This is a genomic window from Tardiphaga sp. 172_B4_N1_3 (genome assembly GCF_052076035.1).
In the GTDB taxonomy this organism is placed as follows: Bacteria; Pseudomonadota; Alphaproteobacteria; order Rhizobiales; family Xanthobacteraceae; genus Tardiphaga; species Tardiphaga robiniae.
In genome coordinates this window covers 5,570,013-5,627,683 of record NZ_CP197238.1, presented here as the reverse complement: position 1 = coordinate 5,627,683, position 57,671 = coordinate 5,570,013, and the positions used below count along the sequence as shown (strand labels likewise).

Sequence of the window (57,671 nt, the reverse complement as noted above, 5' to 3'; positions counted from 1 at the left end):
CATCGAACAGGCGATCCGCGCCAACAGTCAACGTCATCGCGGCAACGACTTCATGCCCGGAACCGTCGAGCTGGTGCAGCGCCTCATTGTCCAACAGCTCGTCGTCCAGGCCGACAAGCACCACCCTGTTTGGCCGCAGCCACCGAGACCTGATAACATGGACGCACGCTGCTGCCACCAGCACCCGCATCGTCGCCGTGACGACGACCCCGCTGGTCAAATAGATAACGACCCAGCCCCTCGAAAATGTCGCACCGCTCTTCAACAGAAAGACCAATCCCGCGAGACACGCAAAGGTCGCCGACCAGGTCAGGATGGAGCAACCAACCTGCCAACGGACTTGGAGCAGCCCCGGTGACCGGTACAGCTTCATGGCATGCGCGAGTGCCGAGTAAACGATCGCAACGGCGCATCCCGAGCCCAACGCGCCTTTGATCTCGCCTATATTTGCGACAAGCTGGGCGTCATAGACCGCTCCCGTCACGAGCGCGAGACCGGCTATCCATGCGAGATCAAGAAGCGCAACGATGGGCGAGACGATATCCAGAGACTTCGGAATGCCGATGTGCTCGTGAAACGCACCCGCAGATAACTTGCTATCCTTCCCTACTCTTTTCGACATGATCTCGCCTCGCTAACTATTCCTCCTGATGTTTCTCAGCGTTGAGTGCGCGTGCTCGCCACCCGCATCAGCCCTTCGCGATCAAGATATTTGATCGTTTTCCGATTGGGCAGATCAATCAGTTTCTTCGCTCTGAACTGCGCAAGCGTACGGCAGACCGTCTCAAGTGATGTACCAACGTGGTCCGCGATATCGGCTCTGGGCAACAGCAGACGCAGTGCCGATGGCCGCTTGGGATCTTCGCGAAGGTTTGGCTGGATGCGGAGCAAGAACCACGCAACGCGCGCAACGCATGTGCGCTGGCTCATGGTAAGCGCCAGCGAAAGCGTCTCCTCGAGTACCTGATGTGTGCCACAGGGTGCCCCTGCCTGACAGACATTGGCAACCGAGGACCGGATCACCCGGCAGTCCGTGACGGCCTCGGCGGTGAACTGCTGACAGGATTGCCGCGTTGGCATGACGACGTCGCCTGGCCAGTAGAATGCCAAGACCTGCCGATTTCCGTCCGGCAACAGGCGTACTGCCCGGACGACCCCCTCCACAATTTCGATCTTCTGATTTTGCTCGTCACCTTCCCAGAAGAGTGCCCGTCCTCGCGGAATGACGATCGGGGACGGTACGCGCCCTAGCACAGGTCTACTAGGTGGCAAAAATACGCCGATAGCGGGCTGAGGGCTGTAGGAACGGGAAACCATGTCTAACGGCATCGGTCAAATCCCCTTACGCTGAACGCAATCAAGGTGACATGACGCCAAACTTAATAAAACTCTAGCTTCCGTGTTACGACTTGGTGTGGCTTCGGCTAAGCGATGTGGACTAGTCTACTAACTCTATCGCTCACATATTGCAGTCAAGAGAGGCAAAAGAAGCGCATATTTGCCTTTTTCAGCGTCTTTGCGCAGTTCATTTCAGCAAAGCTCTGACTGTCCGATTGCGATGTGTAGTCTGTCGAAATCCGCACACATTGTCAGCATGAGAGTGACGATATCCTCTCCTTTTTACTTCGGACGTCAGATCACCCACACTCTTCGTACGCCTCCGCTCACGCCAGCGAGGCTCCAGACCGGTTCATCGAGCACGCGACAAGCTGCACGCGTCGGGCGTGATGACAGGGGAATCGAAGCAAGCAACCATCTGCGATGGTAAGGTCAGCCGCGATGAAGACGAATGGACTGCAATGGGAAGCGTTCCGCTCCACCGAGATGCGGCGGGCTGGTCAGTTCTTCATGGCGCTCGAAACGCTTCGCGCGGTTTCACGCAGGCAGTCGGCCACGCCAGCACGCGACAAGGGGCTTCAGCGGCCCTGCGATTTACAATTGGATCTGGCGAAGCCACTTGCTTGGACACCGCGGATCACTAACGTAGATCGCATCTTTGGCTAAGCCGGGTAGCGCAATCGCGTCCTGGCACTGTCGTTTCCGTCCACGAGAAAACGCGAACCGGAGTTTCGGCCTGAAGCGCCTCGTGCCAGACCGACAAGCTTGGCGGCCATGAAAGCCGCCTCGGTTCGATTACGAGCTCCTAAAGCACGCAGCAGGGCAGCTGTGTGGATCTTGCTCGTCCCTTCGGCGATGCTCAGCTCACGAGCTATCTCCTTGTTCGACATACCTTGAGCAAGGAGGGGAAGCACTTCGTTCTGTCGTCGGGTCAAACGCAGATTTTCGATGCTCAGATTAACCGACGGTTGATCCGAAGCCGCGTCAGGGTCTCCATCCGCAAGCCAACGAGGTACATAGATGCGCCCCGAGAGAAGGTCGCCGATCGCCGTCAGCAGCTCGCTGTCGGATTGGAGTTTGTAGATGAAACCGTGAAAACCGGCAGAGAGGCACCCGAGCACATCAGTCCGCACGTTGGACGTGGACATCACGGCAACACGCGTTGCCGGCCTGCGCTCGCAGACCTGAGTCAGTGCATCGAGTGAGCGATAATTGAGGCTTCCAACATCCACCAAAATCAGATCATAGCAATCAGCCGCTTCAAATCGTTCGAATCTCGACGCCTCAACAACTCTTGAAGGGGTCAGGCTTGCCTCAATGACATCGCGGAGGCCGTTTCGATAGACGCTGTGCTGATCGATCACTAAGATCACAGACACGACTCGACCCCCAAATACCGAATGTATTGTTCTATTAGACAGTCAATTTCTACGAACTCAAAAAATGATGATAGAATAATGTGCAGCGCACAAAAACTACCGCCAATTTTAGATTTGTCAACTCACCCGTTCCCATGGTGATATGAACGCCGCTCGACGCACCGTCGGCCACCCGGAAATCGTAGTGCGCTATTGGCCAACCATGGTTCACCCCTGGCCGAATTGATAGCCTGCTATATGACAGCACCTACAGGTGCCATGTTCGTCATGGGCGTCCAGAGCAATCGAAGATCCAGCTGCTCGGTATCTCGAAGATGTCGCAGTTCGGCCAATCGCGTGAACGGGGTCGCAGTGAACATCGTCTCGTTGAGCTGAATGCGCTCAAAGACACTTTTTAGCTGCGCAGCGCCGGATCGAGCGTCCCACTTGCAGGCGAAGCTCGGTATCCGCTCCTTGATCTTGGCGAATGATACGCTGTAGCTCCGATCATCGGCCCCCGCTGCACCGAATGTCAGTACGGCATCCGGAAATGTCTCTTTGACGATCTGTGCAATATCACGCACAGCATAGTTCTGGCTCTCGTCACCGACATTGAACGCTTCGCCAGCGACGGCTTCTCGTGGAGCCTCTAGTGCAAGCACAATTGCCTGGCAGATATCGTCGATGTGAACCAACGGGCGGAGCGGCGTTCCGTCGCTCATCACGCGAATGGTCCCGGTCGTGAACGCATAGCCAGACAGGTTATTGAGCACCAAATCGAACCGTTGCCGCGGCGACGCACCAAAAGCCGTCGCGTTGCGCAGGAAGACGGGCGTAAACCGATCATCCGTCATCGCCTTGACGTCATGCTCCACAAGCACCTTGCATCGGGCATATGCCGTCCGGGGATCTACCGGCGAAGTCTCGGACTTCATCTCGCCGCCGGACGCCCCGTAAATGCTGCATGACGATGCGTAGATGAACCGCCCTACCCCAGCCGCCTTGCATTTTCGCGCAAACGCGACGGAGCCTTCATAGTTAATTTCCATCGTCATCCCGGGATCGTTTTCACCAAGCGGGTCATTGGACAGTTCCGCCAGATGAACGACAGCGTCGATCCCCGTGAGGTCCGCGACAGATAGCTGCCGCGTGTCCTTGGAGATCACCATCGGGCGCGTGCAGCCGTCATCGAACAGCCAACCGCGACGATATAGCCCAGTGTCGATCCCCGTGGCATCGTGACCGTAACTCAACAATTTCGGGCCAAGGACTGCACCGATGTAGCCGTCCGCTCCCGTATAAAGTACACGCATACCGCTACCTCAGATGCTTGGCTGGTGAATGGAGAGCGGCTCGGCAATCCGGCCGCTATTGGCCGGCAACGCCGGCTTCTGGTCCCACACACACCATGGCGGCTTGCCGCTGTCCCACTGGTCCTGCAGGACCGCCTTATCGCGCAGCGTATCCATGTTCTGCCAGTAGCCGCGATGCCGATAGACCGCGAGCTGATCCTGTTCGATCAATCGTGCGAGCGGCTCGTTTTCCCAGCTGATGCTGTCATTGTCGATCATATTGAGCGCCTGCGGCTCGACGACAAAAAAACCACCATTGATCACATGCCCATCCTGCATGTCCTTTTCACGGAAGTGCGCTGCACGCGGCCTATCGGACGATAGATTGATCGAGCCGAAGCGACCTGGCTGCTGGACAGCAGTCACCGTGGCGAGAGCGCCTTGTTGGTGGTGGAATCGGACGAGCTCCTGCACATTCACATCGCTCACACCGTCGCCATAAGTCATGCAGAATGTGGAGTCGCCGAGATAATCCCTGACGCGTTTCAGACGGCCACCGGTCATGGTTTTCTCGCCGGTGTCGACGAGCGTCACCTTCCACGGCTCCGACGTATTACGATGGGTCTCGATCTGGTTGCGCTGAAGGTCGACGGTGAAATCGCCCTGATGCGGCAGATAGTTCAGGAAGTAATCCTTGATGACATGGCCCTTGTAGCCACAGCAGATCACGAACTCGTTCAAGCCGTGATGCGCATAAAGCTTCATGATGTGCCAGAGGATGGGCCGGCCGCCAATTTCGACCAATGGCTTGGGAACGACAGACGTATGCTCGCTCAGTCTGGTTCCATAGCCGCCTGCGAGAATTACGACCTTCATGCGCCTCTCCTGTATCATTCACTCAGCACTGGCGACATCCGCTCGGATATCGGCTGCGAACTGAACTGAGGCTAGGCCGTCGCTTCGGCCTGAATTTGATAGCAGTCAACTCCCGGCGCAAAGTAGACGACCACAAATGGTCACGATCCTCGCGACTACACCACTACGCCCGGGATCTCCGCTTCACGTTCGCGCCTGCCAATATGAGCAACAGCATCAGTGATACGCTGGACATCACGTCGAACATCAACCTTGCATCGAGATGATGGGCCCGCACCGTATCTGCCCTCGTTTCGAACGCGCCGACCTCGAATGAACCTTTGACCAGGGGTGTGCGATCGGGGATCGACAACGACAGCGGCCGAGATGGTCGCGCCACGTCTATCTTCACCGTCATTGGAGTCGAGGCAACCTCGGGACCATTCTGGCTCTCTTCCTCTTTGACAACGAAACTGTGTTTCCCAACCTTCAAGCGCCCCGTCTGAAAATTCCAGACCCCGTTGTCATTCGCCGTTGCCAGCCCGATCTGTCGATCGCCATCGAAGACTCTGACGACGTTGCCGGGAATTGCACGACCAACCAACGTCAAGACATTTGCCGACGTCACGCCGTCACCTATTGGTCCTGTATCCGGCGAGAACGACACGATTGCTGGACTCATCGACAGAGTGGCATCCCTGGACACAGCCCCTGGGGTATCACGTGCGGATACGATCAGCGGCGGTGGCGGGTCGGCATGCAGCTTCACCGCGGTCGACGAGTAAAATCCAAGCGTGGACCACCCGGTGGAGAGCTTGATCCAGTTGCTGCTTCCGGCGCCTGGATTATTGCTGTGGTCCTGCAGATATGGTGCACGCCCGTCGCGCCACCAATCCGCCCCGACCATGGCGATCAGATCAAGCTTGTCATCCGTGACCCGAATATCCATCTGGACATACACGGCATCGATCGAGCCAGCGACGTAGATACCGCGCGAGCCGAACCAGAAATGATCATTGTAGTCGCTGGCCGGCGGGCTGAAACTGATGACGCCGCCATCTCGTGGCACCGTCGTCATGGGGTGGCCGGCATTGTTCTGGAAACTTGACACGAAATGACCGCCGACGATCTGCGATTTCGATTGGTCCTGCACCAACATCCAGCCGCCGCCCTTCAGGCGGACATACGTCTTGGCATTTGCGACTTCGATGGACGACGTCGGACTTGAATACGGATCGGCGCCAATCCTCTGATAGACTTGCCCCCATCCTTCGACGGCGGTGAAATCCGCCGGAGGAATTTTTTTGCCGTCGTTATTCCACCCCTTGAACCAGTTGTAGCTCCTCGGCACGCCAACGGGGGCCCCCTCACTCTGCCCCAACGTATTCTGCTTCACCACCTGACGAAATGAAACGTCCATCACAGACCTCGCGCCTCATCCGAATTAACCGGATTCATCCCGCATGAAACGCATCATGCTTTCTGCAGCTTCAAGATTTCCGTTGATAGGGCCGATCAGAGAAGACAATCGACCGGCGATCCCTGGCCTCCAAAACTGCGGTGCAGAACAACCGTCATCTCCACGCACCGGCGCGCATATATGGCGTGGGTTTGCGAGCAACCCGTTTGGCAGTGCATCGCCCCGCATATGAGAAAAACAGCGCCATCGACGTAAAATTATCGACGAGATTCTCTGATATGAAATAGATCAGCAAAACCGTGAACAGAATGCGCGGCGCCTGCTCCTTGAGCGATGCCAGGATAGTTGCAACGAACACGACGAAGATGGCGCCACTGAACAGGCCGTATTCCGCCAGTATCCGGAGATAGTCATTGTGCGGCGGCATCGCTGCGTTGGTGATAAGACCTGTCTGCCCTGATCCGAACCCGAACAGAATGACGCCTAGCCCCTGAGATGTATAAAGGTCCCAGATGTCGGACCAGTGAATCACGCGAAAGAACGCCGATAAGTCGGTCGTCCCTGTCATGACAACCAGGTCCTTGTACGACATCTGCGCGACCGTGCTCGGACTGAGACTCCAGATCAACGCGATGCTGTCGAGACCCGTCATCAAACGATCGAGCGCGCCCACCGCGTAGGCGCACATCCCTCCGGTCCCGATGATGACAAAGGCAATCACGACTTCCTTCCGCAGCGGGAACACGGACCACATACCGATGGACACGATGGTTGCAAGCGCCGGCCCAACGCGATTCATCAATATGGCATTCATGAACTGCAGAATGAGGACCTTGTTTCCCAGCCATGGGGAGAAAGCGAAGAGCAACGCCGAGAAATAGAGCGCTGCGGTATTGGTGTTGGGGAAATAGGAAAGCACGTCGGGATATTCGCGCCCAACATAGATCTTCGTGGTGCTGGTCAGCATGAACAAAATCGGCAAGACACCGAGAACATAGATGCACCGTTTCTCGCCCTTCCCGATGTCTCCGGGAGCGGTCTGCCCCGCCAGATAGAAGGTGTAGATGGAAACGTATTTCAACGTATCGGGAATGCTTGCTGTCGAGCTGTTCGCCAGGTAGCTCAGGCCGGCAAACACGCTGGCAGATACTGTAAGAGCCTTGTGAAAGCTATTGTCCGCATACGAGGTAAGAATAAAGTAGATCGAGCACCCAACCAGAAACAGGCTACATGCATTGCTGACCCCGTTAAGGACGGTCGCACCTATCGCATGATAGCCGAAAGTCAGAACGTTCATGGTGACCAGACCGATGCCCGTCACCAGGAAGAAATTGTTGGCGCTAGCCGACGCTGCCGGAAAGCTGCCTGGCGGAAACTGTGTGGCGATCGTCAACTTCTGCAACGCATCCGACCTTTCCCGTCCGCTTGCGCATCGACGCGGCGACGATCACCCCGACTCCTATTTCATCTGGCGCTGTCCGATTTGATTACCGTCAATAGTGCTGCCAAACGGGTCGATCAGGCGACCGCGAACTTGCGGGCGTAGCGTGTCAGTGACTGCGGCGCCATTTCAGAATCGGGGCGGCGATCGACCGACCCAGGGGCGTCCGTTGCAAACCAACCTTTAGAAGGTCGATTGCCGGCGACGGCAGCTGTGGCATCAATTCGTCACGGATGACGAAGGCGCCATCGCCCGTTTCCTCGTCGCAGTCGGCTGCCTTTCTTACCCGGTCCTGCCAGCTTGCAGTCTCGCAAGAGACATCCTTGAAGTACTGAGCCGACCAATCCTTCCGCGCGGCGGTGGGTACCGTCAGTGACTTGTTGGCTTCGTGCTTGAAGATCGTCGGCTGCGTTTGCCGAATGGCCAGGCGCCGCATGATTTGAGAGGGTGAACGATATGGAAAGTGTTTGAGACGAATTCGTGACGGCGAGGTGAGCCCGCGATTGTCAGGCCAGATCAACCCGTTCCAGATCAAATCACGACGATGACGCACGAAGCGCGGCTCGCTCCAATTGTTCTGGTAGAATTTCAATCGCTCGCTGACGGGACGATCAAGCCATTCCTGCGGGCTTTCTTCATAGGCATCGAGATCAACATCCGTGAAGTAGTAATTGCAGGTTGCCGAGAAGACGAATCCGAACCGGCCTGGCAGGTCAGCCAGGAAGCTCCGGGGATTGTCGATATAGATTTCATCGCCATCGAGCCTGCACCACCAGTCCCCGGGCGTGGCGACGGATCGATAGCACTCGAATATCTCGCCACGCAGCTCGTCCGCGAATGGACGGTCGTCGCGTCCGACCAAGACGATCTGTCGATTTTTCCGGGATAGTTGCTGGATCGTCGCCCACGTACCATCCGTGCTTCCGTTGTCGAAGACGAAGATCCTGTCGCTCCAGCGCAACGCGCTCTCGAGCGTTTCGCCGACGATGTCGTTCTCGTCCCGAACACAGCATATGCTGAAGATTCTCATCGTCCCCTCCGTTCCCGGACGACATGCCTGCTGTCGTGAACCAGGCTGATTTTCATGGTCAGGAGATCCCGATCGGCGCTGCCGAATCGACACTGGCGCTGCGGCGCCAGGGCATTGGCAGCCCAAACAGCAACCAGTGGCGCCATATCAGCATGGCTATCGACGTGATCAGTATCGCCGCGCCGGCTCCGCGCAAACCGGCGAGCGGCAGAAGGACCAATTGGGCGGCTACCAAAGCGACGATGGACGCGACGTTGGTAATCGTCATGATCCGATCCTGATGGGCGGAGAACAATGCCATGGCGCCGAAATCCGCCACGTATCGCACGGCCATCCCCATGACGATCACCCAGAGCGCCGACAGATATGCGGTGAGAGCGGACTGGCCCAGGAGCGGAAATGCGAGCTGAAACGCCGCAGCAATCCCCCCACTGAGGATCAGGGACGCAGCTGCAGACACCTTCATGAAGCGCCATGCCAACTGGCGATGGGCGGGAAGCCCTCCCGCACTGTAGGCGTGCATCAGCAGGGGACGCTGTTTCTGCTGCAGGACCAGCGCAAGGAACGTGGTCGTGGCATTGGCCACGGTCCAGAACAGAAAGTAGATCCCGGCAATTTTGATCCCGAGAAACAGGGTTACCAGATATCGGTCGATATACTGGCTGGCTACAAAACTGAGATCGCTGACATAAAAGAGGTAGGATCTTTTCGCTGTTTCCCAGATGAATGACGGTCGCAGGCGGGTTGCAAAGGCCGCCTTCCATGGCCACGACCAGCTCATCGCCACGAACAACAACATCGAGACGATCCCGCCGAAAAACCAGGCCTCGAACAGGCATGGCAACGTCCGCAAGCTCGGAAACATGATCGCGAGCGGAATATAGACGACGATCCATGCCGCACCGCGCACGAAGGTGATGACATTCGCCGCCAGATGGCGCTGGAGATTGGAGAACAGGTAGAACACGTCATTGCCGACATGCTCGAGGAAAATGACCCCGACAAGCAGAATCCAGATTGTCGGCGCGTCGAACACGATCACCGACACCACTGCAACCGCCAAAAGCAGGACGTAAACGGCAGATACGAATGTCCAGAACTGACGCAGACTACCGACCATCTCCTCCAGAGGGATGTTCACCGCCGCCCGCATCAGGAGATGGTTCATGCCCAGATTGACGCTCACCGGGATGATCGCGATCGCGCCTGCGGCCAGGCCATACAGCCCTAATGATGAGAGATCGAGATAATGGGCAATGAAGATCGCGAGGGCGAATTTCGAGCCCATGACCGCAGCGCGCATTCCCATGACCATCATCACGACAACGGCGCTATGAAATGCTCTTGGCACAGGCTAAACATCTTTCCGTATGAGACCGCTGGTAGCGACTCAGGATCCAGCAACGCCGGCGCCGAGCATGGACCGTGAATGACCCTTTCATCGGGCGCGTGCGTTGTCATCGCCCGAAATTTAGCAGTTGCTCTCCGCACGATTTGACGGTCGTCATGAATGATGCGGCTTTGCAAAAGGCGCCAGCTTGTGCCCGTCGCGCGCCTCGGCCGGCAGAGACGAATTCAGGCGAGGCGCCCCAGGCACGAATCCCTGCCGTCGCCGCAACTGCGCCGCGATCACTTCCGGGCAGGCCAGCTTCGCGACGAAGCGTATGATGGCCTTCGCATCCAGTCCGACGAACTCCCGCCGGCAGCGCCACATGGCGCTCCATAATTCCTTCATGCTGGCACCGCTGCTGCGGTGATCCGACAGAGCGATCAGCGCCCGGCGCGAGAAGCAGCTGCGCGCCTCCCTTTCGATGCTCCTGCGGTCATCATCGTCGTGCATATGGACGGCGGCATTCTGCCTGACCAGATCGACAATCCTGCTGCCATCGACGAGTAATTTATCGATCTCCAGCCGCGATGTCTCCGATTGCTGATGATATGTGAATGTTGCACAGGCCTCGTTGACGAACCCGGCATTTCCGAGAAACAGCAGCGGCGCCCAGACGGCGATGTCGGACATATGCGGCATATCGAGCGGAAGCCCGCCATTTGCCCGCACCGCCCGCGTCCTCATCACAACACTGCAGATCGTCACCGAGATTCGATCGGCGAAGAATTCCCGCAGGATATCGGTTCCGGCAACGACGCCCGTTGCAAGCGAACGACTGGCGAGCGCCGGTTTCGTGCGACCGATCGAGCCTGCATGCAGGTCGCTCAGTGTGACGACAACCGGCAGGTCCGGCTCCTTCTCGATGAGAGCAGCACAGCGTTCAAGGAGATGTGGAGAAACATTGTCATCGTCAGAGACGATGACAATGTAGTCCCCCCTTGCCCCGGCAAGGCAAGCGTTCCAATTCGGCGCCAGGCCGATATTGCTGGACTGCGTGACGACGCGTAGCCTGCTGTCCGTAAACTCGGCTAGCATGGCTTCGGTGTCGTCGATGGACGCATTGTTGGATACGACGACCTCGAAGTCCGCAGCGGTGGTTTGTGCGAGTGCTGCTGTAACACAGCCCTTGAGGAGCGCGGACCGGTTGAATGTCGGGATGGCTATCGTGAAGAGCGGATGGCTCTGATCGGCTGATGCGGAGCCACCGATATCCGTAGGATTCATGACAGTATCCGAGCGTTGGCCGTCGACCACCTGTGCACCGAACCGCGATCGCTCACCCGGACAGCATCGGGAGAGCGCATTTCCAACAGATCGTTGATCGCGATAACGGTTGCGTCGCCGGAACATTGCAGCGCGGCGGGACGGCGAATTGATAGTCGTCAACTCACCATCGTTGCAGAATTCCGCCGGAAACTGGTTCGGCGCCAGTTCAGCAAAATGCTAACCGCAGGCTTACTTGCTGCCGCAAGGACACGGCAGCAGCAAGACGCCGGCATCACGCCCTCGCCGATCCCGGCTTTGCCGGACACACCTATGCGATTGATTTCGCCAGCAATTGAGGGAGTGCCGCCGTCGCGTCGGGGATGGTGATCAGGCCGATCGGCGCTGAGCTGGGCGACGCCGTTGCGGAATACTGCATCATGAGATTCAGCGCTGCATTGCCTGAACTCGTCGATGCAAGGCTGGCGGAGGACGCCCCATGCATTGTGAGGCGGACGTTATCATACAGCGCGCCGAGTCCGTCGCCGCCCTGCCCGGCCACCTCGCGAAAGGTAAGCCGGTCCAGCCCGCCGGTGCCGGTCACTGAGAAACTAAAGGTGTCCCATGCATTGCCTGGAGGGACCGTCGCGATCAGCTTGTCATTCCACAGCACTTCCATGGAGCAGGTTGACCCGCTGAAGCCGGGGCGCGACCGCGCATCGAAAGCGAGATCGTAGCTTTGCCCTATCTCGGTCTTTACATCCTGATAAAAACCATCACGTGCACCGAGATAATCGAGCTCGCCGTAGTTCACACCATCAGTAGCGCTCACATTGTTGAGGTTGTTCCAAAGCTCGATCGTCCCGCCGGAGATGGCAGTCCAGCCTGGAACGGACGAGAACCCCGCCCAGCGCCCCGCACCGAGCGCAGATTCCTCAAACGATCCGTTGACGAGCAGATTTTTGCCAGAAACCGGCGGCTCGGGTTGCGGCGTCGTTGTATCGGGCGGCACCAGCGGCTTCGTCACCATGACCTTCATGGCGGAGGATGGGACTCCGGTGTTTCCGGCAATATCGGTGGCCGTCGCGGTGAAGCTGTGAGTACTGTAGGACAGGTCAGCCGTCGCAAAGCTCCATGCACCGCTGCCATTTGCCGTGGCCGTGCCGATCGTGCTCCCGCCGTCAAAAATTCTGACGGTGCTGCCCGCTTCCGCGGAGCCGGATAGCGTCAGGCGGCGCACATCTGTCGACCCGTCGCCCACCGTTCCGCTATCGGGGGAGAATACCACGATCTTCGGAGCGGTCGGCGCGATGGTATCGATATTCACGCTGAGTGCCGCCGACGCCACGCTGGTGTTACCCGCTGCGTCCGTCGCCCGTGCGTTAAACGTATGCAGGCCATTCTGCAGCGAGGGCGTCGATATACTCCACGCGCCAGTGCTGCCCGCCCGCACCGAGCCAATCTGGGTCGCCCCATCGAAGATCTTGACGGTGCTGTTGGCCTCCGCCGTTCCAGACAGCGTGAGTGAACTCGCCGAAGTGATCCTGTCGCCGGCAACGCCAGTGTCCTGCGTAAACGCGAGCAACCGGGGAGCCTCCGGCGCGACAGTGTCAGCCGGCGGCACCACGACGGGCGGGGTTCCGGGCAGACCGAGCAGCGGCGGCGGGAGGTCTGCCTGAAATGCAGTCGCGCTCAACGAAAAGTAGCCAAGCGTGGTCCAGTCAGTCGAAAGCTCGACCCAGTTGCTGCTGCCAGCGCCTGGATTGTTGCTATGATCCTGCAGAAAAGGCGCGCTTGCATTGCGCCACCAATCGGCGCCCACGCTGGCGACGAGATTCAGATTGGCGTCCGTGACGCGCATATCCATCTGCACATAGACCGCGTCGATCGATCCGGCTGCATATGAGCCCCGCGACCCATACCAGAAATGGTCGTTATAGCCGGAAGGCGGAGCTGCAAAGGAAGCGTCACCATCGGACTGCGTGGTGACCGTCATGGCATAACCGGCATTTCCACCGAAATCCGAGACGAAATGCGCGCCGGCGATCTGGGTTCGCGACTGGTCCTGCACCAGCACCCACTCCCCTGTCGCCTTCAGGCGGACATATGTCTTCGCGTTCGCCACCTCGACCGCGGCGGCAGGATTCGAATAGGCCGCTGCGCCAGCCTCTTGATATACCTGTCCCCATCCTTCGACGGCGGTAAACGGCGATGGCGGCGTTTTCATTCCGTCGTCATTCCAGCCTTTATACCAATTGTAGCTCAGCGGTACACCTGCAGGAAATCCTTCGCTTTTGCCCAGAGTATTCTGCGCGATGATATCCGAAATCGAAATCGCCATTCACCGGCCCCCATTTATTTTGGAAATTGCGCTTCAGTTGCCCAACTATTGCGCCAATTAATTGTCGTCAGGAGCGCGCTCGCAGCGCGCGAATCACCTATGATCGTTGCAGTGCAATTTGTCGTGATTGTGGTTTGGTAATTAGATATCGGTGCACGCGGCAATCCGACGCGCGCCATCTTTTGTGCGCCCAAAGTTTTGTTACTTGTTTTTCAAGCTGGATCGCGACCTGCGACAGCGATGGGCTTTGCGCACATCGAACCTAATAACTAGGCCAATCGATCTAATTTATTTCGCTGGTGAAACTACATCACGCGATGCTCTGCCTATAGATAAAGGCAGGTAACGCTTTGTGTTCACCGCTCTTCGTTGGGGTTACAGAGCTCGATTCCAATCCGCCACGTCGATTTTCTTTACCAGATCAACAACAAACATCCCACCGATGATCGACGGAATGTTTGCTCTATACCTTCAAGCCTTTTGCAGAGAAGCCGTATATTGCTAAGTCCGTCCTGACTGCCCGGTCGGCCGATTTACTCCGCGGCCTGCATTTCACGCATGTGATTTCGAACAGACCGTCGGACCGCCTCATTGAATCTGATGATGTCATCATCTGCCTCACCAGAATCGTCCACGATTCGCTGCTGCCGCCGCACAGCGGCAAGTTCGAGCAGCACGGCCATGGCCATACCGAGCATCACGCCGCCAACAAGGGCAATCATCACGACGTGAAACAATCGCGGGAAGATCGGAGATACCGGCCTCTCACCCGACTGGATCACACGCACGCTTGAGAGCTGCGTCTTCTTGGCGATGTCCAGATTGATCTGCTCCTCGATCACCCGGCTTCCATAGTGGTCCGCCGCGGCCGATGCACGCGTCAGCACGCGCTTCAAGCGATCATACTCGGCTTCCTTGGTCGACAGCAGCGCAAGCTCCATATTGATCTTCTCCAGTTCGGAAGCGAGCAGCTTCTCGACCCTCAGCAAACCATTCAGGTCGGTATTGACCTTCAGAAGGCTCGCCATGGCGTCCTGATAGACTTTGACCAGCAGCAGCGGCGGGGCTTCCTCGTTCTGGGCAACACCGACGTTGTTCTCCGTCTCCTTGTAATCACGTCCGCGCAAGCTGCTCACAATGCCGGTCACGGTGCGTGACTGATACACAGGACGCATGATCGTCAGTTGATCGAGGATCGCTTGCTTCTGCCCCTTGCGGTCCTCGATCTGCCCCCGCGTGCTTGCAATGGAGGTGTTGAGATCATCGGCCCGTTTGAGCAGCAACATCCGCTGGTCCGCAACCGAGTAGATGGACGCCGCGACGGAGAAATTGCGTAGCTGCGTTCCCGCCTTTTCCGCCTCGGCTTCCAACCGCTTGTTTTGCTGTTCGAAGAAGATATCCGCGCCAGGCACCTGCACGAGGTCTGCTTGCATGACAACCAGCGCATTGGCCATTTCATTGACGAACTCAGCAGCGATGATCGGGTCAGAATACCGGAACGTGATCCGCAGCATATCCGAGCGGCCCTCGGCCCTCGCGATGATCCTGTCGCGCAACGCACCGATCGTCGCCAGCTTTTGCGCGGCCTCGGCATCAACGACCTCGACCTTGGCATTCGGGTCGGACGCTGTGTTGGGGGCTGCTGCCGGCTTAAGGAATGAAAGCTGCTTGGGTATCAACTGAAGATAATCGTAATTCGTGACGCCCTGAATGAATTGCGAGACTACGCCTGGCGCTTCGGCCTTCTTGGCGAAGCGATCGAAACCGACCCGAGAGGCCGCTTGCCGAATGACGTGGTCCGTCGTCACGATTCGCGCCAGCGAGTCCACGCGACTCGACAGATCCATTCCTTCACTGAATGGGGCATTGAGCGTCATTGTTGACTTGTCCTTGATGCCTTGCCCGACCCTCAGCAGCGCGTAGGACTCATAGCGCTCGCCGACTGCATTGAAGAACAGATAGGCGAGCCCCGATGCCAGCGCGACCCCCAGATAGATGACCCGCCGACGGCGCCAGAGAGCCGGAAGAAAATTGGTGAGCGTGTGAGAGTAGCTGTGATTGACTTGCGGCACGGTCGGGCGCTCCCAGTTCGGTTCGACGTCTGGATCGGCCGGGCGCACCGCCTTGTGCGAGTCTCAGCCTTGCCAGCGTCGGGATAGTCCGTGCGCCGCACGCGAATTATTTGACGGCCGTCAACTCCGTGCACTTTTGTCCCGCAAGACTGTGCATCAACAAGCAGTGAGAAGAGGAGACCGTACCAGGCGATCGCACGCCGGCGCGTGCCAGACCCGCTCATGTCCGCGGCAAACTTACTAGAGAACTTTCGAAATACGCGACGCCGAACAGAGAGACGAGACGACGAGACGAGACGATCCTCGCCTGCGAATCCAAAGACCTCAAAAAGAGTTCAACCGAAACGGGCTATTGCGATGACGATCATGGTCACGGGAGGCGCCGGCTACATCGGGTCCCACACCTGTGTAGAACTGATCCACAGCGGGCACAGCGTCGTAATCTACGACAATTTCGCCAACAGCCATGAAGAGGTGATCAACCGGATCGCCCGTATCTCGGGCGTCATTCCCGCTGTCGTCCGCGGCGACGTCCGCGACCAGAATGCACTCTTGAATGCGCTACGGGCGCATCACTGCAGCTCGGTCATCCATTTTGCCGGGCTGAAATCCGTAGCGGAATCCGTTGCCGATCCGGCGATGTATTACGACATCAACGTCACGGGTACTCTCACCCTCATCAAGGCCATGCAACGCGCGGATATCCGCAAACTGGTCTTTTCATCCTCGGCCACCGTCTACGGCGAGCCCGACGCATTGCCGTTGAAGGAAGATCACCCGCTCGCTCCTTTCAGCCCCTATGGCCGCACCAAGAAAGTGGTCGAGGAGCTACTGCGCGACGTCGCTGCCTCGACGTCACCTATCAGAACGGCGATTCTACGATATTTCAATCCCGTCGGTTCGCATGAAAGTGGCTTGATGGGCGAAGACCCGCACGACGCGCCGAACAATCTCATGCCGTTCGTCTCGCAAGTCGCGGTCGGCCGGCGGCCATTTGTCAATGTGTTCGGCAACGACTACGACACCCCGGATGGCACGGGCATCCGAGACTATGTGCATGTCATGGACCTGGCCGCTGGGCATCTTCGGGCACTCGAGAGCCTCGAAACGCACGACTTTATCACGTCTAACCTCGGGACCGGCCGCGGAAGCAGCGTGTTGGAGCTCGTCCACGCCTTTGCGGAAGCCAGCGGCATGGAGATCCCCGTGAGATTTGCGCCCAGACGCGACGGCGACATCGCGAGCTATTACGCGTCGCCCGATCTCGCACAGCGCGTGCTGGGTTGGGAGGCCAAGCGTGACTTGCCAGAGATGTGCAGGGATGCATGGCGATGGCAAAAGCAAAATCCAAACGGCTATCAGGTTCAATCGCGCCGCGCTCTGCGGCAGCAGACGGCTCGCCCGGAACTAGCGCAGCAATTCGCCATGTCGAGCGCTCGCATCCCTTTTCGAATGCCCTAGATTCACCCGACCGGCTTCGGCCTCCTCGCGATGCTAGATTGTGGTTGGCAAGGCGGCGCGCCTCTCACTCTTGCCCAACTATAGCAGCAGCGTTTAGATGATCAGGTTTTCATTCCCATTGTCTGTGCGCCGATATTGATCAAGATTTGGCCGTTCGCATTCAAGGCAGGCGACCGCTTTCAGTTCAGTGAACTGGGAAGGCGACGGAATCCGCGACTACGCGACCGCGTTGGGACAGTGCTTACCGTCGGCGGCAAGGTCAGCAGCACCGATAGCCTGCTGGTATTGCTGGACAATAGCGCTTCGCCGTTAAGGCTCCACCGAACCTATGTCGAGCCACTCGACCGCGACGATTCATAAGTCTGATGCCCGCCCGTGGTTATTACGTGACGATTGCGTTGACCACGTCATCAGCTTCGCCGGCCCGTCTCCATCTCACCACAGCGCCTCTCGACGCCACGCGATCGATACCGTCACTTCGCGATAGCTCACGCGATGGCGGCCCATAATTTTTCAAAAACGCTGTCAGGAATACGACGCCTGTCAACTATAGCGCACACTACGATGCTAACAGTCTTAGTCATCGCTTACACCAATCGGCCGCGCTCTAACCGCCGATTGCCTATTCTTTCTTATGACTGCGAACATTTTGGGCGAGTAGTACGATGCCTCAAATATCATGATCCTCGATCGCGATTCTCTTTGTTCTTAAATGACAGGGCGGAACGGCCATGCGAATCCCTACAGCACTTGGATTAGCTTCAATGTCTATCCTGGCGGCCGGATGTAGTGCCTCCAGCACAATCAGTCAGTATTCTGGATTGCCTGCATATGAGCTACCTCGCGATCATTCCCAGTACCGGCCGCGCACAATGTCCCGGCCCGAGCGCTCCGCGGGGACGACGCTCCAGACGGCGCCTGCCGATCTGACGCCGCAGGAGGAGAATGCTCGATTTCTGGCATTCATCCAGTCCGAGAACGACAGATTGACCAAAGTCTCGACGATCTGCAGCACTTGCGGGGGCAATCCCGTAGCAGCGCCGATTTATGTCAGGCCCGCGGATCTCGTTTACGTGGGAAAAAACGCAGACGCGAGAAACGAAATTGCAGCGCCTTCGCGCACAAGTCATCCGTCCCCGGGGCAGCCGGCAAAGTAGTCCTGCGCACGACGCGCCGGCGAACGCGCCCGGCTTCGCTTTCCGTTGAAGCGGATGTCGATATGTATTTGCGATATGAACATGGCAGAGCTCACTCCCGGCCAGATCGTACTCCTGCACACCGAAGTCATCGGTCCCGCCCCGGGCTGGAACGCAGACCTGGAGGTGAGACTTCACTCCGCAATCGTGACGGGAGCGGAGGCCGCGGATCTCTTGCTACGTGGCCTCATGGAGGCGGTCCCCATCCACCCGCCCTATGAGGAGGAATTCGACGAGAATGCCGGCTCGATCGTTCTGGATCACATCTGGAAGCCGACCGAAGCCGGCCGAGCTGCACTGTCGATCTCCGACTCCGCCTCAGTCATAGCGCGGCCAGCGCATCCCTGACACCGTCATCCGCACGCGACGTCTTTTTTTGTCCAAATGTCCAAACGCAAGGCGCGATTCCAATCAGGCCACATGGAGGCATTGCGCGATGCGCTCCACCGTTCGGCTTAGCTCGCGTGCACAGCTTACCGGGAGACAACAAGCCGGTAGCTTGCCGGCTGCAGCGGTCCGGTTGACTCCCCGCCCGCTGCCGGGCGCTCCGGCTTGATCCCCTGTCCGGCCGGGGTCGCCCGTCGGTCGAGGCTGCCAGAATATCATTCTGATGTGAACCACGAACGAAGCCGCGAACGTCTCCATGCAGTACTTGCGCTTCATCAACTCCCCGCAAAATGGGGTGACTAAAAGAAACGAAGCCGGAGCTACATCCCCGCAGAGAGAGCCCCGGTCAGGTTCAGGGCACGGTGCACGCTGTACGCCGCGCCCTGAGCCCACCAATTCCTTTATCTCGCCTGATCTTCGTATCGACTAATGAGAGCTCAGACATGGGACGCGAACGACCGCTTACCCCGCGAAACGTGGTGATCGCAGACCGCCATCCAGTGGTTCTGCAAGGTTTGACGAGCCTGCTTGAAGCGCAAGATGGCTTCAAGGTTGTCGCGTGCTGCAGCACTGGCACGAGCTGTATCGAAGCGATTCGAAATTTAGCGCCGGACATCGCCATTATCGATATCGCAATGCCAGGTCTGACCGGGCTGGAAATCATTACCATCGCCAAGTCCGAGGGGCTTTCTACGCGGGTCGTCCTTTTCACCGCGTTCGTTGAAGATCGCCAACTGGCTTTATCGGCCGCGGCTGGCGCCTACGGTGTCATCCTGAAGGACGTGGCTCTCGAAACCCTGGTTCAATCCTTGCGGGAGATAGCGACCGGCCAGAGGCTGTTGCCACTCCCCTCGGTCGATCACTTTCAGGTTCCGGCATCGGATCCCTATTTCGACACGGCGACCTGCGTGCTCACGCTCATCGGTCTGTCATATGACGAGACGCGGGAGTTCACCGCGTTGAATACAAGCCCGCCCGAGACCGGTCAAGCAATCATCGGCCGAGAATTCAGGATCATACGCAGACGGCCGGTGAGCGACGATGGCTAGAACTCTACCAGAAACATGAAACCGCCCGGCGAGCATGGCTACACGAACGAGCAGCTTCTGTTTGGTAGCCCGAAGGCCGTGCCCTCGCCGAGCCACGCAGGCCAGCTTCAGACCGCCGGCTTGATGCATGAGTGCACTGAACTCAGATCGAGACGCCTGGCCTTCTTGCAGAGAGAAACTAGGAATATGGAAATCGACTTGAGCCAACTCCGGGGCAGAACGGTTCTTGTTATTGGAGCAACCGGGTTCATCGGAAGACATCTCGTCAACTCCCTCAACGATCTGGGAGCGATCGTAGTCGGCGCCTCGCGCCGCGCGAAGACAAAGCAGGACGATGTCAACTGGCAGAAGTGCGACGCGAGCGACCCCCTTCAGGTGTCGGCACTGTTCGATACGGTTAGCCCCGAGATCGTCTACCAATTGACGAGCGACAGCCGTGGCGGCCAGGAGATCTCGCTCATCGCCGAGAGCATTCGGAATGACTTGATAGCCACGGTCAACGTATTAACGGAAGCGACGCAACGTGGCGTCGCGCGTGTCGTAATTATCGGCTCGTTGGAGGAACCGAAGGGCGACGCGGCGCTCGTTACCCCATCTTCTCCCTATGCGGCAGCGAAGTGGACCACTTGTGCCTATGCACGCATGTTCTCCGACCTGTATGGACTACCTGTAACCGTGCTCCGATTGATGATGACATATGGTCCGGGCCAGAAGCCGTACAAGGTCATTCCTCATACGATCCAGACGCTTCTCGCGGGCGAGCCGGTGGCATTGACCAATGCTGAGCGGAAGCTCGACTGGGTCTACATCGACGACGCTATCGACGCCATTCTTCGGGCAGGCCTCCTTCGGGGAAATGATGCTCGGTCGATCGACATAGGATCCGGTACTCCGGTTCTCATGCACGATCTGTTGACAGAGATCGGCGACATGATCGGCCGTCCCGAACTGCTTTCTTTCGGGAGCCTTCCCTGCCGCGCGCGTGAGCGGGAGGATGTCGCCGACCCGACTCGTGCCGCTAGTAAACTAGGGTGGCAGGCGCGCACGCCGCTGGCGGACGGCCTTCGTCGAACCATCGCCTTCTATCGATCAATGTCGGCTTCCGTGACACATCTGATCCTGTTGCAGACCCTCCTGCCAACGCTACTATAGCGATTTCCGTTCGATCCGGCGTTGAACATCACGCATCATCTGCCCGAACGACCCGCCTTTCATGACGAATGATGGACACGAGATCGAGGCTCCTCTTGCAGCCACCTCGATCGCATCTGGCGCAATTCGTCACCTATCTGCACCGTCCACGGCGCGTGATGCCTGCGGCTGTCGCGACGTCAACACCCCTTTAAGCCACGCACGCGCCACGGGTGTATGGCGCTCGAACAGCAGATAGAAAACGTAGCCTGCCAGCACGCAGGCCAGCACGAAGCAGATGTTGAGAACAAATGACGCCAGGGTGAATTCGTACCTGCCCCCGATCATGACATGCAGGAACAGCAGAATGGGGTAATGAATCGCGTAGAGCGAAAAACTGAATTTCGCAAGCGTCTTTCCAAAATTCAGAAATGACGGCAACGGCACTTGGAAGTGGGAAAGACCAATGATAGCCGCTGCCGTGCCAAGCCCTATCGTGAATTCGGTGACGGCCCAACGTGGCGCAAAGCCGAATATTTCCGCGATGTGAAGCAGGATAAGACTTCCCGCGACGAGAACAATCCACCGGACGATCGGCATCGTCACGGCATAAACCAACGCACCCAGGCTCCAGATCGCGAAATAGAAGAAGAACCGCAACCCAATATGCGTGCCACCCCGGTCATTGTACTCTGCGAGCAGGAACAATCCGAATATTCCGACAACGGCGAGCGCGAAGGCCGGCTTTCGGACAGCCGATAGCAGCGCGAAGATGAGGACGTAGTACCAGAATTCGTTGGACAAGCTCCAGAGCGGCAGATTGGCTGCGAATTCCGAGCAGACGATCGTTTGCAGAAACAGGCCGTTGCAAATTGCACCATACGGCCCGATTGGCGCGAAGAGGATTCGCGCGCGGTCGTACAGATCCTGATGCGAGGCCGCGAATGGACCCCAGCCCGATGATTGCCTCGCAGACACATAAGCGCAGAATGCAATCGTCAATGCTGGAATGAGCACGACATAGAGACGGGCCGTGCGGGCGGAAAAATAGTCGATGACATCGAGACGCCCGGTCCATGCGCGCACGATCGCAGGACCTCCGACCAGATAACCGCTAAGAACAAAGAACACCATCACGGCGGCTGCCCCGTGACTGCTGATCGTCCAGAGAGAGGAGAACAGAAGCCTGATCCCGGCGTCATGGCTCTCGTCGGGCAGCTTCTCTATGTACATCAACTGATAGGCATGGAAGGCCACCACCTCGACGGCGGCCGCCCCCCGCGTCAGATCCAGCCAGCCTGCAACTTCTTTTTGAACGCCCGTTTCCGACCGAATCGCGATCACGGCTGCTCCTGACATTCACGATAGACCGGCAAGCCGGCTTCCTTGAGCCGATGCTCAGGCGATTTGAGCGGGAGCAATTTGATCGTCCTCAATTCATTGCACGAATGTCGCGTCCCACCCTTCTGGTGTCGCCGCCTTACATTGCGCATAACGACGATGCAGCACCTTTCTGCGTATCGACGGCCGCACGAATTGATACGACGAGTTGCAACGAGAATGGCAGGCGTGAGGGCTCGATGCCGAAGCTATGGATAATTGAAGCAGGCAGTGCGAGGCTTGGAGATGCGCCGGTTAGACGAGCAGCCTATTTCGACTAGCGCGAGCACAAGCATTTGAAGCGTATGCAATCGGTTAAATAGATCAGAAACCACACTGCAATGAAGTTGTTCGAACCAGGCACTGCAGATCGGCAGACTATCCAGCGACTCACTGGCGGAAGATTATCCCGGAGATTTTCCACCCTCAAAGCTACGCCAGAATGTAAGCGGAGCTTTAACTCAATCTATCTCACACACACCGATAGTCGGGCACCTGACCCATGACCCGAACTCAGATCTCTCAGTGAATGGATAGAGAGTCCGCCGGTAACACAAGCCTTCGCCATCCTTACCGCCGGCGCCTGGAAAGCTGATCGACCCAATGGCATCATTCATCCGCATCGATCCGACCCAAACAATGCGGTTAGACGCGCAGGAAGCAGCGTGCCCCTGGGATATTTGTACGACTGGCAAAAAGTCCCACACCTTCTGAACAAACGCGAGGTCGGCTCGAGCCTGTGAGGATGCAAGCACAACTGCTGAGATGAAAACTGCAGCGCGCATCGATTGCTTTCCCGTTGCTCCGCCACCTTAGCGGAAGCAGCTAGGCCGATTTGACAACGATCAACTTCGCGCAGCACGGATGCTCAGCGACCAGCATCACGCCTTCGAGCGCCATGTCAGAAGCCCGCGACACCGTAATCTGCGCTTTTGCTTTGACTTTTAGGCCTAAGCCTAATGGCCGGGCGATTTAAAATCGCCGGCGTCATAACAAATCCGACGCAAGCGGTACAGGCAGTTTCATTCGCAAACGCCTTGATTCACAAACGCCCGCAGACACCAAAATGCGCCGTTAATCCTCGTCCGGAAAGGTATTGCCCTTTTTGAGCCGCGCCGCCGCCGCATCCAATGCTTTCCGGGACGCCCCAAACCGCTCAATCAATTTGCGGGCTTCCTCCAGCGTTAGACCATGCTTGAACGACAGAAAATCTGGCGTGTAACCACCATCGGATTTATCATCAGGGTCAGAAGACATGCGCAATCTGCAATTTGAGAAACCATGACAGAATACGTTTATCGGCCATAACTTGTTTCCTAGCCCAACTGCAATCATAGCTGGGCTGCTCTAGAGCTAGGCCGTTACGGCTTCGCTTGTAAGCATATCGGTCAAGACCAGATGTCTTTGGAGAGCTGACACGCCCTCCCGCGACGACTCCTCAAAACGGCAATCACCTACGTTCGCATCGAAACATTTCTTCAAATATCGAGCAGGAGTTCGAGCATCCGCCGCCTGTTCGGGTAGAAAACACTCTTAGACGTTCACATCGCGACCCAGAAAAGCTGCTGCGCCACGTAACCGAGTGGGGCCCAATCTGGGGATCAGCCAAACACCTCAGAATTTTATTTTGTATAATCAACTACATACATGAAATACTGGCGGAGAGAGTGGGAATCAAACCCACGATTTTCAATCATTCTACTTCGAAGAAGACTGAAAGCTGCTGAGTAAGCGCTCGCCTGCCTCCTTCAAAGATTTCGAGTCTGAGCCGGGTTCGATTCCGGTCGGCCGATTGTGGAGACAAGAACCGCATGGACCATGCCTGCTGCGAGCTTGTGCGCGCTAGATGACCGTGGCCGGCATGAAAACCAGACCTACAAAAGCTTGGTCGGATGTTCGCGGATAAAAGAGTGCCGGGGGCCCTAGCCGACAATCGCCCAGTAGCATAACAAACTTCATCAACGGACTCATGCGAGGCGGCGCCGAGATCGGACTGCGTAGCTTGCTGGAAAACGGGCTTTTCGAAGGTTACGATTTTCGTGTGATTATTCTTCACCGAGGCTCGGCCGAACTGAGGCGCGAAATCGGAAACTTAGCAGGCGAAGACCGAATTATTGAAGCGAGCGATTCCCCAAATCTATCGATCCGCGGCTGCCTGGTGGGCGCGTATCTGCTGTTCCGGACCATCATTACCTTCCGTCCGGAATCAGTCATTCTGTCGCTCAAACAGGCCAACATCATCGGCAGGTTCGTGCTATATGCCTTTCCGAGGGTCAAGTGCATCGCTTTCGAACACATTGCCGAACTTGAGCGCGGACCGGCCGTTGCGTTGTATAGCAAGCTTCTGCGGTTGACTTCTGGTCGAGTCGATAGCGTTTGGGCGGATTGCACGACGACATTACATGCAACGCGCATCTACTTTAAGCCGCGACGACGCGAGGAGGAAGTCGTCCCGCTGTTCCTCGCGAGCGATGAAGCCCCGTTGAAGACGTGTTATGAACTCTCTGGCCCAGCACGGATCGCAACCGCCGGTCGCTTGGTGAGCCGTAAACGCATCGATCTGCTGCTCAGGGCGGTTCGTATTCTCTTCGACCGAGGCCGCCCGGTCATTCTGACCATCTACGGCGAAGGGCCTATGAAATCAACATTTGAGCAACTAGCGAGCGACCTCGGCATTGGACAACAGGTCGAGTTCGCAGGATTTAGGCATAAGTGGTACGCCGATGCGATGGAGCAAGACCTCTTCATCCATATGAGTGATGAGGAAGGGTTCTGCATCGTTGTCGCGGAAGCCATGATGGTCGGCTTACCCGTCATCGCAAATGCTGTCGGCGGAATACGCGATTACTCTTGTGATGGAAACACTGCTGTTCATCTATCATCGATGGATCCGCAACATGTGGCGGACACCATTGGCCAACATCTCGATTGCGAGAGTTATCGGCATTACTTGGGCCATTGTGCCGCCGATTCGATCAAGTCAACATACCGGCGTGAGCGCGTGATGGAACTCTACAGGAGCGTTGAATTCTGACTTATGTATTCTTCCGGATCCGTCTTGGATGCGTCTGCAACGATCGGCCCATAAGACCGCAATGCGGACTAGGGACAATCGTATGACCCATTTTTGCCAGTATTGCTAAATTTAAGCTGCTCTTTTTAGGTTAAGAGGCACATCTTCCGATGACGACGGCTCAAGTATTTGTCCTTGAGATTGACGGCAGGCCTACGGTCGTATTCGACGCGCCTGATGCGGATTTCGCTTGCACGATGTGCGTGGATGATCTGCTTAGGACAGATCTCGAGTCGATGACGACCAATGGTGCGCCTATTTGCTACGCCCATTCCCGTCTCGCATGCCGCCTTGCCTCTCCATGTGAGATTTCTGCCTTTGAGTATGCAAATCTACGTGCGCCCGTGTCTGACGACCCAACCATGGTATTCCTTATCAAGGTCGATGGGATCGTCGTGATATCCGTCACCCCTTCCGCTTAAGCCCGATGAATATCGATCCAAATTCACCACCAGACTTCCGATCGTCTTGGAGATCTTTGAAGAGTAAGGGGGCAAACGTGGCGGTTCCGTCGAACAATATTTGGTCGGTTGAGGAGGATCAGAGACTGAGGGAACTTGCTATAGCAGGCCGATCTAGTTTTGAGATCGCGCAGTCCCTCGACCGTACGCCGGCTGCCGTCAAACGACGGGCAAGCTCTCTGGGTGTTCGGTTTGGCCGGTCGGACGTGCACGACCGCGCATCTCGCGATTTGGATAGAACAACCCCCTTTCTAGAATAGACTCGCCTCTTACGCGTAGCCGTTAATGTATTGGGGTTTCATTGGCCCTCGGAGAGATTTCGAAGCAGACGACGGCTTTGAGCCGACTGACGAGCGGCACATGGTCAGGCTGCCATTGATCGAGACAACAAACGAAGGGTTTCGGTACACAGCTCTCAAACCCAACAGATGAGCTTGCTTAGCCGAGCACTGAGCTCTTGGCCCAACGCTTATCCAGGCGGTTTGCGCCTGGTCGTCTCAGAGATAAATGTAATTCGTGCGCTTTGATCGTCGTTGCAGCCCGAGTTCGCCCAATTTCTTTCGCTATCTCTTCTGGCGGTAGCCTTCCAGCTAAACTGCGAAGCGTTGCAATTTCATTGTCCGTCCAAGGCCGGTGTAACATTACCATCTGTACCTCCTAACACTGAACACGTTGCGTAAGTGCTGCAACTTCCATTCCACGCCTTGGGATAGAACCGTAACTTGGTAGTTCTCTATCTTTTACTCGCGAACAAATTGCCGTGAGTTACTCCAGATCCCAAGCAGAGCTTCCTCACTACAGCCTACCGAAATCGTCTATCAGTTTTGCGAACCAATCAACGAATCGCAGAACTAACTAGCTTGCTAGCCAGCGATGATGTTCTGTCAGATATGGACGTGAATTCCACAGAAGCAGTCGCCCAAGACGCCTTCGACGCTAGATCGCCACTGAAGTCCTGCGCTGCGGAGCAGATTGCCTGCTCCGCATCCGTCGCGAATAGACCATCGTCTGCACCGAACCATACCGTAGTAGAGCGCGAGGCCATTTGCGATTTTTGTACTTAAGTGACGGCCTCGCTTGATCCGAACGTCCGCCCTGCGCCAGACGCGGTCATGTGGAGATCCAAAGACAGCGGAATTTCGCGAAGTCTTGCATAAAAGGTGACACCAATTGAGAATGGATGGCTCGCCCAGAGCTTCGGCTCGGCCACCGGCGAGAACGTACCGTACGTCTACCGATATGGCGGCATTTCTATCCAATCGTCGAAAGCAACGTCCGTGCCTTCTGTCAACAAAGCAAAGAAATCAACCAGCAAACGCCCGGCACGGACCAATGGCAGCATAACAGACGCAACCTATTTGAAGCTGCACAACCTGATCGAGTCGCGACAGCTGCAGCCCGGCGAGGTGATCGAAGAGCGCCGGCTTGCACTGCGGCTAAAAGTCTCGCGGACACCGCTGCGGGCTGGCATCAGCCGGTTGCTGGGCGAAGGCAGGCTCGAGCAATTGTCCAACGGCACTGTGGTGGTTCGCACAATCGAGATGGCGGAATTGCTCGAATTGGTCCATCTCCGCATGGTGCTGGAGAGCGAAGCGACGTTCATTGCGGCGACCCGCATCGCGCTGGATATCCTTGCACCGATCAGGGCTGCGCTGGAGAAGATCATTGCTGCGTCGACAGTGTCCGGGACGGTTCACTGGACCCTCGACGATGAAATTCATGACCAGATCGCGCGGCATTGCGGCAATCGCTCGCTTGAGAAGCTGATTGGAGAAATCCGGCAGAAAATCCGGATGTGCAATGTAGAGCGCCAGCCTGGCCGGCTGCTGCCCGCCACCCGCGAGCATCTGGCGATTATCGATGCCATCATCGATCGTGATGCCGCCGCAGCCCGTCAGGCGATGATCCTGCATCTCACTAATGTGCGGCAGGGATTGCTCGAACGGTTCGGGATCTTCCTGCCCGAGCCTCACGGTTAGGTCGAGATCAGGCAGAATCCCTGCGGGCGCATGTCCGAAAATTCTGCAGCTGCCCGCAATTTTGTCGGACTCCGTCCAAATTTGACGCAGCTTCCCGGGCTTCGCAGCTTGACTGAAATCAGCATGGGCGGTTCACTGGTATACCAGTGGAATATCGGACCGCTTCGCAGCAGACCGACCAACCAGATGTCCCGCCTGAATGACGCCGAACCACATTGCTTCCCACACCGTCGCGGCCGAATCGCTGTCCCCAGCCGCCTTTGCCGCCTTCGGCGATGTAGCCGAGCGACCGATCGACGTGCGCCGGCGCTATCTTCCGACATCGGACGATCGCACCGAGGACGCCGCCACCTTTTCCTTCTGGATCAGCAGCGCCGCCAGGCTCGGCAGTCTGCCCCTGCCAATCACGACGCTGGAGCGTCATCCGTTCTCCGCCCAGACCTTCATCCCGCTCGGCAGCAGCCAATACCTGGCGATCGTGTGCGATGCCGGCCCGGATGGCCTGCCTGATGTGGCCACCCTGCGGTGCTTCATCGCCGGAGCGCATCAAAGCATCACCTTCGCCCGCAATGTTTGGCATCATCCCATGACCGTTCTCGGCGCGGCTATGGAATTTGCCGTCGCCATGGGCATGACCGGCCGGCAGGACGACGACGTGTGCGTCGATATCGCTGGCGACGTTCGCGCCGTGATGCCGCAGAGCGCATAGGGATCGCAACGATGCCGCATGATGATCACCTCACCCGCGACTTCGTCGGCTACGGTCGCACCCCGCCGCATCCGCAATGGCCGGGCGCAGCGAGAATCGCACTCAACTTCTGCATCAACTACGAAGAAGGCTCCGAGCCGTCGTACGCCGATGGCGACGGCGTCACCGAAGCAGCCCTGACCGAAGGTGGCGGTGGCGGCTTCGAGGGCCGCGACCTCGCCGCCGAGTCGATGTTCGAATATGGCAGCCGCATAGGCTTCTGGCGCGTGCTGCGCCTTTTGTCCGAGCGCGGCATGATCGCCACCGTCATGGGCTGCGCGCTGGCGTTGGAACGCAACAACGAGGCCTGCGCCGCCATTCAGGAATATGGCTACGACGTCTGCGCCCATGGCTGGCGCTGGGAGCGACATCCGTTGCTGTCCGAGGTCGATGAACGCGAGCGCATTCGCAAGACCGTCGAGAGCCTTAAGCGCACCACCGGCGAGCGTCCGCTCGGCTGGTATTGCCGCTATGGGCCGAGCGTGAACACGCGGCGCCTCGTGGTCGAGGAAGGCGGTTTCCTCTACGACTCCGACGCCTATAACGACGAATTGCCGTACTGGACAAGTGTGCTCGGCAAGCCGCATCTCGTTGTGCCCTACGGCCTTGCCAACAACGACGCAAAGTTCAGCCGCGGCGCGATGGCAACGGCGGATGATTTCTTCGTCTATCTGCGCGACGCCTTCGACATGCTCTACGCGGAAGGCGCCACCGCGCCGAAGATGATGTCGGTCGGACTGCACACCCGCCTGATCGGCCATCCCGGCCGCGCTGCCGGCCTGCAGCGCTTCCTCGATCACGTCGCCAGGCACGACAACACCTGGATCTGCCGGCGCGGCGACATCGCCCGTCACTGGCAGACCACCCATCCCCCCACGCCCTGATCTCCACCACATCCGCACCCGAAAGGACGTCCCCATGAGACTGAAACCCACGGATTGGCTGTTCGCGCTGATGCTGTCGACTGCGGCATTCGTCGCCGGCGCCAGCGCGCAGGAAGCCGATCATCCCTCCGACAAGCCGATGGTGGTCGCGTCTGACTTCGGCGTCGCGCCGTGGATGGTGCGCGGCCCCAACGGCCCCGAGGGTTTCGGTGCAGATCTGATCAACGAGATCGGTAAAGATCTCGGCCGCCCGAAGGTCGAGATCGTCGACATCAATTTCTCCGGCCTGTTCGCGGCGCTGTTCGCTAAGCGCGCCGAATTCCTCGTCAACCCGCTCAACCTCACTGCCGAACGCTCCGAGCGCATGCTCTATACCGAGCCGCTATTCTCCACCGGCAACGGCTTCATCATCCGCGCCGCTGACGAGATGAAGGGCTTCGAGGATCTCAAGGGCAAGGCCGTCGCCGTCAACCGCGGCACCATCTCGGATACCTGGGCCACCGCCAATGCCGAGAAATACGGCTTCGAAGTGCAGCGCTACGATGTATTCCCCGACACAGTACAGGCCGTGCTGACGCGCCGCGCCTTCACAGCGCTCAATGAGATCCCGACAACCGTCTATGCCGCCAGCCAGAACAAGGCGATCAAGGTCGGTTTCAAGGACTTCAACGGGCGAAACTTCGCCTATGCGTTTCGCCTGGAAGACACCGAGTATCGCAACAAGGTCGAGGCGGTCATCGAATGCATGAAGTTGGACGGCCGCCTGCGCAAGCTGCACGAGAAATGGTATGGCGCGGCGCCCGATGCCGGCTCAGCCATCGACACAGTGTATTTCGGCTACGGCCCTCCCGGCTTCAAGGGTTTCGAGCCGACCTCGCACGTTCCGAAGTGCAAGTAAGGCACTTGCTCTGACAAGATAGCTGCCAGAACTGGATCGGCACCGCTCTGATCCAGTTCTTGGAGCGGAGACCCGATGGATCGGATCGTCGAATATTACTTCAACGCCCAGGTCATCGCGACTGCCTTCCCGCAGGTGCTCGCGGGCTTCCGCACGACTGTCATCGTCTCGCTGCTCGTCATTGTCTGCGGCACGCTGTTCGGCCTGCTGCTCGCGCTGGTGCGATGTGCGAACCTGCGCCCGGTCAATTTTGCCATCACAGCCTATGTGGATGTGCTGCGCACGCTGCCGCAGCTGGTCGTGATCGTTTTCATCTATTTCGGCCTGCCTTATCTGGGCCCTGCTTTGTCGCCCTTCATGACCACCGTGGTCGCACTCGGCATGGTGCTGTCGGCCTTCGCCTCCGAGATCTTCTGGTCCGCGATCATGGCGCTGCCGCGCGGACAATGGGATGCCGCGAGCGCGCTCGGCTTCAGCCGGCTACGGACGCTGATCACGATCATCCTGCCGCAGGCCATTCGCCTGGCCGTCCCGTTGCTGACCAACCGCGCCATCTCCATCAGCAAGGGCACAGCGCTCGGCACCGCGGTGTCGCTGCCGGAAACGCTCGGACAGGCGCAGAGCGTGATGGCGCTGGTCGCCAATCCCTCACCGCTGACGCTAGCCGCGGCGTTCTACCTCACCTTCTTCCTGCCGCTGGTCATCGCCAGCCGGTGGATCGAATATCGCTACAGCACGGGGCGTTGAGCGGATCGCATGCAGGATTTCCTGGACAATTTCGCCAACTGGGACTCGCTGTTGCGGGTCTATCCGCTGCTGCTGCAGGGGCTACTCTATACAGTCTGGCTCGCGGTGGTGGCGCTGCCGCTCGGCATTCTCGCCGGCCTCGCCATCGCCGTGCTGTACAGCTTCAAGAACCGCTGGGTGAATATCGCGCTGCTGATTTATATCGACCTGTTCAGATCGTTTCCCGTGGTGGCACTGCTGATCTTGATCTTCTACGGCATGCCATTTCTGGGCCTGACGCTCGGCAGCTTCACCGCGGCGGTGCTGGCCATCGTGCTCAACAATTCCGGCTACTATGGCGAGATCTTCCGCGCCGGCATCCTGTCCGTGCCCCACGGCCAGACCGAGGCTGCCCGGGCGCTCGGTTTCAAGCCGCTGCATGTGGTGTTCTCCATCGTGCTGCCGCAGGCGATCCGCAACGTGCTGGCGCCGCTCGCCAGCAATTCGCTAGAACTCGTCAAGGCGACACCAATTGCCGCCTTGGTCGCGCTGCCTGAACTGCTGCGCTCAGCCCGCGTCGCCCAGGAGCAAACCTACAACCCGACGCCGCTGATGGCGGCCGCGGTGATCTTCTTCGTCATCCTGTATCCGTTCACGCGCTGGGTGGCGCGGCTGGAACGGCAAGCACTGAAAGCCCGCTGACATGGCCACACTGGTCACCGGCGGCAGCGGTTTCATCGGGCTCGCGCTAGCCGAACGCCTGATCGCCGACGGCGAGACCGTTATCTTGTTCGACCTCTCAGCCCCCGGCCACGACATGCTGGTGCGCGCCGAGCTTGCCGGCGCTACGCTGGTCACCGGCGATGTCACAAGCGCCGATGACGTCGACCGCGCGTTGAACACGGCCGGCATCGACCGCGTGATCCACACCGCCGCGATGACGCCGAATGCGCAGCGCGAGCATGACGCTGCGCGCCAGATCGTCGACGTCAATATCGGTGGCACCGTCAATCTGCTCGAACGCGTAACATTGCGACCCGCCATCAAGCGCGTCACCGTGCTCAGTTCGGTCGCAGTGTACGGCTTCTCGCAACCGGCCGCGTCGGGCCTGTTCGAGGAGGATTTGTCGCCGCCGGCGCCAGCTGCGCTCTACGGCATCACAAAGCTTGCATCGGAACAGGCGGCTCTGCGGATCGCCGACCTTCACAAGCTCGATGTGCGCGTGATTCGGCTCGGGCCGGTCTTTGGCCCATGGGAATTGCAGACCGGTGTCCGCGATGCGCTGAGCCCGCATTATCAGGTGCTCCGCATGGCCTTCGAAGGCCGTGAAGCGATTCTCCCGCGCAGCATGGCCGGCGACTGGATCTATTCCCGTGACGCTGCCCTCGGCGTCACGAGGGTGAGCGCCTCCGACACGCTGAAGCACCGCACCTATCACGTCAGCGGCGGTGTGTTGTCTGATCTGCCACGATGGTGCGAGATCATCGCGACGCACATGCCCGGCTTCCGCTGGCGGATGGCGGAGATCGAGGCGGAGGGCAACGTGATCTATGGCCTGCCGAAGGACCGTGCGCCGCTGAACATTGCGCGGCTGGCCGCGGATGCCAGCTTCACGCCTCAGTATCATCTGGAAGATGCGGCGCGCGACTATCTCGGCTGGTTGCCGCAGGCAGGAGAACCCGCATGAGCAAACGTCTGGCTGGAAAGTCAGTTCTGATCACCGGCGCCTCCTCGGGCATCGGCCGCGCCATCGCCCGCCGGTTTGCTACCGAGGGCGCGAAGCTCATGCTCGCGGATCTCACCATGGACGTGCGCGAGAGCGGCACTCCGACATTGGAGCTGCTGCGTGCAGACGGTTATGAGGTCGATTTCATCCGGATCGACGTCGCCTCGGAGGACGACACCATCCGCGCTGTCCAACAGACCGTTGCGCGCTACGGCCGCCTCGACGTGCTCGTCAACGACGCCGCCATCGGCACCGGCAAGCGTCTGACGGACACCAGCCTCGCCGAATGGGACAGGACGCTGGCGGTCAACCTCACCGGCGTATTCCTGATGTCCCGCGCCGCCGTCAACCAGATGCTGACGCAGGATATCCGCAACGAGGCCCGTGGCCGCCTCGTCAACATTTCTTCGCAACACGGCATGATCGCCTGCCCGGAAGACATCGCCTATGGCACCTCCAAATCCGGAGTCGTCTACATGACGCGGCAGATCGCGGCGGACTACGCGAAGGATCACATCATCTGCAACGCAGTTGCGCCCGGCAAGATCGTCACCGGCAAACCGAGCCGCGCCGCGGAACCACGCTGGATGGACTACTCCACCAGCCGCACGCCGATGCCGCGGCTGGGCCGTCCCGACGACGTCGCCAATGCAGCGCTGTTTCTGGCCTCCGACGAGGCAACTTTCATGACGGGCGAAAACATCCTCGTCGATGGCGGCTGGATGGCGTCATGAACAACGTTTCGGAGAGCACCATGGTGCAAGCGCCTGCAGAGACGTCCGCGCCGATCATTCAAATGTCCGGCGTCACCAAATGGTATGGCGACGTCCAAGTGCTCAAGGGCATCGACTTCACGGTGGCGCGCGGCGAGCGCGTCGTGATCTGCGGGCCTTCGGGGTCCGGCAAGTCGACCATGATCCGTTGCATTAACCGGCTGGAAGAACATCGCGACGGCCGCATCGTGGTGAATGGCGTCGAGCTCGATCACTCGACGCGCAATGTCGACGTGGTTCGCCGCGATGTCGGCATGGTGTTCCAGCAGTTTAACCTGTTTCCGCATCTGACCGTGCTGCAGAACCTCACCATCGCGCCACGCAAGATCCGCGGCGCAACGAGGCAGGAGGCCGACGAGATCGCGCGCTATTTTCTTGAGCGCGTACGGATCTCCGAACAGGCTGATAAATACCCGAGCCAGCTCTCCGGCGGCCAGCAGCAGCGCGTCGCCATCGCGCGTGCGCTGTGCATGAAGCCGCAGATCATGCTATTCGACGAGCCGACCTCGGCACTTGATCCGGAAATGATCCAGGAGGTGCTCGACGTCATGGTCGGGCTCGCCCGCGAAGGGATGACCATGGTCTGCGTTACCCACGAGATGGGATTCGCGCGCACGGTCGCCGACCGCGTGGTATTCATGGACGCTGGCCGGATCATCGAGGAAGGCGCGCCGGCCGATTTCTTCTCGGATCCGAAACAGGATCGAACCCGTGCATTCCTCAAACAAATTATGCATCGATGACCGAAGCGTCCGCTTTGCGCCAGAAGCAGTCATAGGCACAGCTCTGCACCTTAAGTCAGCAGCCCGAAAGCGTGGTTACCCCTGGCGTCGCTGTGGCACCCGTGGCATTGGCAGCCGCCATCATGCCGGGGGCGGCAAGGTTCATCGAGACGGTCTCATTGCAGGCCGTGGCATTCGGTGTAGGCATCGTCGCGGACGGGGCGATACTGGTGTCGCCGAGGATGGCGGTCGGCGCCTCAAGCGTGCCTGGCATGACACTGGAAATCAGCGGAGTGGTGAGCGGCAACGATGAAGGGTCGCTTGGGCTGGAATTCCCGTTCAGAACACAGCTGCTGGAGTCCAGCGGGCTACCAACCGGCGTGGTCGGGGTGGCCGTACCGGTCGCGCTACCGAGATTCGTCGTCGAGATCGTTCCCAGGGCGGCAGCGGGTGTCGCTGCACTTGGCGCTGTGGTTGGCGCGCAATTGATAACGGTGCCCGGCGTTGTTGGGTCCGACGCCAGCGGCACCGGAGCCAAGCTGGTATCTGCCGCCCCCGGAAGCGTCGCCGCGGAGAACGGACTCGGGCCGTTGAGCGGCGAGGAAACCATCGTACCAGGAGTGGTCGGAAGCCCCATCGACGTCGAGCCCATGGTCGAGACCTGCGCCAGAACCGCGTCGCAGCCTAACAGCGATAGGATCAAAACGCCCAGCAGTCGCACCATGGCTACGTTTCCTTTCTTGCTCACGCCGCCTGCTTGTGGGCCTTCACCTTCTGACCTTCGGCCAGATTCACCATGGGATTCAGCACCACCTGGTCGCCGGCCTTGATGCCATTGCGTACTTCGACGGAGGTGCCGAAGTCGCGCGCGATGGTGATCTTGTGCATATGGACGATGCCATTCTCCACAACGGCCACTTGCGTGCCATCGGCGTTGAAGATCACAGCATCTGCGGGCACGATAAAAGCAGACGTCTTGCGAGGAACATGCAGATCCACGGTGCAATAGACGCCCGGGCTGAGCGCCCCGTCCGGGTTGGGGATGTCGACTTCGGTCAACAACGTCCGGCTGCCGGGCTGCAACGCAGAAGCGATCCGCGTGACCGTGCCGTCAAACACCTGATTGGGAATTTCCGGGACGTGGACGCTCGCTTTCACGCCGGGAGTCACACCGAACGCCGCGTCCTGCGGCACGAATAGCTGAACGCGGATGACATTGCTGTGCATCAGCGTATACATAAACGTGGATCCGGACTGAACTAGGCTGCCGTTATCGATATTGCGCTGGGTGATGACGCCGTCAAACGGCGCGATCACGCGCTGATAAGCCTTCTCCTGCGTGAGTATTCGAATTTGCGCCTCTTGCGCGGCGATGTTGGACTGCGCGACTCCGACCGCCGCCTGCTGGGCTGCCAGCGTCAGCCGGTCGTTGTCGCCCTGCTGCAGCGTCAGCCAGCCCTGTTTCACGAGCCTGCTGTCACGGCCGTTGGTGGCGTCCGCCAGATCGCGGCTGGCCTGGGTCTGCTGCAACGCAGCCTGGTTCTGTTTCAGCGTGGCCTGAGCCTGAGTGATCTGGTGATCGAGTTCCGGCGCGGTGATCTCGGCCAAAAGGTCGCCAGCCTTGACCCGATCGCCAATGTCTACATAGCGTTTTTCAACATAGCCGCTGGTTCGGGCAAAGATATTCGCCGCTTCGAACGCCGTGGTGGTGGCCGGCAGTGAGATGTCGTTGCTGCCGGTGCTGTCGCTGATAACCGCGACCTTAACGTCCGGGACCAGATCGCGGAGTTCCTTTGCTGCGTCCGCAACGGCCTGCTGCGCCTGCTCATGCCGCCAGAAGCCGAAGCTGAGACCACTGCCGAGTAACAACAGAACCGCCAGAACCAGCATCAGTCGGGCCTTGGAACGAGGCCGCACCGGCGGCGGATCCGCCTGCCGATTTACCACGGACGGCTCTTCTTGCGTCCGCGCCTCATGCAACCTCTGAATCCCGGTCATGAACTTGCCTCCTCAAAGACGCCGTGTTGCGGCTGGCCGTCGACGCGTTTGCGCAACAGCGAAAACAAATACGGCACGATCAAAAGCGTGGTCGGCGTCGCAAACAGTAATCCGCCGATCACCGCACGGGCGAGCGCTGCATTCTGTTCCTCCCCGGCACTGCCGATCGCCATCGGAATCATGCCGACGATCATCGCCGCCGCGGTCATCAGCACCGGCCGGATCCGGGTGTGGCCAGCGCTGATTGCGGCCTCGAACGCAGAATGGCCTGCGAGTTGCTGCTCGCGCGCGAAGGTAACCAACAGGATCGAATTCGCCGACGCGACGCCGACCGCCATGATCGCGCCCATCATCGACGGCACGTTCAGGGTGGTACCTGTGATGAACAGCATGGTGACGATGCCGGCCAGGGTCGCCGGCAACGCCAACATTACGACGAAGGGATCGCTGAAGTTCTGGTAGTTCACCACCATCAGGAGGTAGACGAACACAGCCGCGAACAGCAAACCGATACCGAGGTTGACGAAGGCATCGTTCATGCTCTGGATCTGCCCCAGTACGACAATGCTGTTTCCGGGCTTCATCTCCTTCTGCAAATCGGCCGTTACCTTGTTGATGTCGGCGGAGATCGCCCCGAGATCGCGGCCCTGTGCGCTGGCATAGACGTCGTAAACCGGCTGCACGTTGGCCTGGTTCAGGTTGGTGGGCAGCGGCTCGCGCTTGAAGGTCGCGACGTTGCTGAGCATTCCCGGCACCGGCTGGCCGCCGACGGTCAGCGTGCTCGACACCGGCGTATTGCCGTAGGCGTTGAGCGAATTGACTCGGTATTCGGGTGTCTGCACGGCGAGATAATAGGGAATGCCAGATGTCGGATCGGTCCAGAAGTTCGGCGACACCTGCGACGAGGAACTCAGGCTGACATTGATATTCGTCGCAATCGTACTGGCATTGAGTCCCAGCTGCGCCGCGCGGGTACGGTCGATCTCGGTATAAAATGACGGCGCGTCAGTTTCCTGCTGAAGATGCGCATCGACAATGCCGGGGATCGCCGCGATGCGCTCCCGCAGCTTCTGCGCGATAGCAAGGTCACCAGGATCGTAGCCTACGGTTCGGACGTCGATCTGCGCCGGCAGCCCGAAATTCAAAATCTGCGTTACGATATCGGCAGCCTGGAAGTAGAACACATCGTCGGGGAATGCCGCAGGCAGCACCTCGCGCAGCTTGCGAACGTAGTCAGCGGTCGGCTTGTGACCTTCTTTGAGCTCCACCTGGATAATGCCGTCATTGACACCGATGGTTGAGCCGTCGGTAAAGGCAAGATTATAGGGTCGGGCAGGCAGGCCAATATTGTCGACGATCAGACTGCGCTCGCTCACCGGAACGATCTGGCGGATCTTGTCCTCTACCTGCTGAAAGATTTTTTCGGTGGCGTCGATCCGCGTGCCGGCGGGGGCACGAACGTGGAGCTGGATCTCGCCGCCGTCGATCAACGGGAAGAAATCGCGGCCGACCGAGACCAACATGACGCCGCCGAGACCGATGATCAGCACTGCAGCCACCGGCACGGCGACGCGGTTCTTGAGCAACTGGGTCAGCAGCGCGACGTAGCCAGTACGCATCCGCTCGAAGCCGCGCTCGAACGCACCCGACAGCCGCGCGAACAGCCCCTTCGGATGACCATCGTCCGGGCCGTGCTTTTCGTACCGCAGCAGCAGCCCGATAGTAATCGGGGTGAGCGTCCGCGACAGGCCGTAGGATGCCAGCATGGCGAATACGACCGCCAGGCCAAGCGGCGTGAACAGATATTTCGCGGGGCCATCGAGGAACACTACCGAGGTGAAGACGCAACTTATAGCCAGCGTCGAGACTAGCGTCGGGATCGCGATGCCGGCTGCGCCATGCAGGGTCGCGTCCGGCAGCGTCATGTGCTCCTCGGTCAGTAGCCGATGCGTATTCTCGATCGTCACCGTGGAATCATCGACCAGAATGCCGACCGCGAGCGCGAGGCCGCCGAGCGTCATCGTGTTGAGCGTCTCGCCGAGGAAATATAACACCACGAGCGACGACAAGATCGCCAGCGGGATCGAGATCATCACCACAAGTGTTGAACGCCACGATCCCAGGAAGAGCAGGATCATCAGCGCCGTCAGGCCGGCGGCGATCGCGCCTTCGTGCAGCACGCCCGTCACCGATGACTTGACGAATACAGACTGATCGAACAATTCGTTAATTTTTAACCCGGCAGGCGCTGCTGCCCGCGCCTGTTTAAGCACGTCCTTGACTGCGTTGACCACGGTCAGCGTCGAGGCGTTGCCGTTCTTGATGATACTCAACAGCACCGAACGCCGGCCGTCCTGGCGCACGATATTTTGCTGCACTGCCGACGCGTCGCGAACCTGGGCAACATCCTTCAGAAAGATCGTCGCGCCGTTGACAAACTTGACCGGGATCATGTTGAGGTCAGCGATGCTTGCGGGCGTCGCGTTTGTACGCATCGTATACTCCTTGTCACCGATCTTGGCGGTTCCGGTCGGCAGCGTCAGGTTCTGAGTGTTGACCGCGTTGACGACATCGAGCGGCGTCAGTCCGCGCGACAGTAGCTTGTCAGGGTCGAGATCAACCATAATCTGGCGATACTTGCCGCCAGCCGGGGTAGGGAGCGTCACGCCATGCACCGGCGCCAGCTGTTGCCGGACCCTGTAGATGCCGAAATCATACAACTGCTGTTCATTCAGCGTATCGGAGTTGAGGCTGAGCTGCAGCACCGGAACGCTGGAGGCATTGAACTGCACCACGATTGGCGGCTGGATGCCGGGCGGCATCAGCGCACGGATCGCATTTGTAGCCGAAACGATCTGCGAAATTGCGAGGTCGAGATTGACGTCGGGTTGGAAGTAGATCTTCTGAATCGAGAGCCCGTTCAGAGTCTGTGCTTCGATATTCTTGATGCCATTGACGTTGGCGCTGATGGAGTACTGGCTGTAGGTCGAGACCCGATCTTCCATCTCAGGTGTCGAGAGACCCGTATAGCTCCAGATCACCGTTACGACGGGAATACGAATCTCTGGGAAGATGTCGGTCGGCATCGAGCGGATGGCAACGCCGCCGAGAAACAGAATCAGCACCGCTACCACGTAATAGGTGTACGGAAATCTCAGTGCAAACCGCACGATGCCCATTGCTCGCTCCCAGATTGTCCGTCAGTGGAAGAATTCTGCGACCGCCCTGGGCGCCGCATGAAAGCAGAAACTTAGCAGCGGCAGATGTTCAGTGACTTGTCGAGCTGCTCGTCCAGCAGATGCTGCTGCGCATCGAACTTCGAAAGTCGCTGCTGTTCGTCCGCATTCGCATCTTCGTCTGACAGAAAGCCATTCGGGGTCGGCTGGGCATGCCCCACCGGAGCCGACAAGGGTTTCGATGCGACGATGGATTCACGGGCCATCGCGGCATTCGGATCTGCTGCGATGGCGATCAACGCGATAAAGACTGCTGACGCTACTGGCATGAGATTTGAACGCATTGGATTATTCCTTCCTTGACGCCCGACCGGATTGGCAATCGAGCGGCGCGCGACTGTTAGGTCTTCGGAAGACATAATGATGCGATGCGGCGGGCCAACTAAATAACGATTTAGGAAACGGCGCACCGAGCAACGGACAGCGATCTCGCGGCGATGTGATCGCGATCTAGACTTTTGTCTCGGAAGCGTCAGGGAATCCAATTTCGATCACGCACCCCGCCCCCGAAAAGATCGTCAACCGAAAGCCGTGCAATTTGGCAATCGTGGCAACAAGAGTGAGGCCAAGCCCAAGACCTGGTGTCTTGCGAAACGCATCGGAGCGGTAGAACCGCCGCAGCACCGCACTCCGCTCGTGTTCGCTTATCCCCGCGCCGGTGTCCGTGATGCGCAGGATACTCTCGCCGTCGCCGGACACGGTCGTGATCTGGACCTGCCCACCCCGTGGCGTAAACTTGACGGCGTTATCGACCAGATTGGCGATCGCTTCCATCAGCAGATCACGATCGCCCTCGACGATCGGGGCATGAACGATATCGGTGCGCAGCGTGATGCCCTTGTCTTCGGCGATCGGCGCATAGAGATCGCGGACCTCGTGCAGCAGTTCCTCCAGTGCGACCTTGCCGAATCCGGTGGAGCGACGGCTGTTCTCGATCTCGGCCAGCCTCAGCAGCGCTGCGGCAATCGCCAGCGACTGGTCCATGCTCAAGATGGCCTTGTCGACCACAGATCGCAGTTCGGGCAGCGTCCTGGCGTTGTTCCGGCCGCGCTCCAGGGCCAGGCGTGCCCGGGTCAACGGGGTCCGCAGGTCGTGCGCGATGTCATTGCCGACTCCGGCAATCGTGTGGATCAACGTTTCGATCTCGTCCAGCATGCTGTTGACCATGGCGGCGAGCTGAGTGAACGGATCGCGGCCGCGATCAACCGGGAGCCGTTCATGCAGACTACCCGCCACGATGCGCTGAATGCGCTCATTAACTCCGGCGATCCGACGTTCGGCACGCAGACTGAGCAGTGCGCCCAGCGCGAGGCATAGCAGCAGAGCCGGGATCAGACCGAGAGCCAGAGCCTGGCTGACAACCATCGACAGCTGAATCGCCTCATCGACATAGCGGCCGATCACCAATATTTCGCCGTCCGGCAACTGCTGGCCGATGGCCTGAACGGTTAGTTGCTCCGGGCCAGCGGGGCGCGGCCTTATGATCTCGACGGTCTGCACCGTGGCGTCCAGCCGCAGCATCGCCGGCGGGCGCTCGAGATTGCCGGCGACCCGGCTTCCATCCGCCCGGAACAGGCCGACGAAATGCACGTCGCGCGAATCCTCGCTGAGTTGAAGATGAAGCGCGTCGAGCCTGCTTTCATTCGGCAATGCCGCCACCGTTTGCAGCTGCAAGGCGATGACATGGTCGGAACGGGTCACCAGCAGACGGTCGGTCTTCCAATAGATGAAGCCGAACAGGACCAGCACGAACAAAGAAAGCGCGACAGCCGCGACCGTGGCGGCGCGGAAGGTTGAACTACTCGCAAACTCGGCCAGATTCATCGCGTGAGCGGCCCGTGAGGGATATTTGGGCCGCCAACATAACGGATTTCCCGCGCTTGCGCGATTCGTCATCGTTCGCCGGAATGCCGCAATTCAATGCGTTGCCAGCGCGGGGGCGCGGGTGTGACGTCGATCGTGCGAAAGCTTGCGCGCCGCCGACTGCACCTTCTCGAACGCCCGCTGTTCGATCTGGCGGATCCGCTCGCGCGACAGCCCATAGTGCTGCGCGAGGTCTTCGAGCGTATCCGACTCGTCGGCGAGATAACGCGCCTCGAAGATGTGCCGCTCGCGCGCATTGAGTACGTCGATCGCACGCACCAGAACCTGACGCCGATGATCGATTTCGTCCTGCTCGACCGTGATCAGCTCTGGTGTGGGCGCCTGGTCGATCAGATAGTCCTGCCACTCGGCGGCGCCCTCGTCATCATGCACCAGTGCGTTGAGCGAAGCATCACCGCCGAGCCGACGGTTCATGTCGACGACGTCCTTCTCGGGCACGCCCAGATCGGTGGCTATCAGGGTCACCTGGTCGGGCCGCAAGTCGCCGCCTCCCAGTGCCGAAATCCTGCTCTTGGCCGAACGTAGCTTGAAAAACAATTTCTTCTGACTCGCGGTGGTGCCGATCTTCACCAGCGACCATGAGCGCAGGATGTAGTCCTGGATCGCCGCACGGATCCACCACACCGCGTAGGTGGAGAAGCGGAATCCCTTGTCCGGGTCGAACCCGTCAAGGGCCTGCATCAGGCCGAGATTGGCCTCCGACGTGATCTCCGACAGCGGCAGGCCGTAACCACGATAGTTCATGGCCATCTTGGCAGCGAGGCGTAGGTGGCTGGTGACAAGTTGCTCGGCTGCAGCACGGTCGCTGTGATCGCGCCAGCGTATCGCCAGCACGTATTCCTGCTCGCGCTCGAGCATCGCAAAACGCCGGATGTCGGTTCGGTAATTCAGGGCGCTGCCGGCTGCCGCGGGCGATCGAAGCCCGATCGGAGCCGCCAGGCCAGACCCCGGTGTGGAATACTCCGTCGACATTCCATCGGTATTCATGTCAGCCCCTCCGCTATGATTGATCTGTTGCTGATCGATGTCCGGGGCCGATGTCACGGCCTTTGCGGACGATCCTGAAAAGATAGCGGCGGCGATCACGGGAACCATTAAATTACAGGTTAAGGATATAAATTCGAATTCAGGTTCGGCTTGCGGCACGAACAAGGCGGGCGTGACGTGGCTTCCGCAACGTCACGCCCGCGATGCCTTGCAGGACGGTTCGTCAGCTGCAGCCGGCGACCCAAGGATAATGGTTGGGATGCAGCGGGCCGTAAACATACGGACAGCTATAGCCGTAATCGTCGTAGTAGCCTGGGAAGCCGAAGCCACGACCGGTATGTCTGACGAGGTGATGTCCGGCAAAAGCGTGCGATCCGAATCCGCCTCCAGCGAAACGCCGGCCGCCGATTCCGCCGAGATGCTCGCCGCCGATTCCACCCACATGACCGGCGGCGATGCCGCCCGCCATGTGCCCCCCACCGAAGCCGCCGCCAAAGCCGCCCATATGGCCACCACCGCCGCCGAAACCACCACCGTGGCCGCCTCCTCCGCCGCCGCCGCGTGCATCAGCGGCGGTGGCCAGCAGGCTCAATGCCAGCGCAGCTGTTGCGAATACCTTGAATGTACGTCCTTTCATGATCTTATCCTTTCCATCGATGCCGCTGTTGCCGTAAGCCCATAAGGCCGAGGCAACAGCGCTATCCACGAAACATGGTGAGCGGACACGGCGAGACGATTAAAATGCCCTTTAGACAGATCACCTTTCCGGCAATGGACAGGCGATCTCCGCGACGCAGCCGGGACCGGTCGATAACGTCAGTCGGAATCCATGCAGCTTGACGATCGCGGAAACCAGGCTGAGGCCAAGACCGGTGCCGACAGTCCTGCGACTCTTGTCGGAGCGATAGAACCGCCGCAACACTGCTTCACGCTCGTCTTGTCCAATGCCGGGTCCTGTGTCCGATATTCTGATAATGACATCGCTGGGCCGTCGTACCAGAGCCAGCCGGACGCATCCGTGGGGCGGCGTGAACTTGACCGCGTTATCGACCAGGTTGATGATCGCCTCTTGGATCAGATCGCGGTCGCATCGGACAATGGCATCGTCGTCGGCATCGACGCGTAGGCTGACCTGCTTGTCTTCGGCGATCGGTTCGTAGAGGTCGCAAGCCTCACGCAGCAAACCAGCCAGCACCACATCGCCGAACCCCCTGCGGTCGCCATAATGTTCGATCTCCTGGATACGCAGCAGGCTGGTGATAATGGTCAGCACTTCGTCGACGCCAACGATCGCACGGTCGGCGACCGCCTGCAGGTCCGCGACCGTCGTGGCATTGGCGCGGCCGCGCTCTAGGCCAACGCGGACACGGGTCAGCGGCGTGCGCAGATCATGCGCGATCTCGTTGCCGGTCCCCGCCATTTCGGTGACCAACACCTCGATCTCGTCGAGCATACCGTTGGCGATGATCGCCAGCTTGTCGAAGGGGTGGTCGAGGTTGGCCGTGGGAAGTCGCTCGCGCAGGTCGGCATCAATGATACGCCTGACCTGCGCATGGAGTTCATCGACACGACGCTGCACCCGCAGGCTGAGCACACCACCGATCGCCAGGCTGAGGGCGCCCGCCACCGGAAGACCGAGCAGCAGGGCGCGGCCGATCGCTGCCGCCAGTTCCTTGAGTTCGCCGCTATGGCGGGCGATGACCAGCACTTGGCCGTCAGGCAAGCGACGACCGATGGCGCGCACGGACATCGACTCCGGCTTATGCGGATCGATCCTGATCACCTGCGTCGCATGAATCCGCGCGTCGATCGCCAATTGCGGTGGGATATCGCGCAGATTGCCGGCAATCCGTTTTCCGTCGGCGGTGAACAGACCGGCCAACCGGGTCCGACGCGGATCCGCCGCCAGGCGGTCCTCGATGGCGATGACCCTGCGCTCCGGCACGTCCGAAGCGATCGCCTCGCTCGCCTCCGCGATCGAAGCGTCCATGTCGGCCCGCATCGAACTGCCAGCCTCCCAGTACACGAAGGCTGAGAACAAAAGAATGCAGAGCGCGATCGCGATGGACGTCCACCGGAACGTCGTCGTGCGGACGAAATCAGGAAGGCGCACGAAGAATAAATCCTGCGCCGCGGACATTGTGGATCATCGGCGGATCGCCCGGCGTGTCTACCTTGTGCCGCAGCCGCCCCATATGAACGTCGACAAGATTAGTGTCCGGGACGAATTTATAATTCCAGACCTCCTCCAGCAACATCGCCCGCGTCAGCAGCTGCTCGTTACGCTGCATCATGTATTCGAGAAGGCGGAATTCCCGCGGCAGCAATTCGATCTCCCGCTCGCCACGCCGCGCTGTGCGTTCGATCAGGTCGAGTTCGAGTGGTCCCACCCGCAACATGGTTTCCCGCGTTTCGATCGGACGTCGCAACAGGGCCTCGATCCTCGCCACCAGTTCGACTATCGCAAAAGGCTTGGTCAGATAGTCATCGCCGCCCATACGTAATCCGCGGACGCGATCATCGACCGCTCCGAGCGCGCTCAGGATCAGTACGGGCGTGCGAATTTGGTCATGCCGCAGCGCCTCGACGATGGTGAGTCCGTCCATTCCCGGTAACATGCGATCGACGACCATCAAGTCCGGCTTGATGGAGCGAGCCTTGTCGAGTCCTTCGATGCCGTTCGCGGCATGTTCGACCTCGAAGCCGCGCTGCGTCAGTTCGGCCGCGAGTTCCTCGGCGGTCTCATTGTCGTCCTCGATCAGCAGAATCTTGGTCATCTGGAGTATCTCGGGCACCGTTTGATCTGAAGACACGACAAGGTGCGACCGCGCCGTAGCATAGCGGAAAACGTCGTCATTTTGTCGAAACTCGGTCATTTCGTCCATCCGGTCGGTACAAGCCTCACCGCTGCGACAGGGACCAAGGATCCCGGGATCGCGTACAGCGTTGCTCCGGCATCGGTATGCCGTGTCACCATGATCTGCCGGGCCAGGCCGCGGAGCTTTTCCTCGTGTCCGTAGCAGAGCACGGCCTGCGCCAGGTCGATTGCGTCCGGCCCTCGCGATACCAATCCCGCAATCACATCCTGATCCCTGTCCGCCATCGGCCGAAGATTGATATCAGCGACCATTTTGTCGGACGCAGAACAGCTGTTGAGAGCGAGCGGACTCGCTCCAATGAACGCGGCTGCAGTGGCCGGGCGACGCTCAATCGCTGCCGGTTGAAACGGCGGCGACTTGTGCGGCGGGCGCGCCACCGCAAATGCGGTTGCGGCAAGCAACAGCGATACCCCTAACGAGATCGCACCTTGTCGAACGAACGACGTCAAAATTCCGAGCATCCACCCACCTGCGAACGGCGCTTACTGATGCAGCAGCCGTCGGAACGCGCCCCCGGCCGGACGGCGAACCAATGGCAACAACATCTTCGGAAGGCTTCTGTTCTTCAATTAAATACGAATTTAACCTGCAACGCAGCGACGCCCCATGCGCAACGATTGCCGGCCAGACACCTGCGATCGACATCCCCGGCAGCAACCGAAGCAGAGCGTCGGTCCGTTCTTAAATCGCAATTTAATCGCTCCGCGGACTTTCTTCGCTATCTCGACCTTCATCGGCCGGCGCTCATTTCGGCGGAGGCATACGGAGGGATTCCCTTGCCAGCAGTTTATATCAATCGTGTCGCAACGGCTGTGCCGCCTTACGACGTTCATGACGCCTTTCGCCGCTTCGCACAGTCTACGCTCCATCTGGCCAACCCGCGTCAGGCGCGGCTGTTCGAACGCATGGCCGACAAGTCCGGTATCGAGCACCGCTTCTCGTGCCTTACGCCGAGCAATCGACCGGAAGGCGACCATTTCGATGCCGGCGGCTTCTATGCCCGTAGGGGTTTTCCCGATACGGCGACGCGGATGGAGCAGTATGAGCTGCACGCGCCCGAACTGGCGCAAGCCGCCGTCGATCGCCTGCATCTCGGAGCGGATCGTGACCGCATTACACACCTGATCGTCACCAGTTGCACAGGCTTCTCCGCGCCCGGCCTCGACCTCGATCTCATCGCGCGTTGCGAGCTGCCGACGACGGTCGAACGCACCGTGATCGGCTTCATGGGCTGCTACGCTGCCATCAACGCGCTGAAGCTGGCCTATCACATCGTCCGCTCCGAAGCGTCGGCGCGCGTACTGGTCGTCAACCTCGAACTCTGTACGCTGCATCTCAAGGAAACCGCCGATCTCGAGCAGATGCTCTCGTTCCTGCTGTTCGCCGACGGTTGTGCGGCAAGCCTTGTGAGCGCCGAGCCGTCCGGCATCGCGCTCGACAGTTTCCGCGCCATGCTGGTTCCCGATACCCGCGATCTGATCACATGGAACATCCGCGACGCCGGCTTCGACATGGTTTTGTCGGGACGCGTTCCGGCCGTTATCCAGGACGGCCTACGGCGGAGCACCGATGAGATCCTGGCTGGAGCGCCCGCGGCGGCGATCGACCTGTGGGCGGTGCATCCCGGCGGCCGGACCGTTCTCGACGCGGTGGAGCGAGCCTTCGCGCTGGCGCCGACCGCACTGGCGGCGTCGCGCGACGTGCTGCGCCGTTATGGAAACATGTCGTCAGCGACGGTCATGTTCGTGATCGAGCGGCTGATGCGTTCGGGCGCACGCGGCCGCAGCGGGTGCGCAATGTCGTTCGGGCCCGGACTGATCGCGGAAACCATGCTTTTCCGAACCGTGGCCTGACCCCATGAGCACATTCAGCACCACCCACGCTACAGCGACGGACCTGTCGCAGCGAAGTACCGAAGCCGAATGGCTGGACAGCGCCGGCGCAAGTCCGGAAGAGCTCGAACTTGTGCTGCGCGACCTCGCCCGCTTCAACGGCGCGATGCTCGGGCACCGGGCGGTGATCGCCTGGCTGGACGCCGCCATCCAGCGGATACCTGAAGGCACCGAGCTCACACTCGTCGATGTCGGTTGCGGCTATGGCGACCTGCTGCGGGCGATCCGCAGCTGGGCCGCCGGGCGCGGCCGGCAGATCAAGCTGATCGGGCTCGATCTCAATCGCGAGACGGTCCGCATCGCGCAGTCGGCGACAGGAAACGATCTCAATATCGAATATCAGGTGATGGACATCTTCAATTTCATCCCGCCCTCCCCCATTGACTTCGTCGTCAGTAGCCTGCTCACGCATCATATGTCCGACGAGATGATAGTGACGTTCCTGCGCTGGATGGAGAGGACCGCGCGACGCGGCTGGATGATCTACGACCTGCAGCGCCACCGGATGCCGTTCCATTTCATCGGCCTGATGGGCTGGCTGACGCGGCTGCATCCCATTGTCATTCACGACGGCCGGATCTCGGTTGCGAGAGCCCTCACCCGCGCGGAATGGACGGCGCGGTTACGCGATGCCGAGATCGCGCCGCGCGCGGTGCGCCTGCGATGGTTCCTGTTCCGCTTCGTGATCGGACGTGTGCGATGATTCAGGTCGAGACGATCGTCATCGGCGGCGGGCCGGCCGGCAGCGCGGTGGCCTGCGGTCTGGCCAGTTATGGCCACGACGTCATGCTGATCGAGCGCACAGCGACCTCCCAGCATAAAGTGTGTGGCGAATTCCTGAGCGTCGAGACACAGCTGCTGTTACAGCGATTGGGCGTCGATCCGCTGGCGCTCGGCGCGGTGCCGGTCGATGAGGTGGCGCTCTATTCCTCGCGCCGCAGCGTGACCTCGGCACTACCGTTTCGCGGGCTGTCGCTGTCGCGCTATCGACTCGACGCCGCGCTGCTGCGACACGCGCATTTCAGCGGCGCACGCCTGCATCGCGACGTGACGGTGAAAACGGCGAGACCCGATGGATCCGGCTGGCTGGTCGTGTGCGACAACGGCCATACGGTGAGTTGCCGGAACCTCGTACTGGCCACCGGCAAGCTGGGTCTGCGCGGCATCGACGACACACGCGACAGCTCGCAGGTCGGGTTGAAAATGCACCTGCGGCCTGCCCCCGACGTTCGCCGAGCGCTCGAGGGCCGGGTCGAGCTGTACTTTCTGGAGGCCAGCTATATCGGCATCGAACTGGTCGAAGAAGGTATCGCCAACCTCTGCATGGTGCTGCCGGGTGAAACCATGAGCCAGTTCGGATCCGGCTGGCTTGCGCTGCGCAACCATGTGGCAGCGGCGCTTCCCGCACTGGCGGAGCGGCTGGCAGACGCCGAGCCGCTGTGGGACAAGCCGAAGGCCGTGGTCTGTCCCAGCGGCGGACATCTTCATCGCGAGCGAAACGCTGCAGCCTATCGGGTCGGCGACCGTCTCGCCCACATCCCGCCCTTCACCGGCGACGGCCTTGCCATCGCCCTTGGATCGGCCGCGCTGGCAGTCGCGCATATCCGGGAGGGCCTTTCACCTGATGTCTATCTGGCGGCCGCGCGAAAACTCACGGCCGGTCCGATCCGGCTGGCGAGCATCGTCTCCTGCCTTGCCGGGCATCGCATCAGCCGAAACTTGATGTTCGCCGTGGCCACGCGCGGCCCGGGCCTGATCGGCTCGATCGTCCGCCGCACCCGGTTGACCCGCGCGATGGATGGCCTTGACCCTGCCGTGCTGCCTGCCCCGCCGCTCGTAAGCCCATGACGACCCTGCGCACCGAACTGCCCCTCGCGGACACCCGGACATGGCTCGGCTTTGTCCTGATGTGTCTTGGGATGTTCATGGCGATTCTCGACATTCAGGTCGTCGCAACATCGCTGCCGACCATTCAGAATGCCCTCGCCATCTCCCCGGAGACGATGAGCTGGGTCCAGACCTCCTATTTGATCGCCGAGATCATAGCCATTCCCCTGACGGGCTGGCTGACGCATGTGCTCTCGATGCGCTGGCTGTTTGCCGCCGCCCTCGCGCTGTTCACGCTGGCGTCGATCGGCTGCGCCGCGAGCGGCACCTTCGCCGCCCTCGTGTCGTTTCGTGTGCTGCAGGGATTCGCGGGCGGCACGCTCATCCCGGCGGTGTTCGCCGCGGTCTTCCTGCTGTTCCCGCCGCGCAGCCAAGGTATTGCCACGACGATAGCCGGCATTGTGGCGGTGCTGGCGCCGACGGTCGGACCTGTGGTCGGCGGCTGGATCACGCAGACCTGGTCCTGGCACTGGCTGTTCCTGATCAATGTCGTTCCCGGGCTGATCGCTTGCGTTGTGGCGCCTCCTCTGCTGCCCCGGCAGCAGCTGAACTTTGGCGACGTTGCGGAAATCGATTGGCGGTCGCTGGTTCTGATGGCGATGTCGCTGGCCACTCTGGAGATCGGACTGAAGCAATCCCCCCATGATGGCTGGGTGTCGGTCACCTGCACGGGCCTGTTCACAATCAGCGCGCTCTGCGGTGGCCTGTTCATCCGACGCACATTGCGCGCTGCCCATCCTGTCGTGCAGCTTGGCCCATTCCGAAACCGCTCATTCGCGATCGGATGCGCGTTGAGCTTTTGCCTGGGCGTGGGCCTGTACGGCTCGGTCTATCTCATCCCGGTCTTTCTGGCTTACGTCAGGGGTCATGACGCCCTGCAGATCGGTTCGACGATGCTGGTGACCGGCGCCGCGCAACTGGCGATGTCGCCCATCGCCGTCGCGCTGGAACGGCGACTCAATGCGCGCTGGCTGACCGCCGCAGGTTTTGCGGTGTTCGGTATCGGACTCGCCCTCAGCATGTTTCAGACATGCGGCACCGATTTCAACCAGATGTTCTGGCCACAGATCGTTCGCGGCGTCGCCATCATGTTCTGCCTGTTGCCACCGACCCGCCTGACGTTGGGCTCGCTGCCGGAAGCGCAGGTGCCGGCAGCGAGCGGCCTGTTCAACCTGATGCGCAATCTGGGCGGCGCGATCGGCATCGCGCTGATTGACACCATCCTATACAGCCGCGCCCACATCTACGCCGCTGCGTTGCATATGCAGTTGTTATCGGGAGACCCCACAGCGGCAACGGCCATTGGCCTCGATCCCGCATTGCTGACAAGCGGTCTCTCCGGCCCACCCACTCCCGCCATGGAAGCCCTGGTCCGGCCCATGATCGAAAAGACGGCCTTTGTCTGGAGCGTGAACGATGCTTGGGCAATGCTGGCAGCAACGGCGCTGCTTGCCGTGCTGCTGGTGCCATTCGCGTGGGGCGGGCGCGAACGGTAGTTCGGCCCCGGGGCGAGCGGCGCTGCTGCCGCCATCTTGAGAAGCGATAGACGTTTCAAGGCCCCCCCTTTTCAAGATGATCTCGTTTTCCGCACCAGAGATTATTATCGACCGGGCCGTGCCGCTCGCGAAGGCGCTCAGTACCGGGCACGCCACCCGTCGGGCGTTCGCTCATAACTACCACGGAAATCGATGTTCTCCACGCAGTTGGCGTGCATGTCGGCCGCGGCCTGCAGACATTCCTGATAATCATAGTAGCCGCAGATCTGCGGTGCGCCCCCTGGACCATTGGATGAGCCTGGCAACAGACAGAACGGCGACGCGTCACGGTGCAGTGGCGTAGCTTCGGCGGGTTGCGAGCTCAGCGCTGCGAACGAGAGCACGACGGCAACGGCAAAGGCCGCAGTGAGACACCTGGGTTGTCGATCGAAAATCATCATCCATCTCCATCTGCTGTGAACCTCAAAGCGTGCCGCTCGCGGTCCCGCAGTCGCATCAATCGGGAAATCGCGATTGCAAAGCCTGCAAGATGGGCAGCCGAGGGCTACGTTTCCGGGATCATCGTGCGCTGGAAATTCAAGATTTTCTTCGCACAGGTCCCATATCGAAGAGATAGGAAATTCTATGTATTTCCCGAATAAATACGTGTTTAACTTTCGAACGCGCTTGGAGCGACCCCGATCGACGTTGCGCATGAAAGTCTGACTGACAGCGGGAAATCGACCTCTGGAATTTTCCGCAAGATTTCAAAGAGGGTGCCATCATCTTCGGCACAAAGCAGCCATCACGCTGAAAAAGGGTAACTAATGCGGATGGAGGTTCTGCACTTGATCAAGGCAGATCAGGTCGAAGCACTCCTTGCCCGTCACTTACTGGCTAGGGCTCACGCCTTCCCCCGTGCAAACTTGAGGGTGTATCGAGGCAGGTCGGATCACGCCTACATTTCACACCACGGCGCGATGCCAACGGATATTGACGTGGTTGTTGTCCGAGAGCGCAAGAACTGGAAGGGCGCGCGGTTGGTTTTGTGCTCGGAACGATAGGTTTGGAAAAGCATTTTAAGACTCAGTCAAAGCCCTCGAAATTCATAACGGTAAAGAGTAGCTCAAGAAGCCCGCGTGCGTTTGTTTTGCACCTAGCAACCGTTGGCAGTCTGCACTCGGGCCAATCGTAACCGGTGTCATTTGGCACTTCGCTGCCCCCGAATTTTCCGAAGGTCTGCTTTGCGCCATGAGCGGCCATCCGTTGTTCTTAACTGATACGCGCCCATTTTCGCGCCCTGCTCAGTCCTCGTCCTGCCACCTGCGGAGATCCGTCTGGTCATGATAAGCCATGCGGTCCGGCTTGGTGATGAATTCAATCGTCGTGCCCCACGGCATGCGGCAATAGCAAACCTTGTTTCCAGGACCTTTCTCGGTCCCAGGGTATAGCACGCGGTGCGGTGAGTGGTGTGCCTCCCGCCTTCTCGAAGCACTCTACCGATGCGTCGATGTGGTCGGTGTAGAGAGCAAAGTGCGTGATGCCAAAGTCACTCGCCCGGATCGGCTTGGCTTCAACCTGCTGCTTTTGCTCGACGGGCTGTTCAAGGAGCAGAACCTGTCGGCCGTGGCGCGCCAGCTCGGCATGAGCCAGCCCATGGCGAGCGCCGGGTTGCGAACGCTTCGCGAATTCTTCGGAGAGTACCCCTCGCTCGCCACCCAACAGGCACTGCGCAAGATCGCCGACGCTGTCCCGGAGACCCCGGTATTTCACTGGTCAGATATCGACCCTGACGGCACCTGGATTTTCCATACTATCGAACGAGCAATCGGCAGGTTCATTCGCCCACATCTAATGAGTATCGATATCGCTGAGAAGTTTGGGAAATCCCCGCCGACCAAGGGAACCTCGGCCCGCTGTCCGGAAGAGTCCGGAATATTCTCGCTTGCCGAGTATTTGACAAAGGATGGCGCTAAGATGCTTGAGCAGGAGGAGCTAGATCCGCAAATCCCGAGCATGGGAGCTTGATGGCCAGCGTCGAATATGCCTTCAAACTGTTCGAAATCCGCAAGTTGCGCCGTCGCGGTTTCGCGGGCTGCGGCAACTAAACGTTCCGGGGAGGCTTTGAAAGTTCTATCTGCGGCGGTATGACCAAGACGAATCTGCCTCTTCCATCATCTCCGCGTCTGTGAACGTGAGAAGCGTGAGAATCTCGTCGTTCGGCAGCGGAAAGGTATGCTCGAGCATTTCATATCGCTCTGCACCGCGGCGGTCGAACCAAGCGTCGGCGCCGATCTTTCTTGGATGGGTCTGCTCGACCTTCGATCCGAACAGCGTCTCGAACGCATAGCTTTCCCGGTCCAATTCGTCGCGCGGAAACCAATGATCCGGGACGCAAGGCGGCCGTAGAAACCAGCGTCGCCCCTTCTGGCCGTGGCACACCAACATGGCGTGGAATTTGTTGCTCTGAACAAGCCGGATGGCGGTCGCAGTGCGGCTCAGGTCGGGGGCCGGCTGGGAACAGCGCAGCGCGTCATGAAAGCTTCGTTGCGAGTGGCCTTGGAGCAAGGCGCCACGACCTTGCTGCCAGTTCACTTCGCTGCGGCCATCGAATTGGGAAAACTGATTTTCGGCTTCAAAGAAAATTTGTTCGCGTCTTACGCGAGATCGATTGCAGCTTAGGGAGAATTGCCATGGATACTTCATCCCTTACCTCGCTGTCCGTAGGATTAGTATCGATTGATGACCATCAGCTTTCGATGGGCCGTCGATCGAACAGCCTTGCTGCTCGTTCAAGGACAGCGCGAATCCGATTAGGATCGTTCTGATGGGTACTCCGAGCGATCTCGCAGCTGCCGCCAGTTCCCCCTCGAGCACGCGGGACAAATGATAATGAGCGCTTTTCCAGTCGTTACTTTCCCGGCTTCCGATGAGAGCCTTCAAGGGTTCATCGCTAGAGCTTGCGACGAAAATGGTCACCCGGCGGTGCCCCATGCTCTTGGGCTGGCAGGCTTTAAGACGTTTGGTGCCCGCTTTCTGTCGAATAGCGAAGCAGCGGATACTCAGAAGCTAAGCGCATTTTTCGGATGCCGCGAAGATGAACTGCGTCATCGTTTTCATTTGCCCGTAGGAGTTGAAGGGAGCTCAAGCTCATTTGTGGGCTACTTCGGCCAGCCGATTCGAAAGAATATGCGCGAGCCCGTTCTGAGGCGTGTCTCGCCCGCGTCATTGCAAATATCGCCGTATCATCGTGGAAGTTGGATGTTGAGGCCGCTTCATTACTGCCCGGAGAGTGGTGAAAAGCTAGTTTCCTCCTGTCCCAACCCGAACTGCGGACGATCGCTGGGCTGGAACACGGCTTACGGCATTCCTTTTTGCGAATACTGCCTCGACGAAGATTGCGGACCGACGACCGACCTCCGCAACTTCCCCCAACCGATGCTCGAAGATCAGGATTTCAAGATCTATGCGTCTGTCGCCCGTTTCCTGACTGACCCGTCCAACAGAGACAAAACCGTGCCCGATTGCTTCTCGACATGGAAGGGATGGGAGATCTTCGATCTTGTGGCGATGCTTGCAATTTTCCTGTTCAAGCGGTTTGGCGATCGGACCGGATTGCGTGGTGGTCAGATTTTTCAACTCGAAGGCTGGCATGAAAATTTCATGCTGGCTGCACGCGCGGTCATGGACTGGCCGCACGGCATGGGCGCTGTCGTTCAGCTAATGAGAGAAACTGCGGATTCGCGGGCTGGCTATTACGGTCTGCGGAAAGAACTCGGCCCGTTGGCAGACTTTGGCGTCCACTACGGCGCAACCCCGAGGATCGTCGCGGAAGTTAGCACGGCGACTAACAACTTCTACGTCTCAAACGGACGAACTAGGCCTGGGACTAGTTACGAAGCCCTCGAAAATGCACGTTATCGGCTATTGTCCTACCGTGAGGCAGTCCGAAAGCCCGGCGTCAATCCAGCCTATCTGACCTCAATCGTGAAGCATCGCGACATTGAAGTCGTTCAGGCTGACGCTGCAAAACACGCTCCCGTCTTTTTCAACGAAAGCGAACTGAATCAACTATTGAAGGAGCGCAGTCAGCTACGGCCGCTCGACCGACTCCCGGTCATAACCGGCCTGCCAATGTTTGTGGTGCATGGGCTTGTGCAATCGGGTCACTTCTGCCTCGCGGCAGGTGCAGTCGCACGGTTTCGATCGGCGGTCTTTCACCCGAGCGAGATCGAAAGGCTCGAGGCGCGACTTCTTGCGAACGCAATCGAGCAGGACGTTGACAATGCCAAGCCATTGCTGATCGCGATCAGGGATACCTGCAGCAGAGGTAGAAATCTTCTGCCGCTGCTTCGTCTCTGTCTCGACGGAGACCTGCAGTACTCCTTCCACGGAGGTTCCGAGCCCTTGCTCTCGCGCATCATGGTACGCGAAGAAATCCTCCTCGCTTCCATCAGGAAGATTTCCAATCACTCGGTCCCGGTGCCAGACAAGATGTCGCGGAGGGACGTGTCGATCTACCTCGACGTTGACAATGACGACATCATTGGCCTGGTCCAGGCAGGTCTGTTGAAAGTAGCCGACCTGAGATATGGCAGAATGGTGGAAGGCAAAAGTGTCATCGATTTTGCCGAAAAGTACATGTCGACACATTTCATCGCGCGACGCTTCAAATTTGCCACCCGTTCCGTCCAAAAAAATCTGGCGCTCCTCAACATCAAGCCTGCTGCAGTTTTTCAATCGGCCAATCGGACGGAAGGTTATGCTTGGCATAGACGGGATATTGATCTGTACCTAGGGTGATGCTCGCCACCGCCGCAGACCGATCACAGGCCCCTTCGGGGCCTTTTTCGTGATCCATCGATATAGACTCGCCGTTATTGAAAAAAGCGACTCAGGGCGAAAATGAAAAGGCCGGTTTTATTGGGCCTAATAGACTCGCTCTTAACTTGGCCCGATAAATGAAGCGGAAATGGCGCGCCCGAAAGGATTCGAACCTCTGACCCCGTGATTCGTAGTCACGTGCTCTATCCAGCTGAGCTACGGGCGCGTGCCGCGATGTGGGGCCAAAGCCGCCAGCACCGGATGCGTTTCGGAAACGATGTTTGCGAAAGCGGGCCATAGCTACCGGGTCGAGCCCGGCTTGGCAAGCGCCCTGAGCCGCTTATTTCACTCCCGTGACATACCCGGAAAAGACGGCTCAGGCCCGCGCGCGTTCGTTACGGATGCTGTGCAGTTCCACCGGCCGGTCGGGAAGGCTGATCCGGAAGGTGGCGCCCAAAGTGCCTTCCACAAGGTGAATATCGCCGTCATGGGCGCGGACCAGTTCGGCCGCGATCGCGAGGCCCAGCCCACTACCGCCGGGGCGGGACGAGCCCTGAAATGCCTCGAACAGGTGGTCGCGCGCCCGCTGCGGGACGCCTGGGCCGGTGTCGGACACTTCGAGAATGGTGACAGCGCCTTCGCGGCGGCCGGTGATGCGGATCTGCTGCGGGGCGACGTCGCTCTGCGGCTGCCCCTCCAGCGCCTGGGCCGCATTGCGGACCAGATTGAGCAAAATGCGAAACAACTGATCGGGATCGGCATCAATCATCAGCCCGCGCTCGATGGCGTTGACCCAGCCGATCGACACGTCGGTCGCGAGCCCGGCCGATTCGCGGACTTCGTTGACCACCGGTTCAACGAGAATCATCTTGCGGTCGGGGGCAGCTTCCTGCGCGCGGCCATAAGAGAGTGTCGACTGGCAGAAGGCGATGGCGCGCTCCAGCGAGCGCATCAGCTTCGGCGCGAAGCGCTGCACGCGGGGATCGGGCACGCTGGCGAGCTGATCCGACAGCAATTGTGACGACGCAAGCAGATTGCGCAGGTCATGATTGATCTTCGAGACCGCGAGGCCGAGCGCAGCGAGACGACTCTTCTGATGCAGCATCGAAACGAGATCGCGCTGCATGTCGGACAATTCGCGCTCCGCCACGCCGATTTCGTCAGCGCGCTGGCTCGGCACGATGATCCGCGCCGAGCTCTCGGGGTTTTCATGGAAAGCGACGAGATTGGCCGTCAAATTCCGCATCGGCCGCACGAAAAGATAATGCAGCGCCAGATAGACCAGCCCCGCAGAGAGAATCGCCAATCCCAGCGACACCCACAACAGATTGCTGGAAAAGCGATACATCGCCTGCCGCAGCGGTAACTCATCGACCACCACTTCAATGAATTGCGCCCCGCCGGGCGCCGGCCCGATGATGCGCATCGTCTGATCGCCGGTTTCCAGCATGACCTCGAACGCATCGACAATCGCCGACCACACCGTCATCGACCGCATATCGATGTCATGGTCGATCTGCGCCGGCAGATCCGCGCTGGCGAGCAGACGGCGCTGCTGGCCCATCTTGATGGCCACCGCACGGGCGCCGATGCTGCTCAGGATTTGTCGCGACAGCGATTCCGGGACCATGCCGAGCGGCGCGGCATCCAGCACCAGTGCTGCCGTATTGGCCGCGGCCAGCCTGTCGTTCAGCCTGTTGATCCGGAAATTGGCGATCGAGGGCACATAAATGAGAATTTCGGCAATCAGCACCAGCGGAATGGTGAGCAGCAACAGCTTGCCCGACAGCCCCAGCCGTCGCATGGGGCCGAGCCTGAACGCGGGCTCGATGGGCTTTTCGCCGGCCGAAGACACAATATTGGCCTCTGATCTCACGGTCTGACGCTGAACTATCGAGAGATACGGGTCCAACGACGATTTGTTACGATGATGTTTGCGACCAGTTCTTAAATTTGTCCGCTGAGCGAACACGCTTAAGCCATAGAGCAATTTCACAACCGCCAACAACCTGAAAACACCGGGAAATTGGGATTAATCCCATGGTTCCAAGAATTTGGCGGATCAGAACACCGCTACAGGGCAACATTGACGAAAACAGGACGCTCCCGTATAAGCCCGCCAACTGTCCGCGATGACCCGGTTTTGGATCGGGTGCGGCTCGTCTTTGGGCCGGAAATGGCTCGTTGAGCCAACATCTTAGGACTTACCTCAAATTACTCGGCGAATTGCCCGGTCAGCGGAGAACGACCCGTGAAGCGGACTTATCAACCCAGC

General features: G+C 59.3%; 47 protein-coding genes, 1 tRNA gene and 2 pseudogenes (2 of these 50 cut by a window edge). 22 read left to right on the top strand and 28 right to left on the bottom strand.

Going from position 1 to position 57,671, the window contains the following annotated elements; translation table 11 throughout:
- Together AB7783_RS26575 and AB7783_RS26570 are read right to left on the bottom strand one after the other, a co-directional pair.
- Positions 1-622: the start of an undecaprenyl-phosphate glucose phosphotransferase gene (locus AB7783_RS26575; RefSeq protein ID WP_441279243.1), read on the bottom strand. It extends 839 nt beyond the left edge of the window; the window shows 622 of its 1,461 coding nt (coding positions 1-622); its start codon is at positions 620-622; the stop codon falls past the left edge of the window.
- A gap of 35 nt (positions 623-657) precedes the next feature.
- Positions 658-1,329, bottom strand: coding sequence for a Crp/Fnr family transcriptional regulator (locus AB7783_RS26570; RefSeq protein WP_441279242.1), 672 nt, complete (start codon positions 1,327-1,329; stop codon positions 658-660).
- Between the two features lie 450 nt (positions 1,330-1,779).
- Here AB7783_RS26570 and AB7783_RS26565 point away from each other — a divergent pair, with 450 nt between their 5' ends.
- Positions 1,780-2,004 carry a hypothetical protein gene (locus AB7783_RS26565; RefSeq protein ID WP_441279241.1) on the top strand — a complete coding sequence of 75 codons (225 nt, stop codon included), beginning with the start codon at positions 1,780-1,782 and terminating at the stop codon, positions 2,002-2,004.
- Here AB7783_RS26565 and AB7783_RS26560 read toward each other — a convergent pair.
- From AB7783_RS26560 to AB7783_RS26515, 10 genes are all read right to left on the bottom strand, one after another.
- Positions 2,001-2,717: a LuxR C-terminal-related transcriptional regulator gene (locus tag AB7783_RS26560; protein ID WP_441279240.1), complete on the bottom strand. Its 717-nt coding sequence runs from the start codon at positions 2,715-2,717 to the stop codon at positions 2,001-2,003. The two genes, AB7783_RS26565 and AB7783_RS26560, sit on opposite strands and share 4 nt — an antisense overlap.
- Positions 2,718-2,950: 233 nt before the next feature.
- Positions 2,951-4,009 carry an NAD-dependent epimerase/dehydratase family protein gene (locus tag AB7783_RS26555; protein ID WP_441279239.1) on the bottom strand — a complete coding sequence of 353 codons (1,059 nt, stop codon included), beginning with the start codon at positions 4,007-4,009 and terminating at the stop codon, positions 2,951-2,953.
- A 9-nt stretch (positions 4,010-4,018) separates the two neighbouring features.
- Entirely contained in the window at positions 4,019-4,864 is an 846-nt protein-coding gene (rfbF, locus tag AB7783_RS26550) for a glucose-1-phosphate cytidylyltransferase (protein ID WP_441279238.1), read from the bottom strand.
- A 163-nt stretch (positions 4,865-5,027) separates the two neighbouring features.
- Positions 5,028-6,263 (bottom strand): Ig-like domain-containing protein, encoded by a 1,236-nt coding sequence (locus AB7783_RS26545; protein WP_441279237.1) that lies wholly within the window; start codon positions 6,261-6,263, stop codon positions 5,028-5,030.
- Between the two features lie 154 nt (positions 6,264-6,417).
- Positions 6,418-7,665, bottom strand: coding sequence for an O-antigen ligase family protein (locus AB7783_RS26540; protein ID WP_441279236.1), 1,248 nt, complete (start codon positions 7,663-7,665; stop codon positions 6,418-6,420).
- Between the two features lie 148 nt (positions 7,666-7,813).
- Complete coding sequence (locus tag AB7783_RS26535) at positions 7,814-8,734, bottom strand: glycosyltransferase family 2 protein (protein ID WP_441279235.1); 921 nt, start codon at positions 8,732-8,734, stop codon at positions 7,814-7,816.
- 58 nt (positions 8,735-8,792) lie between these two features.
- Positions 8,793-10,037, bottom strand: a complete 1,245-nt coding sequence (locus tag AB7783_RS26530) for a lipopolysaccharide biosynthesis protein (protein WP_441279234.1) — start codon at positions 10,035-10,037, stop codon at positions 8,793-8,795.
- A gap of 201 nt (positions 10,038-10,238) precedes the next feature.
- A complete protein-coding gene (locus AB7783_RS26525) occupies positions 10,239-11,348 on the bottom strand; it encodes a glycosyltransferase family 2 protein (protein ID WP_441279233.1) in 1,110 nt (369 codons plus the stop codon).
- A gap of 310 nt (positions 11,349-11,658) precedes the next feature.
- Positions 11,659-13,668 (bottom strand): Ig-like domain-containing protein, encoded by a 2,010-nt coding sequence (locus tag AB7783_RS26520; protein ID WP_441279232.1) that lies wholly within the window; start codon positions 13,666-13,668, stop codon positions 11,659-11,661.
- A gap of 533 nt (positions 13,669-14,201) precedes the next feature.
- A complete protein-coding gene (locus tag AB7783_RS26515) occupies positions 14,202-15,788 on the bottom strand; it encodes a GumC family protein (RefSeq protein WP_441279231.1) in 1,587 nt (528 codons plus the stop codon).
- Between the two features lie 309 nt (positions 15,789-16,097).
- Between AB7783_RS26515 and galE the strand changes: the two are divergent.
- The 4 genes and pseudogenes from galE to AB7783_RS26495 all read left to right on the top strand — a co-directional run.
- Positions 16,098-17,102 (top strand): annotated as a pseudogene (gene galE / locus AB7783_RS26510) (UDP-glucose 4-epimerase GalE); the annotation flags it as partial.
- 1,337 nt (positions 17,103-18,439) lie between these two features.
- Positions 18,440-18,745 carry a hypothetical protein gene (locus tag AB7783_RS26505; protein WP_441279230.1) on the top strand — a complete coding sequence of 102 codons (306 nt, stop codon included), beginning with the start codon at positions 18,440-18,442 and terminating at the stop codon, positions 18,743-18,745.
- A 482-nt stretch (positions 18,746-19,227) separates the two neighbouring features.
- Positions 19,228-19,833 carry a response regulator gene (locus tag AB7783_RS26500; RefSeq protein WP_441279229.1) on the top strand — a complete coding sequence of 202 codons (606 nt, stop codon included), beginning with the start codon at positions 19,228-19,230 and terminating at the stop codon, positions 19,831-19,833.
- 15 nt (positions 19,834-19,848) lie between these two features.
- Positions 19,849-20,985: an NAD-dependent epimerase/dehydratase family protein gene (locus AB7783_RS26495; RefSeq protein ID WP_441279228.1), complete on the top strand. Its 1,137-nt coding sequence runs from the start codon at positions 19,849-19,851 to the stop codon at positions 20,983-20,985.
- Positions 20,986-21,114: 129 nt separating this feature from the next.
- On the opposite strand, the gene AB7783_RS26490 is transcribed toward AB7783_RS26495, so the two are convergent.
- Together AB7783_RS26490 and AB7783_RS26485 are read right to left on the bottom strand one after the other, a co-directional pair.
- The gene (locus AB7783_RS26490; RefSeq protein WP_441279227.1) at positions 21,115-22,308 is read right to left on the bottom strand and encodes an acyltransferase family protein; all 1,194 of its coding nucleotides are present in this window, start codon (positions 22,306-22,308) and stop codon (positions 21,115-21,117) included.
- Positions 22,309-23,418: 1,110 nt separating this feature from the next.
- Positions 23,419-23,601, bottom strand: coding sequence for a hypothetical protein (locus AB7783_RS26485; RefSeq protein ID WP_441279226.1), 183 nt, complete (start codon positions 23,599-23,601; stop codon positions 23,419-23,421).
- Positions 23,602-24,346: 745 nt separating this feature from the next.
- On the opposite strand from AB7783_RS26485, the gene AB7783_RS26480 reads away from it, so the two are divergent.
- The 10 genes from AB7783_RS26480 (at position 24,347) to AB7783_RS26435 (ending at position 34,355) form a co-directional block, all read left to right on the top strand.
- Entirely contained in the window at positions 24,347-25,378 is a 1,032-nt protein-coding gene (locus tag AB7783_RS26480) for a glycosyltransferase (protein WP_441279225.1), read from the top strand.
- Positions 25,379-27,236: 1,858 nt separating this feature from the next.
- A complete protein-coding gene (locus tag AB7783_RS26475; RefSeq protein ID WP_439062523.1) occupies positions 27,237-27,857 on the top strand; it encodes a GntR family transcriptional regulator in 621 nt (206 codons plus the stop codon).
- Between the two features lie 199 nt (positions 27,858-28,056).
- A complete protein-coding gene (locus AB7783_RS26470) occupies positions 28,057-28,566 on the top strand; it encodes an ureidoglycolate lyase (RefSeq protein ID WP_441279224.1) in 510 nt (169 codons plus the stop codon).
- An 11-nt stretch (positions 28,567-28,577) separates the two neighbouring features.
- Positions 28,578-29,489: an allantoinase PuuE gene (locus AB7783_RS26465; RefSeq protein ID WP_441279223.1), complete on the top strand. Its 912-nt coding sequence runs from the start codon at positions 28,578-28,580 to the stop codon at positions 29,487-29,489.
- A gap of 34 nt (positions 29,490-29,523) precedes the next feature.
- Positions 29,524-30,387, top strand: a complete 864-nt coding sequence (locus AB7783_RS26460) for a substrate-binding periplasmic protein (protein ID WP_441279222.1) — start codon at positions 29,524-29,526, stop codon at positions 30,385-30,387.
- 75 nt (positions 30,388-30,462) lie between these two features.
- Entirely contained in the window at positions 30,463-31,134 is a 672-nt protein-coding gene (locus AB7783_RS26455) for an amino acid ABC transporter permease (RefSeq protein WP_441279221.1), read from the top strand.
- A gap of 9 nt (positions 31,135-31,143) precedes the next feature.
- Positions 31,144-31,815, top strand: coding sequence for an amino acid ABC transporter permease (locus AB7783_RS26450; protein ID WP_441279220.1), 672 nt, complete (start codon positions 31,144-31,146; stop codon positions 31,813-31,815).
- Position 31,816: 1 nt separating this feature from the next.
- Complete coding sequence (locus AB7783_RS26445; RefSeq protein WP_441279219.1) at positions 31,817-32,800, top strand: NAD-dependent epimerase/dehydratase family protein; 984 nt, start codon at positions 31,817-31,819, stop codon at positions 32,798-32,800.
- Entirely contained in the window at positions 32,797-33,573 is a 777-nt protein-coding gene (locus AB7783_RS26440; RefSeq protein ID WP_441279218.1) for an SDR family NAD(P)-dependent oxidoreductase, read from the top strand. Before AB7783_RS26445 ends, AB7783_RS26440 begins: the two co-directional genes overlap by 4 nt.
- Positions 33,570-34,355 carry an amino acid ABC transporter ATP-binding protein gene (locus AB7783_RS26435; RefSeq protein ID WP_441279217.1) on the top strand — a complete coding sequence of 262 codons (786 nt, stop codon included), beginning with the start codon at positions 33,570-33,572 and terminating at the stop codon, positions 34,353-34,355. Before AB7783_RS26440 ends, AB7783_RS26435 begins: the two co-directional genes overlap by 4 nt.
- A 55-nt stretch (positions 34,356-34,410) precedes the next feature.
- On the opposite strand, the gene AB7783_RS26430 is transcribed toward AB7783_RS26435, so the two are convergent.
- The 9 genes from AB7783_RS26430 to AB7783_RS26390 all read right to left on the bottom strand — a co-directional run bounded on the left by AB7783_RS26430 (position 34,411) and on the right by AB7783_RS26390 (position 45,216).
- Positions 34,411-35,058: a hypothetical protein gene (locus tag AB7783_RS26430; RefSeq protein WP_441279216.1), complete on the bottom strand. Its 648-nt coding sequence runs from the start codon at positions 35,056-35,058 to the stop codon at positions 34,411-34,413.
- Positions 35,059-35,078: 20 nt separating this feature from the next.
- Positions 35,079-36,332, bottom strand: a complete 1,254-nt coding sequence (locus AB7783_RS26425; RefSeq protein WP_089267546.1) for an efflux RND transporter periplasmic adaptor subunit — start codon at positions 36,330-36,332, stop codon at positions 35,079-35,081.
- Entirely contained in the window at positions 36,329-39,511 is a 3,183-nt protein-coding gene (locus AB7783_RS26420) for an efflux RND transporter permease subunit (RefSeq protein WP_441279215.1), read from the bottom strand. Before AB7783_RS26420 ends, AB7783_RS26425 begins: the two co-directional genes overlap by 4 nt.
- Before the next feature lie 71 nt (positions 39,512-39,582).
- A complete protein-coding gene (locus AB7783_RS26415) occupies positions 39,583-39,927 on the bottom strand; it encodes a hypothetical protein (protein ID WP_441279214.1) in 345 nt (114 codons plus the stop codon).
- A gap of 91 nt (positions 39,928-40,018) precedes the next feature.
- Positions 40,019-41,464, bottom strand: coding sequence for a sensor histidine kinase (locus AB7783_RS26410; RefSeq protein WP_441279213.1), 1,446 nt, complete (start codon positions 41,462-41,464; stop codon positions 40,019-40,021).
- A gap of 21 nt (positions 41,465-41,485) precedes the next feature.
- Complete coding sequence (rpoH, locus tag AB7783_RS26405; protein ID WP_441279212.1) at positions 41,486-42,439, bottom strand: RNA polymerase sigma factor RpoH; 954 nt, start codon at positions 42,437-42,439, stop codon at positions 41,486-41,488.
- Between the two features lie 223 nt (positions 42,440-42,662).
- Positions 42,663-43,076: a hypothetical protein gene (locus tag AB7783_RS26400; protein WP_199712136.1), complete on the bottom strand. Its 414-nt coding sequence runs from the start codon at positions 43,074-43,076 to the stop codon at positions 42,663-42,665.
- A 120-nt stretch (positions 43,077-43,196) separates the two neighbouring features.
- Entirely contained in the window at positions 43,197-44,579 is a 1,383-nt protein-coding gene (locus AB7783_RS26395; protein ID WP_441279211.1) for an ATP-binding protein, read from the bottom strand.
- Entirely contained in the window at positions 44,539-45,216 is a 678-nt protein-coding gene (locus tag AB7783_RS26390; RefSeq protein WP_089267551.1) for a response regulator transcription factor, read from the bottom strand. Before AB7783_RS26390 ends, AB7783_RS26395 begins: the two co-directional genes overlap by 41 nt.
- Before the next feature lie 878 nt (positions 45,217-46,094).
- On the opposite strand from AB7783_RS26390, the gene AB7783_RS26385 reads away from it, so the two are divergent.
- The 4 genes from AB7783_RS26385 to AB7783_RS26370 are packed head-to-tail and all read left to right on the top strand — an operon-like array spanning position 46,095 to position 50,593.
- Positions 46,095-47,171 (top strand): type III polyketide synthase, encoded by a 1,077-nt coding sequence (locus AB7783_RS26385; protein WP_441279210.1) that lies wholly within the window; start codon positions 46,095-46,097, stop codon positions 47,169-47,171.
- Between the two features lie 4 nt (positions 47,172-47,175).
- On the top strand, positions 47,176-47,913 hold the full coding sequence (locus AB7783_RS26380; protein WP_441279209.1) for a methyltransferase domain-containing protein: 738 nt from the start codon (positions 47,176-47,178) through the stop codon (positions 47,911-47,913).
- On the top strand, positions 47,910-49,058 hold the full coding sequence (locus tag AB7783_RS26375; RefSeq protein WP_441279208.1) for an NAD(P)/FAD-dependent oxidoreductase: 1,149 nt from the start codon (positions 47,910-47,912) through the stop codon (positions 49,056-49,058). The genes AB7783_RS26380 and AB7783_RS26375 overlap by 4 nt, the downstream gene beginning before the upstream one ends.
- The gene (locus AB7783_RS26370; RefSeq protein WP_441279207.1) at positions 49,055-50,593 is read left to right on the top strand and encodes a DHA2 family efflux MFS transporter permease subunit; all 1,539 of its coding nucleotides are present in this window, start codon (positions 49,055-49,057) and stop codon (positions 50,591-50,593) included. Before AB7783_RS26375 ends, AB7783_RS26370 begins: the two co-directional genes overlap by 4 nt.
- Before the next feature lie 137 nt (positions 50,594-50,730).
- Here the strand turns inward: AB7783_RS26370 and AB7783_RS26365 are convergent, their stop codons facing one another.
- Both AB7783_RS26365 and AB7783_RS26360 read right to left on the bottom strand, forming a co-directional pair.
- Entirely contained in the window at positions 50,731-51,030 is a 300-nt protein-coding gene (locus AB7783_RS26365) for a DUF3551 domain-containing protein (RefSeq protein ID WP_414716852.1), read from the bottom strand.
- Between the two features lie 846 nt (positions 51,031-51,876).
- A pseudogene (locus AB7783_RS26360) lies at positions 51,877-52,138 on the bottom strand (VOC family protein); the annotation flags it as partial.
- A 78-nt stretch (positions 52,139-52,216) separates the two neighbouring features.
- On the opposite strand from AB7783_RS26360, the gene AB7783_RS26355 reads away from it, so the two are divergent.
- Positions 52,217-52,600, top strand: coding sequence for a Wadjet anti-phage system protein JetD domain-containing protein (locus tag AB7783_RS26355; RefSeq protein ID WP_441279206.1), 384 nt, complete (start codon positions 52,217-52,219; stop codon positions 52,598-52,600).
- Between the two features lie 105 nt (positions 52,601-52,705).
- Here AB7783_RS26355 and AB7783_RS26350 read toward each other — a convergent pair whose 3' ends face one another.
- The gene (locus tag AB7783_RS26350; RefSeq protein ID WP_441279205.1) at positions 52,706-53,278 is read right to left on the bottom strand and encodes a hypothetical protein; all 573 of its coding nucleotides are present in this window, start codon (positions 53,276-53,278) and stop codon (positions 52,706-52,708) included.
- Positions 53,279-53,464: 186 nt separating this feature from the next.
- On the opposite strand from AB7783_RS26350, the gene AB7783_RS26345 reads away from it, so the two are divergent.
- Positions 53,465-55,375, top strand: coding sequence for a hypothetical protein (locus AB7783_RS26345; protein ID WP_441279204.1), 1,911 nt, complete (start codon positions 53,465-53,467; stop codon positions 55,373-55,375).
- A 170-nt stretch (positions 55,376-55,545) separates the two neighbouring features.
- Here the strand turns inward: AB7783_RS26345 and AB7783_RS26340 are convergent.
- Both AB7783_RS26340 and AB7783_RS26335 read right to left on the bottom strand, forming a co-directional pair.
- Positions 55,546-55,622: transfer RNA gene (locus tag AB7783_RS26340), tRNA-Arg, on the bottom strand.
- 150 nt (positions 55,623-55,772) lie between these two features.
- Entirely contained in the window at positions 55,773-57,200 is a 1,428-nt protein-coding gene (locus tag AB7783_RS26335; protein WP_175368586.1) for an ATP-binding protein, read from the bottom strand.
- Positions 57,201-57,647: 447 nt separating this feature from the next.
- Here AB7783_RS26335 and rpmH point away from each other — a divergent pair, with 447 nt between their 5' ends.
- Positions 57,648-57,671 carry the 5' end (the start) of a 50S ribosomal protein L34 gene (gene rpmH / locus AB7783_RS26330; protein WP_011471298.1) on the top strand. The gene runs 111 nt beyond the window's last position, so 24 of the gene's 135 nt are visible here — the first part of the coding sequence; its start codon is at positions 57,648-57,650; its stop codon lies beyond the right edge, outside the window.

Bases quoted from the DNA above. Each gene is read 5' to 3' on its own strand.
- AB7783_RS26470 (WP_441279224.1), top strand. From the start codon at position 28,057: ATGACGCCGAACCACATTGCTTCCCACACCGTCGCGGCCGAATCGCTG.
- AB7783_RS26380 (WP_441279209.1), top strand. From the start codon at position 47,176: ATGAGCACATTCAGCACCACCCACGCTACAGCGACGGACCTGTCGCAG.
- AB7783_RS26460 (WP_441279222.1), top strand. From the start codon at position 29,524: ATGAGACTGAAACCCACGGATTGGCTGTTCGCGCTGATGCTGTCGACT.
- AB7783_RS26520 (WP_441279232.1), bottom strand. From the start codon at position 13,668: ATGGCGATTTCGATTTCGGATATCATCGCGCAGAATACTCTGGGCAAA.
- AB7783_RS26445 (WP_441279219.1), top strand. From the start codon at position 31,817: ATGGCCACACTGGTCACCGGCGGCAGCGGTTTCATCGGGCTCGCGCTA.
- AB7783_RS26375 (WP_441279208.1), top strand. From the start codon at position 47,910: ATGATTCAGGTCGAGACGATCGTCATCGGCGGCGGGCCGGCCGGCAGC.
- AB7783_RS26370 (WP_441279207.1), top strand. From the start codon at position 49,055: ATGACGACCCTGCGCACCGAACTGCCCCTCGCGGACACCCGGACATGG.
- AB7783_RS26500 (WP_441279229.1), top strand. From the start codon at position 19,228: ATGGGACGCGAACGACCGCTTACCCCGCGAAACGTGGTGATCGCAGAC.
- AB7783_RS26345 (WP_441279204.1), top strand. From the start codon at position 53,465: ATGAGCGCTTTTCCAGTCGTTACTTTCCCGGCTTCCGATGAGAGCCTT.
- AB7783_RS26435 (WP_441279217.1), top strand. From the start codon at position 33,570: ATGAACAACGTTTCGGAGAGCACCATGGTGCAAGCGCCTGCAGAGACG.
- AB7783_RS26570 (WP_441279242.1), bottom strand. From the start codon at position 1,329: ATGCCGTTAGACATGGTTTCCCGTTCCTACAGCCCTCAGCCCGCTATC.
- AB7783_RS26365 (WP_414716852.1), bottom strand. From the start codon at position 51,030: ATGATTTTCGATCGACAACCCAGGTGTCTCACTGCGGCCTTTGCCGTT.
- AB7783_RS26335 (WP_175368586.1), bottom strand. From the start codon at position 57,200: ATGCGACGGCTGGGGCTGTCGGGCAAGCTGTTGCTGCTCACCATTCCG.
- AB7783_RS26465 (WP_441279223.1), top strand. From the start codon at position 28,578: ATGCCGCATGATGATCACCTCACCCGCGACTTCGTCGGCTACGGTCGC.
- AB7783_RS26530 (WP_441279234.1), bottom strand. From the start codon at position 10,037: ATGCGCGCTGCGGTCATGGGCTCGAAATTCGCCCTCGCGATCTTCATT.
- AB7783_RS26410 (WP_441279213.1), bottom strand. From the start codon at position 41,464: ATGACGAATCGCGCAAGCGCGGGAAATCCGTTATGTTGGCGGCCCAAA.
- AB7783_RS26545 (WP_441279237.1), bottom strand. From the start codon at position 6,263: ATGGACGTTTCATTTCGTCAGGTGGTGAAGCAGAATACGTTGGGGCAG.
- AB7783_RS26430 (WP_441279216.1), bottom strand. From the start codon at position 35,058: ATGGTGCGACTGCTGGGCGTTTTGATCCTATCGCTGTTAGGCTGCGAC.
- AB7783_RS26495 (WP_441279228.1), top strand. From the start codon at position 19,849: ATGAAACCGCCCGGCGAGCATGGCTACACGAACGAGCAGCTTCTGTTT.
- AB7783_RS26555 (WP_441279239.1), bottom strand. From the start codon at position 4,009: ATGCGTGTACTTTATACGGGAGCGGACGGCTACATCGGTGCAGTCCTT.
- AB7783_RS26390 (WP_089267551.1), bottom strand. From the start codon at position 45,216: ATGACCAAGATTCTGCTGATCGAGGACGACAATGAGACCGCCGAGGAA.
- AB7783_RS26415 (WP_441279214.1), bottom strand. From the start codon at position 39,927: ATGTCTTCCGAAGACCTAACAGTCGCGCGCCGCTCGATTGCCAATCCG.
- AB7783_RS26450 (WP_441279220.1), top strand. From the start codon at position 31,144: ATGCAGGATTTCCTGGACAATTTCGCCAACTGGGACTCGCTGTTGCGG.
- AB7783_RS26355 (WP_441279206.1), top strand. From the start codon at position 52,217: ATGAGCCAGCCCATGGCGAGCGCCGGGTTGCGAACGCTTCGCGAATTC.
- AB7783_RS26400 (WP_199712136.1), bottom strand. From the start codon at position 43,076: ATGAAAGGACGTACATTCAAGGTATTCGCAACAGCTGCGCTGGCATTG.
- AB7783_RS26350 (WP_441279205.1), bottom strand. From the start codon at position 53,278: ATGAAGTATCCATGGCAATTCTCCCTAAGCTGCAATCGATCTCGCGTA.
- AB7783_RS26455 (WP_441279221.1), top strand. From the start codon at position 30,463: ATGGATCGGATCGTCGAATATTACTTCAACGCCCAGGTCATCGCGACT.
- rfbF (WP_441279238.1), bottom strand. From the start codon at position 4,864: ATGAAGGTCGTAATTCTCGCAGGCGGCTATGGAACCAGACTGAGCGAG.
- AB7783_RS26565 (WP_441279241.1), top strand. From the start codon at position 1,780: ATGAAGACGAATGGACTGCAATGGGAAGCGTTCCGCTCCACCGAGATG.
- AB7783_RS26505 (WP_441279230.1), top strand. From the start codon at position 18,440: ATGGCAGAGCTCACTCCCGGCCAGATCGTACTCCTGCACACCGAAGTC.
- rpoH (WP_441279212.1), bottom strand. From the start codon at position 42,439: ATGAATACCGATGGAATGTCGACGGAGTATTCCACACCGGGGTCTGGC.
- AB7783_RS26425 (WP_089267546.1), bottom strand. From the start codon at position 36,332: ATGACCGGGATTCAGAGGTTGCATGAGGCGCGGACGCAAGAAGAGCCG.
- AB7783_RS26395 (WP_441279211.1), bottom strand. From the start codon at position 44,579: ATGTCCGCGGCGCAGGATTTATTCTTCGTGCGCCTTCCTGATTTCGTC.
- AB7783_RS26525 (WP_441279233.1), bottom strand. From the start codon at position 11,348: ATGAATCCTACGGATATCGGTGGCTCCGCATCAGCCGATCAGAGCCAT.
- AB7783_RS26420 (WP_441279215.1), bottom strand. From the start codon at position 39,511: ATGGGCATCGTGCGGTTTGCACTGAGATTTCCGTACACCTATTACGTG.
- AB7783_RS26440 (WP_441279218.1), top strand. From the start codon at position 32,797: ATGAGCAAACGTCTGGCTGGAAAGTCAGTTCTGATCACCGGCGCCTCC.
- AB7783_RS26485 (WP_441279226.1), bottom strand. From the start codon at position 23,601: ATGTCTTCTGACCCTGATGATAAATCCGATGGTGGTTACACGCCAGAT.
- AB7783_RS26535 (WP_441279235.1), bottom strand. From the start codon at position 8,734: ATGAGAATCTTCAGCATATGCTGTGTTCGGGACGAGAACGACATCGTC.